Annotated in this window: 56 protein-coding genes (2 of these 56 only partly in view); 30 read left to right on the top strand and 26 right to left on the bottom strand. The window is 64.4% G+C overall.

Annotation, left to right across the window (positions count from 1 at the left end; all coding sequences use genetic code 11):
- The 7 genes from P5705_RS09465 to P5705_RS09435 form a co-directional block, all read left to right on the top strand.
- Nucleotides 1–85: the 3' portion of an NAD(P)(+) transhydrogenase (Re/Si-specific) subunit beta gene (locus tag P5705_RS09465; RefSeq protein ID WP_277460564.1), read on the top strand. Its footprint begins 1,352 nt before the window's first position; only the last 85 of its 1,437 coding nucleotides appear in the window; its start codon lies beyond the left edge, outside the window; it ends in the stop codon at nt 83–85.
- 186 nt (nt 86–271) lie between these two features.
- Entirely contained in the window at nt 272–1,765 is a 1,494-nt protein-coding gene (locus P5705_RS09460; RefSeq protein WP_277460563.1) for an acetyl-CoA hydrolase/transferase family protein, read from the top strand.
- A 427-nt stretch (nt 1,766–2,192) separates the two neighbouring features.
- Nucleotides 2,193–2,405: a DUF1127 domain-containing protein gene (locus tag P5705_RS09455; protein WP_011531561.1), complete on the top strand. Its 213-nt coding sequence runs from the start codon at nt 2,193–2,195 to the stop codon at nt 2,403–2,405.
- Between the two features lie 298 nt (nt 2,406–2,703).
- Nucleotides 2,704–3,021, top strand: a complete 318-nt coding sequence (locus P5705_RS09450; RefSeq protein ID WP_277460561.1) for a DUF2388 domain-containing protein — start codon at nt 2,704–2,706, stop codon at nt 3,019–3,021.
- Nucleotides 3,022–3,109: 88 nt separating this feature from the next.
- A complete protein-coding gene (locus P5705_RS09445; protein ID WP_277460560.1) occupies nt 3,110–3,403 on the top strand; it encodes a DUF2388 domain-containing protein in 294 nt (97 codons plus the stop codon).
- Nucleotides 3,404–3,436: 33 nt separating this feature from the next.
- Entirely contained in the window at nt 3,437–3,757 is a 321-nt protein-coding gene (locus tag P5705_RS09440) for a DUF2388 domain-containing protein (protein ID WP_277460559.1), read from the top strand.
- Nucleotides 3,754–5,712 carry a DUF4105 domain-containing protein gene (locus P5705_RS09435; RefSeq protein ID WP_277460557.1) on the top strand — a complete coding sequence of 653 codons (1,959 nt, stop codon included), beginning with the start codon at nt 3,754–3,756 and terminating at the stop codon, nt 5,710–5,712. The genes P5705_RS09440 and P5705_RS09435 overlap by 4 nt, the downstream gene beginning before the upstream one ends.
- A 77-nt stretch (nt 5,713–5,789) precedes the next feature.
- Here P5705_RS09435 and P5705_RS09430 read toward each other — a convergent pair whose 3' ends face one another.
- Entirely contained in the window at nt 5,790–6,191 is a 402-nt protein-coding gene (locus P5705_RS09430; RefSeq protein WP_277460556.1) for a GFA family protein, read from the bottom strand.
- Nucleotides 6,192–6,459: 268 nt separating this feature from the next.
- Here P5705_RS09430 and P5705_RS09425 point away from each other — a divergent pair, with 268 nt between their 5' ends.
- The 9 genes from P5705_RS09425 to P5705_RS09385 all read left to right on the top strand — a co-directional run bounded on the left by P5705_RS09425 (nt 6,460) and on the right by P5705_RS09385 (nt 16,801).
- Nucleotides 6,460–7,767 carry a CitMHS family transporter gene (locus tag P5705_RS09425; RefSeq protein ID WP_203649083.1) on the top strand — a complete coding sequence of 436 codons (1,308 nt, stop codon included), beginning with the start codon at nt 6,460–6,462 and terminating at the stop codon, nt 7,765–7,767.
- Nucleotides 7,768–7,839: 72 nt separating this feature from the next.
- Entirely contained in the window at nt 7,840–8,610 is a 771-nt protein-coding gene (locus P5705_RS09420) for a TerC family protein (RefSeq protein WP_213659062.1), read from the top strand.
- A gap of 286 nt (nt 8,611–8,896) precedes the next feature.
- Entirely contained in the window at nt 8,897–10,555 is a 1,659-nt protein-coding gene (locus tag P5705_RS09415) for a Na/Pi cotransporter family protein (protein WP_277460554.1), read from the top strand.
- 31 nt (nt 10,556–10,586) lie between these two features.
- Entirely contained in the window at nt 10,587–11,990 is a 1,404-nt protein-coding gene (locus tag P5705_RS09410) for a M16 family metallopeptidase (protein ID WP_277460552.1), read from the top strand.
- A gap of 136 nt (nt 11,991–12,126) precedes the next feature.
- On the top strand, nt 12,127–13,149 hold the full coding sequence (locus P5705_RS09405) for a DUF5924 family protein (RefSeq protein WP_277460551.1): 1,023 nt from the start codon (nt 12,127–12,129) through the stop codon (nt 13,147–13,149).
- A 177-nt stretch (nt 13,150–13,326) separates the two neighbouring features.
- Nucleotides 13,327–14,460, top strand: a complete 1,134-nt coding sequence (locus tag P5705_RS09400; RefSeq protein WP_277460550.1) for an ABC transporter permease — start codon at nt 13,327–13,329, stop codon at nt 14,458–14,460.
- The gene (locus P5705_RS09395; RefSeq protein WP_277460549.1) at nt 14,457–15,248 is read left to right on the top strand and encodes an ABC transporter ATP-binding protein; all 792 of its coding nucleotides are present in this window, start codon (nt 14,457–14,459) and stop codon (nt 15,246–15,248) included. Before P5705_RS09400 ends, P5705_RS09395 begins: the two co-directional genes overlap by 4 nt.
- A 3-nt stretch (nt 15,249–15,251) precedes the next feature.
- Nucleotides 15,252–16,190 carry an MlaD family protein gene (locus tag P5705_RS09390; protein WP_277460547.1) on the top strand — a complete coding sequence of 313 codons (939 nt, stop codon included), beginning with the start codon at nt 15,252–15,254 and terminating at the stop codon, nt 16,188–16,190.
- Nucleotides 16,187–16,801, top strand: a complete 615-nt coding sequence (locus P5705_RS09385; RefSeq protein ID WP_277460546.1) for an ABC-type transport auxiliary lipoprotein family protein — start codon at nt 16,187–16,189, stop codon at nt 16,799–16,801. Before P5705_RS09390 ends, P5705_RS09385 begins: the two co-directional genes overlap by 4 nt.
- Here P5705_RS09385 and P5705_RS09380 read toward each other — a convergent pair.
- From P5705_RS09380 to P5705_RS09360, 5 genes are all read right to left on the bottom strand, one after another.
- Complete coding sequence (locus P5705_RS09380) at nt 16,783–18,012, bottom strand: nucleoside recognition domain-containing protein (RefSeq protein ID WP_213659054.1); 1,230 nt, start codon at nt 18,010–18,012, stop codon at nt 16,783–16,785. The genes P5705_RS09385 and P5705_RS09380 overlap by 19 nt on opposite strands.
- A 194-nt stretch (nt 18,013–18,206) precedes the next feature.
- Entirely contained in the window at nt 18,207–19,541 is a 1,335-nt protein-coding gene (gene gltP, locus P5705_RS09375) for a glutamate/aspartate:proton symporter GltP (RefSeq protein WP_277460545.1), read from the bottom strand.
- Between the two features lie 730 nt (nt 19,542–20,271).
- Nucleotides 20,272–20,742 carry an inhibitor of vertebrate lysozyme family protein gene (locus P5705_RS09370; RefSeq protein ID WP_277460544.1) on the bottom strand — a complete coding sequence of 157 codons (471 nt, stop codon included), beginning with the start codon at nt 20,740–20,742 and terminating at the stop codon, nt 20,272–20,274.
- 3 nt (nt 20,743–20,745) lie between these two features.
- Nucleotides 20,746–20,907, bottom strand: coding sequence for a DUF1328 domain-containing protein (locus P5705_RS09365; RefSeq protein ID WP_003252966.1), 162 nt, complete (start codon nt 20,905–20,907; stop codon nt 20,746–20,748).
- A 47-nt stretch (nt 20,908–20,954) separates the two neighbouring features.
- Nucleotides 20,955–21,239: a hypothetical protein gene (locus P5705_RS09360; RefSeq protein ID WP_277460541.1), complete on the bottom strand. Its 285-nt coding sequence runs from the start codon at nt 21,237–21,239 to the stop codon at nt 20,955–20,957.
- Between the two features lie 496 nt (nt 21,240–21,735).
- Between P5705_RS09360 and algB the strand changes: the two genes are divergently transcribed.
- Both algB and P5705_RS09350 read left to right on the top strand, forming a co-directional pair.
- Nucleotides 21,736–23,082: a sigma-54-dependent response regulator transcription factor AlgB gene (gene algB / locus P5705_RS09355; RefSeq protein WP_277460540.1), complete on the top strand. Its 1,347-nt coding sequence runs from the start codon at nt 21,736–21,738 to the stop codon at nt 23,080–23,082.
- Nucleotides 23,079–24,857: a KinB sensor domain-containing domain gene (locus tag P5705_RS09350; RefSeq protein WP_277460539.1), complete on the top strand. Its 1,779-nt coding sequence runs from the start codon at nt 23,079–23,081 to the stop codon at nt 24,855–24,857. Before algB ends, P5705_RS09350 begins: the two co-directional genes overlap by 4 nt.
- 120 nt (nt 24,858–24,977) lie before the next feature.
- On the opposite strand, the gene P5705_RS09345 is transcribed toward P5705_RS09350, so the two are convergent.
- The 8 genes from P5705_RS09345 to P5705_RS09310 all read right to left on the bottom strand — a co-directional run bounded on the left by P5705_RS09345 (nt 24,978) and on the right by P5705_RS09310 (nt 32,747).
- Nucleotides 24,978–26,597, bottom strand: a complete 1,620-nt coding sequence (locus P5705_RS09345; RefSeq protein WP_277460538.1) for an EAL domain-containing protein — start codon at nt 26,595–26,597, stop codon at nt 24,978–24,980.
- A 98-nt stretch (nt 26,598–26,695) separates the two neighbouring features.
- Entirely contained in the window at nt 26,696–27,472 is a 777-nt protein-coding gene (locus P5705_RS09340) for an N-acetylmuramoyl-L-alanine amidase (protein ID WP_277460537.1), read from the bottom strand.
- Nucleotides 27,473–27,556: 84 nt separating this feature from the next.
- Nucleotides 27,557–27,955 carry a hypothetical protein gene (locus P5705_RS09335; RefSeq protein WP_277460536.1) on the bottom strand — a complete coding sequence of 133 codons (399 nt, stop codon included), beginning with the start codon at nt 27,953–27,955 and terminating at the stop codon, nt 27,557–27,559.
- Between the two features lie 98 nt (nt 27,956–28,053).
- Nucleotides 28,054–30,036 (bottom strand): GGDEF domain-containing protein, encoded by a 1,983-nt coding sequence (locus tag P5705_RS09330; protein WP_277460535.1) that lies wholly within the window; start codon nt 30,034–30,036, stop codon nt 28,054–28,056.
- A gap of 85 nt (nt 30,037–30,121) precedes the next feature.
- Complete coding sequence (locus tag P5705_RS09325) at nt 30,122–30,976, bottom strand: endonuclease/exonuclease/phosphatase family protein (RefSeq protein ID WP_240064114.1); 855 nt, start codon at nt 30,974–30,976, stop codon at nt 30,122–30,124.
- Between the two features lie 12 nt (nt 30,977–30,988).
- Entirely contained in the window at nt 30,989–31,621 is a 633-nt protein-coding gene (dsbA, locus tag P5705_RS09320) for a thiol:disulfide interchange protein DsbA (protein ID WP_277460534.1), read from the bottom strand.
- Nucleotides 31,622–31,795: 174 nt separating this feature from the next.
- Entirely contained in the window at nt 31,796–32,413 is a 618-nt protein-coding gene (locus P5705_RS09315) for a c-type cytochrome (protein ID WP_277460533.1), read from the bottom strand.
- Between the two features lie 31 nt (nt 32,414–32,444).
- Nucleotides 32,445–32,747: a c-type cytochrome gene (locus P5705_RS09310; RefSeq protein WP_011531533.1), complete on the bottom strand. Its 303-nt coding sequence runs from the start codon at nt 32,745–32,747 to the stop codon at nt 32,445–32,447.
- Between the two features lie 208 nt (nt 32,748–32,955).
- Between P5705_RS09310 and yihA the strand changes: the two genes are divergently transcribed.
- A complete protein-coding gene (yihA, locus tag P5705_RS09305; RefSeq protein ID WP_277460532.1) occupies nt 32,956–33,588 on the top strand; it encodes a ribosome biogenesis GTP-binding protein YihA/YsxC in 633 nt (210 codons plus the stop codon).
- A gap of 393 nt (nt 33,589–33,981) precedes the next feature.
- On the opposite strand, the gene polA is transcribed toward yihA, so the two are convergent.
- Nucleotides 33,982–36,738 carry a DNA polymerase I gene (gene polA / locus P5705_RS09300; RefSeq protein ID WP_277460531.1) on the bottom strand — a complete coding sequence of 919 codons (2,757 nt, stop codon included), beginning with the start codon at nt 36,736–36,738 and terminating at the stop codon, nt 33,982–33,984.
- Between the two features lie 74 nt (nt 36,739–36,812).
- Between polA and P5705_RS09295 the strand changes: the two genes are divergently transcribed.
- Complete coding sequence (locus P5705_RS09295) at nt 36,813–37,103, top strand: DUF2782 domain-containing protein (protein ID WP_011531530.1); 291 nt, start codon at nt 36,813–36,815, stop codon at nt 37,101–37,103.
- A 64-nt stretch (nt 37,104–37,167) separates the two neighbouring features.
- The gene (locus P5705_RS09290) at nt 37,168–38,118 is read left to right on the top strand and encodes a homoserine kinase (RefSeq protein ID WP_277460529.1); all 951 of its coding nucleotides are present in this window, start codon (nt 37,168–37,170) and stop codon (nt 38,116–38,118) included.
- A 95-nt stretch (nt 38,119–38,213) separates the two neighbouring features.
- Here the strand turns inward: P5705_RS09290 and P5705_RS09285 are convergent, their stop codons facing one another.
- Complete coding sequence (locus tag P5705_RS09285; protein WP_431196935.1) at nt 38,214–39,167, bottom strand: zinc ABC transporter substrate-binding protein; 954 nt, start codon at nt 39,165–39,167, stop codon at nt 38,214–38,216.
- Between the two features lie 18 nt (nt 39,168–39,185).
- Here P5705_RS09285 and zur point away from each other — a divergent pair, with 18 nt between their 5' ends.
- The 7 genes from zur to P5705_RS09250 all read left to right on the top strand — a co-directional run bounded on the left by zur (nt 39,186) and on the right by P5705_RS09250 (nt 44,775).
- A complete protein-coding gene (gene zur, locus P5705_RS09280; RefSeq protein ID WP_277460527.1) occupies nt 39,186–39,671 on the top strand; it encodes a zinc uptake transcriptional repressor Zur in 486 nt (161 codons plus the stop codon).
- Complete coding sequence (znuC, locus tag P5705_RS09275) at nt 39,668–40,441, top strand: zinc ABC transporter ATP-binding protein ZnuC (protein ID WP_011531526.1); 774 nt, start codon at nt 39,668–39,670, stop codon at nt 40,439–40,441. The genes zur and znuC overlap by 4 nt, the downstream gene beginning before the upstream one ends.
- On the top strand, nt 40,434–41,216 hold the full coding sequence (gene znuB, locus P5705_RS09270; RefSeq protein ID WP_277460526.1) for a zinc ABC transporter permease subunit ZnuB: 783 nt from the start codon (nt 40,434–40,436) through the stop codon (nt 41,214–41,216). Before znuC ends, znuB begins: the two co-directional genes overlap by 8 nt.
- A 117-nt stretch (nt 41,217–41,333) precedes the next feature.
- Nucleotides 41,334–42,041 (top strand): PA5502 family lipoprotein, encoded by a 708-nt coding sequence (locus P5705_RS09265; protein ID WP_277460525.1) that lies wholly within the window; start codon nt 41,334–41,336, stop codon nt 42,039–42,041.
- Nucleotides 42,042–42,261: 220 nt separating this feature from the next.
- Complete coding sequence (locus tag P5705_RS09260; protein WP_248918138.1) at nt 42,262–43,269, top strand: methionine ABC transporter ATP-binding protein; 1,008 nt, start codon at nt 42,262–42,264, stop codon at nt 43,267–43,269.
- Entirely contained in the window at nt 43,269–43,940 is a 672-nt protein-coding gene (locus tag P5705_RS09255; RefSeq protein WP_011531522.1) for a methionine ABC transporter permease, read from the top strand. Before P5705_RS09260 ends, P5705_RS09255 begins: the two co-directional genes overlap by 1 nt.
- Before the next feature lie 64 nt (nt 43,941–44,004).
- On the top strand, nt 44,005–44,775 hold the full coding sequence (locus tag P5705_RS09250) for a MetQ/NlpA family ABC transporter substrate-binding protein (RefSeq protein WP_277460524.1): 771 nt from the start codon (nt 44,005–44,007) through the stop codon (nt 44,773–44,775).
- Nucleotides 44,776–44,897: 122 nt separating this feature from the next.
- On the opposite strand, the gene P5705_RS09245 is transcribed toward P5705_RS09250, so the two are convergent.
- From P5705_RS09245 to P5705_RS09225, 5 genes are read right to left on the bottom strand one after another with little or no spacing between them, the layout of a single operon-like run.
- Nucleotides 44,898–45,530: an SCO family protein gene (locus tag P5705_RS09245; protein ID WP_252091263.1), complete on the bottom strand. Its 633-nt coding sequence runs from the start codon at nt 45,528–45,530 to the stop codon at nt 44,898–44,900.
- Nucleotides 45,527–46,426: a heme o synthase gene (cyoE, locus tag P5705_RS09240; protein ID WP_277460522.1), complete on the bottom strand. Its 900-nt coding sequence runs from the start codon at nt 46,424–46,426 to the stop codon at nt 45,527–45,529. Before cyoE ends, P5705_RS09245 begins: the two co-directional genes overlap by 4 nt.
- Nucleotides 46,411–47,484 carry a COX15/CtaA family protein gene (locus P5705_RS09235; RefSeq protein ID WP_277460521.1) on the bottom strand — a complete coding sequence of 358 codons (1,074 nt, stop codon included), beginning with the start codon at nt 47,482–47,484 and terminating at the stop codon, nt 46,411–46,413. The genes cyoE and P5705_RS09235 overlap by 16 nt, the downstream gene beginning before the upstream one ends.
- A 9-nt stretch (nt 47,485–47,493) precedes the next feature.
- On the bottom strand, nt 47,494–48,072 hold the full coding sequence (locus tag P5705_RS09230; RefSeq protein WP_277460520.1) for a hypothetical protein: 579 nt from the start codon (nt 48,070–48,072) through the stop codon (nt 47,494–47,496).
- Entirely contained in the window at nt 48,038–48,781 is a 744-nt protein-coding gene (locus P5705_RS09225; protein ID WP_277460519.1) for an SURF1 family protein, read from the bottom strand. Before P5705_RS09225 ends, P5705_RS09230 begins: the two co-directional genes overlap by 35 nt.
- A 63-nt stretch (nt 48,782–48,844) precedes the next feature.
- On the opposite strand from P5705_RS09225, the gene P5705_RS09220 reads away from it, so the two are divergent.
- Nucleotides 48,845–49,048: a twin transmembrane helix small protein gene (locus P5705_RS09220; protein ID WP_277460518.1), complete on the top strand. Its 204-nt coding sequence runs from the start codon at nt 48,845–48,847 to the stop codon at nt 49,046–49,048.
- A gap of 85 nt (nt 49,049–49,133) precedes the next feature.
- Here P5705_RS09220 and P5705_RS09215 read toward each other — a convergent pair whose 3' ends face one another.
- Genes P5705_RS09215 through coxB form a run of 4 tightly spaced genes read right to left on the bottom strand, consistent with a single transcriptional unit; the run spans nt 49,134 to nt 53,354 of the window.
- Nucleotides 49,134–50,021: a cytochrome c oxidase subunit 3 gene (locus tag P5705_RS09215; protein ID WP_277460516.1), complete on the bottom strand. Its 888-nt coding sequence runs from the start codon at nt 50,019–50,021 to the stop codon at nt 49,134–49,136.
- Between the two features lie 16 nt (nt 50,022–50,037).
- On the bottom strand, nt 50,038–50,595 hold the full coding sequence (locus P5705_RS09210; protein ID WP_248918130.1) for a cytochrome c oxidase assembly protein: 558 nt from the start codon (nt 50,593–50,595) through the stop codon (nt 50,038–50,040).
- Between the two features lie 10 nt (nt 50,596–50,605).
- Nucleotides 50,606–52,195 (bottom strand): cytochrome c oxidase subunit I, encoded by a 1,590-nt coding sequence (gene ctaD / locus P5705_RS09205; RefSeq protein WP_240064132.1) that lies wholly within the window; start codon nt 52,193–52,195, stop codon nt 50,606–50,608.
- A gap of 31 nt (nt 52,196–52,226) precedes the next feature.
- Nucleotides 52,227–53,354 (bottom strand): cytochrome c oxidase subunit II, encoded by a 1,128-nt coding sequence (gene coxB / locus P5705_RS09200; protein WP_277460515.1) that lies wholly within the window; start codon nt 53,352–53,354, stop codon nt 52,227–52,229.
- 379 nt (nt 53,355–53,733) lie between these two features.
- On the opposite strand from coxB, the gene P5705_RS09195 reads away from it, so the two are divergent.
- Nucleotides 53,734–54,375, top strand: a complete 642-nt coding sequence (locus P5705_RS09195) for a hypothetical protein (RefSeq protein WP_011531510.1) — start codon at nt 53,734–53,736, stop codon at nt 54,373–54,375.
- Nucleotides 54,376–54,496: 121 nt separating this feature from the next.
- Here the strand turns inward: P5705_RS09195 and P5705_RS09190 are convergent, their stop codons facing one another.
- Nucleotides 54,497–55,811: the 3' portion of a SulP family inorganic anion transporter gene (locus P5705_RS09190; protein ID WP_277460514.1), read on the bottom strand. Its footprint extends 221 nt past the window's final position; the window shows 1,315 of its 1,536 coding nt (coding positions 222–1,536); its start codon lies off the right edge, out of view; it ends in the stop codon at nt 54,497–54,499.

The raw sequence follows: 55,811 nt of genomic DNA, 5'->3' as shown, positions 1-55,811 counted from the left end.
CGAACTGTTCTACCTGGACAAGACCATGATGGTGTTCGGTGACGCGAAGAAGGTCATCGAGGACATGGTCAAGGCGGTGGACTGATCAGCCCTTCTATATATAGAAGGGCATAAGGCCCCCGGGAGATATTTCCGGGGGCCTTTTCATTTGCTTGATCCAGATCAACGGCTCTATTTCCGGCCTTCGCCTACGACCATGGTCGCGGGACGGCACCAGGCGAAATCTCTAGACTGCGCTTCCAGTAGCCTCAGTAGCCCGAGATAACAATCCATGTACCGTGATCGTATCCGCTTGTCCTCCCTGCACAGCAAGGTAATGAGTGCGGCTGATGCCGCTGGCCTGATCCAGGACGGCATGACCGTCGGCATGAGCGGTTTCACCCGCGCCGGCGAAGCCAAGGCCGTGCCCCACGCACTGGCCGAACGCGCCAAACAGTCGCCGCTGAAGATCAGCCTGATGACCGGCGCCAGCCTGGGCAACGACCTGGACAAGCAACTGACCGAAGCCGGCGTGCTGGCGCGGCGCATGCCGTTCCAGGTCGACAGCACCCTGCGCAAGGCCATCAACGACGGCAAGGTGATGTTCATCGACCAGCACCTGTCGGAAACCGTCGAACAGTTGCGCAACAAACAGCTCACCCTGCCGGACATCGCGGTCATCGAAGCGGTGGCGATCACCGAACAGGGCCACATCGTGCCGACCACTTCCGTCGGCAACTCGGCCAGCTTCGCGATCTTCGCCAAGCAGGTCATCGTCGAGATCAACCTGTCGCACAATGCCAACCTCGAAGGCCTGCACGACATCTATATTCCGACCTACCGCCCGACCCGCACCCCGATCCCGCTGGTGAAAGTCGACGACCGCATCGGCAGCACCGCCATCCCGATCGACCCGGCCAAGATCGTCGGCATCGTCATCAGCGACCAGCCGGACTCGCCGTCCACCGTGCTGCCGCCTGACCACGAGACCCAGGGTATCGCCGACCATCTGATCACCTTCCTCAAGGGCGAGGTTGAGGCCGGTCGCATGACCAACAACCTCGGTCCACTGCAAGCGGGTATTGGCAGCATCGCCAACGCCGTCATGTGTGGCCTGATCGAGTCGCCGTTCGAAAACCTGACCATGTACTCCGAAGTGCTGCAGGACTCGACCTTCGACCTGATCGACGCCGGCAAGCTGAGCTTCGCCTCGGGCAGCTCGATCACCCTGTCGAGCCGCCGCAACGCCGATGTGTTCGGTAACCTGGAGCGCTACAAGGACAAGTTGGTGCTGCGCCCGCAGGAGATCTCCAACCACCCTGAAGTGGTGCGTCGCCTGGGGATCATCGGCATCAACACGGCGTTGGAGTTCGACATCTACGGCAACGTCAACTCGACCCATGTCTGCGGCACCAAGATGATGAACGGCATCGGTGGCTCGGGCGACTTCGCCCGCAACGCCCACCTGGCGATCTTCGTCACCAAATCGATCGCCAAGGGTGGCGCGATTTCCAGCGTGGTGCCGATGGTCAGCCACGTCGACCACACCGAGCATGACGTGGACATCCTGGTGACTGAAGTGGGCCTGGCCGACCTGCGTGGCCTGGCACCCCGCGAGCGCGCCCGGGTGATCATCGACAACTGTGTGCACCCGGACTACCGCGCCGCGCTGAACGACTACTTCGAGCGCGCCTGCCAGCGTGGCGGCCATACTCCACATATCCTGCGCGAGGCCTTGAGCTGGCACGAGAACCTGGAAGAGACCGGGCGCATGCTCGTCGGCTGACGCCACAACTGTACCGATCACGGGGCAAGCCGCCTTGCCCCGCAATCCCCGCAGGAGCCTGGTACCGCTTCTGTAGGAGCGGCTTCAGCCGCGATCACCCGCGAAGTGGGTGCCAGACACCGCGTTGCCCGCATCGCGGCTAAAGCCGCTCCTACAGACCGGCACCAGCAACAATAAAAACTGTTCTACTGTACCGGTAAAAGTCAAACTTCCCGCCGCGCAATTTCCTCACGCCTTCAAAAAACGCACCATTATCGTGCGGACCAGTACAGTTTCGTCACTTTCGAGTGCAACAGTAGGGTTACACAGTTAACTGAGCCATCGTATTACAGCAGAACTGTATCTACTGTTATGGACAACAGAAGAGGAAGATGGGCACCAGTTAAATCACTCCCTAATGCCGCCACAAGCGGAAGGATGACACATCATGGAACGTACCCTCAGTTCCGACCTGGTTTTCGAAAACGCCCAAGCTTCCAACGCCGCCCTGCCGCTGCGCGTCCTGTCCACCCTGGTACTGTGGCAGCGCCGCATGGCCAGCCGCCGCCAGCTGGCGCGCCTGGACTCCCGCCTGCTGGCCGACGCTGGTATCAGCGAGTCGCAGCGCTACGAAGAGCTGAGCAAGCCGTTCTGGCGCTAAGCTTCGGGCGCCGACCCGGGTCGGCACCGCGCATTCAGAAGAACCCGTCGCAGGTAACTGCGACGGGTTTTCTGTTTGTATGGCCCGTATTAGACACGTCACGACAAGAACCATAACAGTTTTGAATTAATCAACATCGATGAGTACAGTTACGAATTGTGATGTTTCTCCGCCCCGAGCGGCAGAACCACGGCGTGTTACGCTTGTCCTACACGCCTGGTAGAAAACGTACCGTGACGAACCCAGCCAGCGTCCGATAAGCAGATCCACCCAGCCCCTGTGCAGGAGTCCTTCGACCATGTCCCGTAATCATCTGTTTGGCGCCGCCCTGTTGCTGGCCTTCACCGGCGCAGCCAATGCCACCAGCTTCGTCGTCACCACCGATGCCGTGGTGGGCGCCGTCGCCGCCACCACCGATGCCACCTCCGACATTTCCTCGTCGTTCCGTGACGACAAGATCGTCCAGGCCGCCCGCGACGATGCCGCCAGCTTCGTTGGCAGCGAAGGCGCGATTCGCGGCGCCAAGCTGGAAAGCGCATTTGTGCACATCCGCCAGCAACTGCCTGAGCTGCAAGCCAGCGACGCCCAACTGGCACGCGCCATCCTCGCGCTCTGAAACCCGGCTCCAAAAACCGGATTCACTGGCCCTGCCCAGGGAATCCGGAGTAGCCTTCGCCGCCCGAGATAATCGCCCCAGAAAGCCCATGCGTTATTTGTTGCCATTGCTGTTCGCCCTCGCTGGCGTGGGAAGCGCCCATGCCATGGACGCCACCACACAGGCACCATTCCTGACCGGCTTCGTCACCAGCCAGGTGACCAGCGCACCGTTCGACCGCAAGCTGATCCTGGGTGCCCGGGATGATGCGGCCGCCTTTGTTGCCAGTGATGGCCTGATCCGTGGCGCACGCCTGCAGGCAGCGCTCAACACGCTGCGCCAGGGCTGCTCCCGGCACTCCGTCGGCGACCTTGAACTGGCCGAAGCGATTCTCGTCCAATAATCACACCACTCCTCGTATTCCCGGAGATGCTCCATGCGTAAACCGCTGATCGCCGCCACCCTCGGCATGCTGCTACTGGCCGACCTTGCCCAGGCCCACACCTTGGTGGCCACCAGCAATATCATCGTCCGTGCCTTCGGCCGTTCGATCGACTTCACCTCTGATACCACTACCTCGATCCGCGACTCAAAAGTCGTGCGCGAAGCCCATGACGACGCCGCCAGCTTCGTCGCCAGCAACGGCGCTATCCGCGGCGCCCAGCTCGAAGCGGCCTTCGACACCCTGCGTGCCCGTGTGCCTGAAGCGCGCGACGCCAGCGACCAGGTCCTGGCCGAAGCCATCCTCGCCCTGTGAAACGCGCGCGTGCCTGGCTGCTCGGCTGCGCCCTGACGCTGCTCGGCACGCCCGCCCTGGCCGACCTGCAGCTCGTGCTGCAGGCCGATGGTCTCGATCCGCAACAACAACAAGCCAGCCAGGCCCTGCTCGACGAGGCCATGACCAAGCTGCCGCCGCGCTTCAAGCAGCAACTGGACCGGCAAATCCTGGTCAGCTGGAGCGAGCGCATGCCCGAGGACGCCTATGGCCAGGCGTCACCGGTGGCCACGCTGGACCTCAACCGGCGCCTGCTGCCCAGCCTCGCCGACGGCAGCGCCGCCCGCGAGAAGACCAACCGCCCCCATGGCACGGTCCGCGAAGAGCTGCTGGCCACGGTCCTGCATGAACTGACCCACATCTACGACCGCGCCCGCCTGTGGCCGGCCGCCGAACGCCAGGTGATCTCGCGCTGCAAACGCCAGCAGGGCACGCTCGGCAAGATCGGCCTGCCGGAAGACTGCCGTGGCCAGGCTGAGCGCCGCTTCACCTTGAGTGACGACCCGCGCCTGCTCGACCTGGCCGGCTGGCCGCAATACGTCGGCCGCCGTGGCGAGCGCGAGCAGCACAACGGCCAACTCGTGCGCAGCCCGGACAGCTACGAGCTGAGCAGCCCGAAAGAGTTCATCGCGGTCAACATGGAGTACTTCCTCCTCGACCCCAGCTATGGCTGCCGCCGCCCGGCACTGAACCAGTACCTGCGCGACCACTTTGGTTGGGCGCCGCAACAGGACGCCTGCGCCAAAGGGCTGCCGTTCCTCAACGCCGGTAACGACTTCGCTCGCCAGCCACTCGGCGAGATCGATCCCGATCGGGTCTATGAGGTCGACTACCTGCTGGCCGAAGCCAACCAGAACTGGGTCAGCCGCTGGGGCCACAGCATGTTGCGCCTTGTAGTCTGCGCCCCTGGCCGGCCACGTGGGCCGGCATGCCGGCTCGACCTCGACCAGCACCTGGTGCTGTCGTACCGCGCCTTCGTCAACGATGTGCAGCTGTCCAGCTGGGACGGCCTGGTTGGCGCCTACCCCTCGCGCCTGTTCGTGCTGCCACTGGGGCAGGTGATCGACGAATACACCAAGACCGAATTGCGCAGCCTGGCTTCGGTACCCATCAAGCTCAGCCGCGATGAAATCGAGAACCTGGTGCGTCAGGCCGCCGAAATGCACTGGAGCTACGACGGCAACTACTACTTCCTGTCCAACAACTGCGCGGTGGAATCGCTGAAGCTGTTGCGCAGCGGCACCGGTAATCCCGGTTTCAACGACCTGGACAGCATCATGCCCAATGGCCTGCTCGAGGTGATGAAGGGCAGGGGGCTGGCCGATACCCGCGTGCTGGACGACCCAAGGGAAGCATTGCGCCTGGGTTATCGCTTCGACTCCTACCGCGACCGCTACCAGGCCATGTTCGACGTGCTGCGCAAGCATCTGCCGATCAAGCAGACCGCCGTGGAGGACTGGCTGGCCCTGGACGCCGAACAGCGCCGCCAGTGGTTCGACCGCGCCGACCTGCGCACCAGCGCCGCCTTGCTGCTGCTCGAGCAGGCCAGCCTGCGGCGCCAGCTGTTGCTGGCCCAGGACGAGGTCAAGCAACGCTACTTGAACGGCCGCGCGCTCAAGGACGGCAGCTTCGACAAGGCCAATGAGACCCTGCAGGCGATGCTGGCCAACAGCGGCTTCCTCAGCCGCCCGGCTGAATTGCTGGGGGCCGGTGGTTATGGTTTGCCACAACCTGAAGAGCGCAAGCAGCTGGAGCAGGTGAGCAACGAGCGCCAGGCACAGCTGCTGCGCCTGAGCACCGACCTGGACCAGCAGGTGCGGGCGCTGCTGGGGCCGGAGCGGGGCCGGGAGATCAAGGCGGTGGAAGCCAATATCAAGCAGGTGGGCGAGCACCTGCGGGCGCTGCACAAGGCCGCCGGGGGCCTGCAACTGCCTTGAACCCCCTGTAGGAGCCAGCCTTGCTGGCGAACGGCTTCACAACGGTGTTTGCCGCTGTTCGCCAGCAAGGCTGGCTCCTACAAGTGTTCTTCGTCTTCCGAGGGTAGCCCGTCCCCCATATGCAGCCACGGCAACCGGCTCCCCACCCAGATATGCCGGTTCGGCCGCACCCGTTCCGGATGATCCAGCGTCGCCACCGTCACATCGACGGTCTGCGGGCTGAGAGTGGTCACCAATGCCACATGCGCGCCACAAAGCCCACAGAAATACCGGCTGCAGCTGGCGGGTGCCACATAACGCTGCGGCGACCCCGACAACCACTGGAAACCCTCAAGGGGCACGCTGACCCAGGTCACCAGGGTGCCACCACTGACCCGTCGGCAAATCGAGCAATGGCAATGGGCGACATCGCCCATCTCCCCCTCCAAACGGTACCGCAGCGCGCCGCAATGGCAGCCGCCTTCCTCGACATTCGACATCAGATCGACCTCTCGTCGCCTCGTACCGGGCGAAAGCTGGCTGAAAGCTTGCCCACATAGGATAGCGCCACCACCGGCAGCAGACCGGTCAGCCAGGGCAGCCGGAAACTTCCGCGCCCGGCCCAATCAACAACAACAATGGTGATTCTGATGTTTTCCTGTGCCCGCCTTTTCGCAGTACCCCTCCGCCTGCTCCCCGCGCAGCGCCTGACGCGCTGATCCGCCCGAATCGTCCTTCCTTTCGCCGCGCCACGCCTGGAGTACCGCCATGCTGACCTTCCTCGGCTTCGCCATGGTCATCACCTTCATGTACCTGATCATGACCAAGCGCCTGTCGGCCTTGATCGCCCTGATCCTGGTACCGATCCTGTTCGCCCTGTTCGGCGGTTTTTCCGCCAAGATCGGCCCGATGATGCTCGAAGGCATCAGCAAGCTCGCGCCCACCGGCGTGATGCTGATGTTCGCCATTCTCTATTTCGCCCTGATGATCGACTCCGGCCTGTTCGACCCGGCCGTGCGCAAGATCCTCAAGCTGGTCAAGGGTGACCCGCTGAAAGTCTCGGTCGGCACCGCCGTGCTGGCCCTGGTGGTCTCCCTCGACGGTGACGGCGCCACCACCTATATGATCTGCTGCGCCGCCATGCTGCCGCTGTACAGCCGCCTGGGAATGAGCCCGCGGATCATGGCTGGCCTGATCATCCTCGCCGGCGGGGTGATGAACATGACCCCGTGGGGCGGCCCCACCGCCCGCGCCGCCAGCGCCCTGCACGTGGACCCGTCGGACATCTTCGTGCCGATGATCCCGGCCATGGCCTTTGGCGTGGCGGCGATCCTGGCCATCGCCTACTGGTACGGCAAGCGCGAGCGCGCCCGCCTGGGCGAGCTGCACCTGCCGACCGACGACATCGACCACAGCGAAATCAGCGTGTCGCAGTTCCCGGAGGCCCGTCGGCCGAAACTGATCTGGTTCAACGGCGCCCTGACCGCGGCCCTGATGGTCGCGCTGATCGCCGGCCTGCTGCCGCTGCCGGTGCTGTTCATGATCGCCTTCAGTATCGCCATGATCGTCAACTACCCGTGCCTGCAACAGCAGAAGGACCGTATCGCCGCCCACGCCTCCAGCGTGCTGGCCGTGAGCGGGCTGATCTTCGCCGCGGGCATCTTCACCGGCATCCTGTCGGGCACCGGCATGGTCGACGCCATGTCCAAGAGCCTGCTGGCGGTGATTCCGGAGGCGTTCGGCCCGTACATGGCGGTGATCACCGCCATCGTCAGCATGCCGTTCACCTTCTTCATGTCCAACGACGCCTTCTACTACGGCGTGCTGCCAGTGCTGTCGGAATTCGCCAGCCACTATGGCGTCACCCCGGTGGAAATGGCCCGTGCGTCGATCGTCGGGCAGCCGGTACACCTGCTCAGCCCGCTGGTACCCTCCACCTACCTGCTGGTGGCCCTGGCTGGCATCGAGTTCGGCGATCACCAGCGCTTCACCCTCAAGTGGGCAGTGCTGGTGTGCCTGTGCATAATGTTCGGCGCGCTGGCCCTGGGGACTTTCCCGCTGTTCAGCAGTCTGTAATACAAGCGCATCATCCAACCGCAAAGCGCCCGCCATCAGGGCGTTTTGCCTTTACCGCTCGAAGGAATACACATGGAATGGCTGACCAGCCCGGAAATCTGGGTTGCCTTTTTCACCCTCACGGCCCTTGAGATCGTGCTCGGGATCGACAACATCATCATGATCTCGATCCTGGTCAGCCGCATGCCCAAGCACATGCAACCGCGCACGCGGATCTTCGGCCTGGCCCTGGCCATGGTCACGCGGATCATGCTGCTGCTGTCGATCACCTGGGTCATGCGCCTGACCGACGACCTGTTCCATGTACTGGGCCAGGGCATCTCCGGGCGCGACCTGATCCTGTTCTTCGGCGGCCTGTTCCTGCTGTGGAAAAGCTCCCAGGAGATCTATCACGGCCTGGAAGGCGAGGACGAAAGCGCGGACGAGCCAAAAGGCGCGGGCGGCAAGTTCTTCTACACCATCATCCAGATCGCCATCATCGACATCGTGTTCTCCCTGGACTCGGTGATCACCGCCGTGGGCATGGTCTCCCATGTGCCGGTGATGATCGCCGCGATCATCGTCGCGGTGCTGGTGATGATGCTCTGCGCCGGCACCATCAGCGACTTCATCGACAAGCACCCTTCGCTGAAGATGCTTGCGCTTTCGTTCCTGATCGTCGTCGGTACCGTGCTGATCGCCGAATCGTTCGACGTGCATGTACCGAAAGGCTATGTGTACTTCGCCATGGCCTTCTCGCTGGCGGTGGAGGCGATCAACATCCGCATGCGCACGGCGATGGCGCGTAAAAAGGGCAAGGAGCATGACCCGGTGAAACTGCGCAAGGATATTCCGGGTCAGTAAGATCGGGCAGCGCAACAAGACAGAGGGCCCTTCGGGGCCCTCTGTCATTTGCGCCGCCGTCTGTAGGAGCCAGCCTTGCTGGCGAACAGCCCCTCCCGAGATCGTTCGCCAGCAAGGCTGGCTCCTACAGGTTTCAAATATGTTTCAGCCATGCCAAGCTGGCACCTGCCGCGCAAAACAACTAAAGCTTCAGTGAGCACTGAAAAAACCGCCCACCCCCGGGCCAGGCTCGCCGCTTCACCCATTGGCCCCGCGCTGGGGCACAAGACAGAAGGGGGCCCCGAACATGCTGACCCTGCTCAACCTGCTTTCCGCCGTTGCCCTGCTGGTCTGGGGCACGCACATCGTGCGTACCGGCATCCTGCGGGTATTCGGCGCGAACCTGCGCCGGGTGCTGAGCCAGAACATGAACAAGCGCCCGCTGGCATTCGTCGCCGGCATCCTCGTAACCGCCATGGTGCAGAGCAGCAACGCCACCGCCATGCTGGTCACCTCGTTCGTCGGCCAGGGGCTGATGGCCATGACCCCGGCCCTGGCGATCATGCTTGGGGCCGACGTCGGTACCGCGCTGATGGCCCGGGTGCTGACCTTCGACCTGTCCTGGCTGTCGCCGCTGCTGATCTTCCTCGGGGTCATCTTCTTTCTGTCGCGCAAGCAGACCCGCGCCGGCCAGCTGGGCCGGGTGGGCATCGGCCTGGGCCTGATCATCCTGGCGCTGCAGTTGATCGTGCATGCCGCCGCCCCCATCACCCACGCCCAAGGGGTGAAGGTGCTGTTCGCCTCGCTGACCGGCGATATCCTCCTCGACGCCCTGGTCGGCGCGCTGTTCGCGATGATCTCCTACTCCAGCCTGGCCGCCGTGCTGCTCACCGCCACCCTGGCCGGGGCCGAGGTGATCAGCCTGCCGGTGGCCATTGGCCTGGTGATCGGCGCCAACATCGGCAGCGGCCTGCTCGCCTTCCTCACCACCAGCCTGCAGAACAGTGCCGGTCGGCGGGTGGCGCTGGGCAGCCTGCTGTACAAGATGATCGGCCTGGTGCTGATCATTCCGGTGCTGCACCCGCTGGTGGAGTGGATGGACAGCCTGAGCTTCAGCCCGCAGGAGCTGGTGATCGGCTTCCACCTGCTCTACAACACCCTGCGCTGCCTGCTCATGCTGCCCACGACCAAGCTTATGGGTCGCGTGTGCGACAGCCTGCTGCCTGAACGGGAGAGCGGCAACGGCCACTACCAACCTCGTCATCTCGACCCGACCGCCCTGACCACCCCCACGCTGGCCCTGGCCAACGCCGTACGCGAAACCCTGCGCCTGGGCGACATCGTCGACAGCCTGTTGAGCGCCATGCTCGCCGCCCTGCGTGGCACCCAGGCCGCCATGCCGCAGCAGGTAAGGGCCATGAGCGAGGACGCCGAGGCCCTGTACAACGCCATCAAACTGTACCTGGCGCAGATGCCGCGCGAAGACCTCGGCGAACAGGACAATCGGCGCTGGGCCGAGATCATCGAGCTGGCGATCAACCTCAAGCTGGCCAGCGACCTGATCGAGCGCATGCTGCGCAAGGTCCAGCAACAGAAGACCTCGCAGCGCCGCGAGTTCTCGCAGGTCGGTCTGGAAGAGTTGACCGGCCTGCAGGAGCAACTGCTGGCCAACCTGCGCCTGGGCCTGTCGGTGTTCCTCACGGCCGACCCGCAAAGCGCGCACCAGCTGCTGCGGGAAAAACGCCGCTTCCGCGCCCAGGAGCGGCGCCTGGCCCACGCCCATGTCAGCCGCCTGCAACGTAAAGTGGTGCAGAGTATCGAAACCAGTTCGCTACACTTGGAGCTCATCGCCGACATGAAACGGTTGAACTCTTTGTTCTGCAGCAGTGCCTATGTGGTACTGGGCGGCACCGATACCGGCGGGCTGATGCTCGACAGCGTGCCGGACGAAGCCCGCCAACCCTGAATTCACCCACCCCGGAGACCGAAGCTCGCCCATGCGTTGCCTGATGTTCGTTTGCCTGCTGATCTGCAGCCTGCCCAGCCTCGCCCTCGATCGCTCGCGGGTCGAAGGCTACCTGTTGCCCAACGGCCTGCAGGTGATCCTCAAGTCCGGCTACGAACGTGACCATGTCTCGATCCGCCTGGTGGTGGGCGTAGGCCTCGACGACTTCGGCTGCGACCAGCGCGAGCTGCCGCACCTGCTGGAGCACCTGCTGTTCAGCGGCATCGATGAGACCGGGGAGGGCGGCCTGGAGGAACGTATCCAGGCGCTGGGCGGGGAGTGGAACGCCTTCACCAGCAACGCCGACACCACCTTCGTCATCGAGGCCCCGGCGCGCAACCAGCGCAAGGTGCTCGACCTGCTGCTCTCATTGCTGCGTGACACGCGCATCGACGCCAGGGCCCTGGCCACGGCGAAGAAGATCATCGAGCGCGAGGATGGCGGCCACTACGGCCACCTGCAGCGCTGGCTCGATCGCCAGGAGGTCGGCCACCCGGCCAGCGAGCAATTGGCGACGGAACTTGGCCTCAAGTGCAAGGAGCGCTCCGACGTCGACGACATGACCCTCGAGCAAGTCCAGCACCTGCGTGAGCACTGGTATGTCGCCAACAACATGACCCTGATCGTCGTCGGCGGTCTCGACCGCCTGCTGCCGGCCTATCTTGAACGGACTTTCGGCGAGCTGCCGGCGACGGAGCCGGAGGAACGGCGCAATCTCGAGAGCATCAGCCAGCAGGCCGAGCAGCGCCGCGACCTGACCCGCGGCTGGCTGGGCGACAGCGTCAAGCTGCACTGGCTGTTCATAGAACCTGCCCTGGACACCGGCCACGAGCAAACCCTGGAACTGCTCTCGCGCTACCTGGACTGGGCCCTGTACGACCAGCTGCGCCTGCGCCATGGATTGTCCTACGGCCCCTCGGCGCAGCGCGAGAGCTTCGGCGACAGTGGCATGCTAAGCCTCAATGCCGACCTCGAACGCCAGGACATCGACACCGCGGTGAAAGTGCTCACGCAGTTGTTCGACCATCTGCGCAAGCATGGCCTTGACCCAGACACCTTCGCCCGGATCAAGGAAGCGGCGATCGCCCGCGAAAGCTGGAGCACCCAGGGCAACACGGCACTGGCCGACTATTACTGGGGGGCGCTCAACGACTATGAGAACGGGCGCTTCAGCGACCCGATGCGCAAGCTGCGCCAGGTCACCTTGAAAGAGGCCGATGCGGCATTGCGCGAGCTGCTGAAGGAGCCGGGGTACTTGCGGATCGAGAAGCCACTGCTGGGGTATGACGAGCTGTATGGGCTGGTGGCGTTGATCCTGGGTGTACTCCTGGCCATCGGCCTGATCCGCCGGCGTCGCGTAGTGGCGAATCGCCCCAGCGGTGCTACTCGGGAGTAGTGATTCGGCGGTATCCTGTGTCGACCTCTTCGCGGATAAATCCGCGCCCACAGAATTCCTTCACCGCGAATCCTGTAGGCGCGGATTTATCCGCGAAGAGGCCGGCGCTGTTACCCATCCATCCTGTTGTAGACCCATGCCTCCACTACCCAACTTCGTCCTGCGCGTGATCGAACTGCTCAAGCGCTACCCCGGTGTTATCGCCCTCTACGGTTTCATCTCGGGAATTTGCAGCTTCATCCTGGTCGACCGCCAGGCCGGCCTGGCCAGCTGGATTGCCATCGTCATGTTGATCAGCTGGGTCTGGCTGATGCTGGAGAACACCCTCACCGAGCTGTTCGCCCGCACCTTCAAGCGCGAGATCCCGCAGCCGCTGCTGCGCTTCGCGACACAGATGATCCACCAGGAAAGCCTGTTCTTCGTCCTGCCGTTCTTCTTCATCACCACCACCTGGAACAGCGGCCAGCTGGTGTTCACCGGCCTGCTCGGCGCCGCCGGGCTGATCTCGATCGTCGACCCGCTGTACCACAAGTGGCTGGCGCCACGGCGCTGGCTGTTCCTGGCGCTGCACACCCTGACACTGTTCGCCGCCATGCTCACGGCGCTGCCGATCATCCTCAACCTGACCACCGCGCAGAGCTTCAAGCTGGCGCTGATCGCCGCCATGGTGCTGTCGTTCCCGAGCCTGGCCAGCAGCTTCCCGATCAACAACTGGCGCCGTGGCGTGGGGCTGGTGCTGGTCACCCTGGCGGTGGGGGGCGGTGGCTGGCTGCTGCGCTCCTGGGTGCCGCCAGCCACCCTGTGGATGACCGACGTGGCGATCAGCACCGAAGTGCTCAACCGCCAGCCAGGCGCGTCGCTGGACGAAGTCGCCGCCAGCCGCATCCGCGGCGGCGGGCTGTACGCCTATACCGCGATCAATGCGCCGCGCGGGCTGAACGAGCGTATCTATCATGTGTGGCAGCTCAACGGCAAAGAGGTCGACCGCATCGCCCTGGACATCCACGGCGGGCGCAAGGAGGGCTACCGCGCCTGGACCCACAAGCAGAACTTCCCGCCCAACCCGGTGGGCAAATGGCAGGTGAGGGTGCTGACCGAGGATGGTCAGGTGATTGGGGTGTTGCGGTTCAAGGTGGTCGACGACGCAGTGCCCAAATAGGGCCCTGTTCGTCGGTAGGAGCGGCTTTAGCCGCGATGCGGGCGACGCGGTTGTGGCACCCGCATCGCGGGTGATCGCGGCTGAAGCCGCTCCTACAGGGGTCGTGTCGGGTCAAGGGGTTGGATTTTGCGCTATGAGAGTGCGCTATGATCAGCCTCTATGCCCCCAGTCAGATGCATGGAGCCTATGACCGCCCCGAGCGCAATCCTGGACACCCAGCAGCAGCCCACCCGCCTGCGCATCGTCGGCGACTGGACGCTGGCCCACTACGCCAACCTCAAGCGCGAGTGCGAGCGCCTGGGCACACAGTACGGCGATGACACCCAGGTCGACCTCAGCCAACTGGGCCGCCTGGACACCGCCGGTGCCTCGCTGCTGGCCGAACTGCTGGGCTCCGAACGCCTGTCGCATTGCACCGACGACCTCCCCGACGCCAGCCGCGCCTTGCTCAAGAACGTCTACTGCTCGGTGCAGGACTACTGCATCCCGGTCAAGCAGCCCGAACAACCGGTGCTGCTCCTGCTGCTGGCACGCATCGGCCGGGCGGTCGACCAGCTGTGGCAGGACACCCGGCAGGTGCTGGGCTTCATCGGCCTGATCCTCGAAACCTTGCTGCTGCGCCTGTTCCAGCCCCACCGCTGGCGGGTCACCCCAGTGGTGGCGCACCTCGAACAGACGGGCCTCGACGCCGCGCCGATCGTCGCCCTGCTGACCTTCCTGGTCGGCGCCGTGGTGGCCTTCCTCGGCGCCACCGTGCTGGCCGCGTTCGGCGCGACGATCTTCACCGTCGACCTGGTGGCCTTCTCCTTCCTGCGCGAATTCGCCGTGCTGCTGACCGCCATCCTCATGGCCGGCCGCACCGCCAGCGCCTTCACCGCGCAGATCGGCTCGATGAAGGCCAACGAAGAGATCGACGCCATCCGCACCCTGGGCCTGAACCCCATCGAACTGCTGGTGGTGCCACGGGTGCTGGCACTGCTGATCGCACTACCGCTGCTTACCTTCCTTGCGATGATCTGCGGCATGGTCGGCGGCGCGGTGGTCTGCGCCCTGACCCTGGATATCTCGCCAGCCATGTTCCTTTCGCTGCTGCAGAGCGACATCGGCGTGCAGCACTTCCTGGTGGGCCTGGCCAAGGCGCCGTTCTTCGCCTTCCTGATCGCCGCCATCGGCTGCCTTGAGGGTTTCAAGGTCAGTGGCAGCGCCGAGTCGGTCGGTGCCCACACCACCTCCGCCGTGGTGCAGTCGATCTTCGTGGTCATCGTGCTGGACGCGGTGGCCGCGCTGTTCTTCATGGAGATGGGCTGGTGACGGGCCGGGAAGCGGTGATCGAGGCACGGGGCATCTGCAACCGCTTCGGTAACCAGAGCGTGCACGAAAACCTCGACCTGGACCTGTACCGCGGTGAAATACTCGCCGTGGTCGGTGGCTCGGGCAGTGGTAAATCGGTGCTGCTGCGCAGCATCATCGGCTTGCGGCGGCCCAATGAAGGTCAGGTCCGGGTATTCGGCCAGGACCTGGCCACACTGAATGAAACGCAGCGCTCGCTGGTGGAGCGGCGCTTCGGCGTGCTGTTCCAGAAAGGCGCCTTGTTCTCTTCGCTGACCGTCACCGAGAACGTCGCCCTGCCATTGATCGAACACGCCGGGCTGTCGCGCACCGACGCCGAGCACCTGGCCGGGGTGAAGCTGGCCCTGGCCGGCCTACCAATCAGCGCTGCCGACAAATACCCCGCGTCGCTGTCCGGCGGCATGATCAAGCGCGCCGCCCTGGCCCGCGCCCTGGCCCTGGACCCCGACATCCTGTTCCTCGACGAGCCGACCGCCGGCCTCGACCCGATCGGCGCCGCCGCCTTCGACCAACTGATCCTCACCCTGCGCGACGCCCTGGGTCTGTCGGTGTTCCTGATCACCCACGACCTGGACACGCTCTACACCATCACCGACCGGGTGGCGGTGCTGGCGCAGAAGAAGGTGCTGGTGGCCGGGCCACTCAGCGAAGTCGAGCAGGCCGACGACCCGTGGATTCACGAATACTTTCACGGCCCGCGCGGCCGGGCAGCCGAAGACGCCGCCCTGCGCGCCCGCCAGGAGCGCTGAACGATGGAAACCCGAGCTCATCATGTCCTGATTGGCCTGGTCACCGTGCTGGTGGTGGCCGGCACCATGCTGTTCGGCCTGTGGCTGACCAAGTCCAGCGTCGACACGGCCTTCAAGGACTACGAAGTGGTGTTCAACGAGGCGGTGTCGGGCCTGTCCCGTGGCAGCCCGGTGCAATACAACGGTATCAAGGTCGGCGATGTCAGCAGCCTGCGCCTGGACCCGAAGGACCCGCGTCGGGTCCTGGCCCGCGTGCGCCTGAGCGGTGACACGCCGGTCAAGGAAGACACCCAGGCCAAGCTCACGCTGGCCGGCGTCACCGGCAACTCGTTCATCCAGCTCAGCGGCGGCACCCCGCAGAGCCCCGAGCTCAAGGGCAAGGACGGCAAACTGCCGGTGATCGTCGCCTCGCCTTCGCCGATTTCGCGCCTGCTCAACGACAGCAGTGACCTGGTGACCAACATCAATCTGCTGCTGCACAACGCCAACCAGATGTTCTCCGAGGGCAACATCGAACGGCTGAGCAACACCCTGGCCAACCTGGAACAGACCACCGGCGCCTTCGCCAACCAGAAGGGCGGGATTTCCGCGGCCATCGAACAATTGGCCCAGGTCGGCAAGCAGGCCAACGCCACCCTGGCAGAGACCCAGGCATTGATGCGCAACGCCAACGGCCTGCTGGGCAACCAGGGCAAGCAGGCGATCGGCAGCGCCGAGCAGGCCATGCAGGCGCTGGCCGAAAGCGCCGCCACCCTCAACAACCTGCTGCAGGACAACCGCCAGTCCATCGACGACGGCGCCCAGGGCCTGAACCAGTTGTCCCCGGCGATACGTGAACTGCGTGAAACCCTCAACTCGCTCAAGGGCATTTCCCGGCGTCTGGAGGCCGACCCGAGCGGCTACCTGCTGGGCCGCGACAACAACAAGGAGTTCCAGCCATGAAGCCGTCCTTGCGCCTGGCCGCCCTGGCCGCCACCCTGAGCCTGGCGTCGGCCTGCTCGATCCTGCCTCAGGGCGAGCCTGTGGATATCTATCGCCTGCCAGTTGGCCAGCCCGCGCGGGGTGCCGCGCCGCTGGACTGGTCGCTGCGCCTGAACAAGCCCCTGGCCAGCGAAGCCCTGGCCGGGCCGCGCATCGCGGTGATCCCCCAGGGTGACGTGATCAGCAGCTACAAGGGCGCCCGCTGGAGCGACCCGGTGCCGATGCTGGTGCGCAACCGCCTGCTCGATGGCTTCCAGCGCGACGGCCGGGTACAGCGCCTGAGCGCCGACGACAGCAACTTGCAGGCCGACTATGAGCTGGGGGGTGAGTTGCAGGCCTTCCAGGCCGAATACCGGCCTGGAGGAAGCGTGGAAGTGGTGATCCGCTATGACGCGCGGCTGGTGCAGGGGCGCAGCCAGCGCATCCTCGCCAGCAAGCGCTTCGAGGTGCGCCAGCCGCTAGGCGAACAGCAGGTGCCAGCGGTAGTCGCCGGCTTCGGCACGGCCAGCGACCAGCTGGCGCGCCAGGTGATCGACTGGACCGTCGGCCAGGCTCAGCCGAAGAACCAGTAGCAGACGAAGATCGCCGCGATCACTCCGGCCAACTCGGCCAGCAGGGCGCAACCCACCGCGTGGCGCACCCGCTGGATCCCCACCGCGCCGAAATACACCGCCAGCACGTAGAAGGTGGTCTCGGTGCTGCCCTGGATGGTTGCCGCCACCAGTGCCGGGAAGCTGTCCACACCCTGGGTCTGCATGGTCTCGATCAGCATGGCCCGCGCCGCGCTGCCGGAGAACGGTTTGACCAGGGCAGTGGGCAGGCCCTCCACGAAACGGGTGTCCAGGCCCATCCAGTTCACCGCATGGCGGATGCCGTCCAGGGCCAGTTCGAGGGCACCCGAGGCGCGCAGCACACCGACTGCCACCAGCATCGCCACCAGGTACGGCAGCAGGCTCTTGGCCACGTCGAAGCCTTCCTTGGCGCCCTCGACGAATGCTTCGTACACCTGCACCCGTCGCAACGCGCCGATCACCAGGAACAGGATGATCACGCCGAACAGCGTCAGGTTACCGAGGATCGAAGACAGGCTGGCCAGGGCGGCCGCCGACAGCGTGCCGAGGAATGCCATGAAGCCACCCAGCAACAGGGCGCCGGGGATCAGGTAGGCGAGCACCACCGGGTCCCACAGGCGCAGGCGCTGCATCACCGCCACCGACAGCAGCCCGACCAGCGTCGAGCAGCTGGTGGCCAGCAGGATCGGCAGGAACACCATGGTCGGGTCGGCCGCACCTTGCTGGGCGCGGTACATGAAGATGGTCACCGGCAGCAGGGTCAGCGACGAGGCGTTGAGCACCAGGAACAGGATCTGCGCGTTGCTCGCCGTGGTGCTGCTGGGGTTGAGTTCCTGCAGCGAACGCATGGCCTTCAGCCCGATGGGCGTGGCGGCATTGTCCAGGCCCAGGCCGTTGGCGGCGAAGTTCATGGTGATCAGGCCCAGGGCGGGGTGGCCGGGCGGAACTTCCGGCATCAACCGGGCGAACAGCGGGCCAAGCACCTTGGCCAGCCACTCGACGATACCGGCCTTCTCGGCGATCTTGAGGAAGCCCAGCCACAGCGTCAGGGTGCCGAACAGCAGGACCATGACTTCCACCGACAGCTTGGCCATGGCGAAGATGCTCTCGACCATGGCGGCGAAGATGCCGGCGTTGCCACCCACCAGCCACTGGGCCAGGGCGGAGATGGCCGCCACCAGGAAAAAGCCGAGCCACAGGCCGTTGAGCATCCGTGTGTTCCCCCGTGAAAAATGCCCGAATGATAGCGCAAACGCTCCCCCCCGTAGGAGCCGGCTTGCCGGCGAACACCGGCATGGCCGGTGCCAGGCACCGCGCCGTCTCCTTCGCCGGCAAGCCGGCTCCTACAGGTCTGCGGAATGCAAAAAGCCCCGACAAGTCGGGGCTTTTCGTTCAGCGCAAAGGCTTACTGGTTGACGGTCTTGCCTGCCACCACAGCCTCGCTCTTGCCTTTGTTCAGCACCAGCGAGTTGTAGTACGCCTCGCCTTTCTCGGCGTCGTACATACCCTGCCACTTGGCGATGACCACGGCGGCCAGGGCGTTACCCACCACGTTCAGCGCGGTACGGGCCATGTCCATGATGCGGTCGACACCGGCGATGAAGGCCAGGCCTTCCAGCGGAATGCCCACGCTGCCCAGGGTGGCCAGCAGCACCACGAAGGACACGCCTGGCACGCCGGCGATACCCTTGGAGGTGACCATCAGGGTCAGCACCAGCAGCAGCTGCTGGCTCCAGGACAGGTCGATGCCGTACAGCTGGGCGATGAAGATCGCCGCGATGCTCTGGTACAAGGTCGAGCCGTCGAGGTTGAACGAGTAGCCGGTCGGTACCACGAACGAGCAGATCGACTTCGGCGCGCCGTACTTCTCCATCTTCTCGATCACGCGCGGCAGCACGGTCTCGGAGCTGGAGGTGGAGTAGGCGAGGATCAGCTCGTCCTTCATGATGCGCATGATCTTGATGACCGAGAAGCCGAACACGCGCGCCACCAGGCCCAGCACCATGAAGGCGAAGAAGGCGATGGCGAAGTACACCAGCAGCACCAGCTTGGCCAGTGGCAGCAGCGAAGCGAAGCCGAAGTTGGCGACAGTGGCGGCGATCAGGGCGAACACGCCGATCGGGGCGTAGTTCATGATCATGTGGGTGACCTTGAACATGGTCTCCGACACGCCCTGGAACGTCTTCACCAGCGGCTCGCGCAGGTCGGCGTTGAGGCTCGACAAGCCCATGCCGAACATGACCGAGAAGAAGATGATCGGCAGCATCTCGCCACGCATCAGCGCTGCGAAGATGTTCGACGGGATCAAGTTGAGCAGGGTCTCGATGAACGCGTGTTCATGCTGCACCTCGGCCGCGGTGGCCTGGTACTTGGAGATGTCGACGGTGCCCAGGGTGCTCATGTCGATGCCGGCGCCCGGGTGGAACACGTTGGCGAGAACCAGGCCGACGACGATGGCGATGGTGGTCACCACCTCGAAGTAGATGATGGTCTTCAGGCCAATGCTGCCCAGTTTCTTCGCGTCGCCAACCCCGGCGATGCCCACGATCAGCGACGAAATCACGATCGGGACGACGATCATCTTGATCAGGCGAATGAAGATGTCGCCAGCGGGCTGGAGGACGTTGCTGATCCACCATGCCTTTTCCGCACTGAAATGATTCAGTAGCGCGCCGACTGCAACGCCCAGCAACAGACCGATCACGATCTGCCAGGCGAGGCTCAGTTTTGCCTTCTTCATGTCATTACCCTTTGTTGTAGTGGTCACGGGCACCAAGCGGAAAGCCGCGTCCCAGAGCTGTTAACAGCATGTTGGTTGCAGAGCTTGCCGTCCGGTGACCCCATGTAAGGACACCGCGAGCGAATGGTTCAGGTGCTCGGGCCAGGGAAAAAGGCGGCAACTATTGCGATGGGAAGGGGGGCAGTCTAATGCCGGAAACGACTACCCTATGCCGAATCGGCATGAGACTCGACCTGAAAATCGGGCATCGCCAACGCCTTGATTTTCAACGTTCGGATTTCCGAACAAGACCAAAGCGCCATTTTTAGGCCGATTTAGAGGTATGCATGTGGGGGTTCGAATGGCGTGTTCGACAATCCGAATGGCTGAAATGCCCTCTGACCTGACCTATCGGACAGCCTAAAAAATTTCGATATACGGTCGAGACAAAATGTGTCTTGGTAAAAAGTCGTGCATATAAAAGGAAGAATTCCTACAAGAGGCGCTTCGGAAGCCAGACCGGTCAGCGCATCGTGCTCGACACGGCCGATCTGCAGCTTCCGATGCCACCCTCGCCTGACCCGGCCCATCGCGGAGGCACTCCCTGTACCCCTAGGCCACTCCGACCCTGCAACAGTCAGAACGGCCCGGCCCCCTGGTCATGCGCGGCCCGTCCTCGGGGCCGCGCATCATAGAAGCCAGAACAATAAAAAGGTTCAGCTTCCATTGCGTTACAGAGCGTGACCGCTGGTCAGTACCAGTTCGGGTCGCGCTTGAGCTGCTCGCGCAGCAGCGCCTGCATGCCGTCGTCCGGCTTGCCGAGCCAGCGGTACTCGGCATGGCGGGTGGGCGACTTGTCGGCAGGCAGGCCTTCGGGCACTTCCACGAGCATCCCGTAGGCATGCTCCTTGTCCCAGCTAAAAGCCACGATCAACCGTTTATAGGTGCAGTTGCCCTGCGACTCGCAGAGCGGACCGACCAGGTATTTATCACCATCCTCGGTCACTGCGGACATCTGCAAAGGGGCGCTGCCAGTGAGGTTGATCACCCACTCGGGAAGGCGCTCCTCGCCTTTGATCGTGTCCTGCCAGGTTTCCCGGTATTCAGGGTCCGTGCCCAACAACTGGTCGGCACGGACCTGGCCGTCATTGGCCGCCATCGCCGCCGTACCGACGCCCAGAAGCAGGGCGCCGGCCAGGGCAGTGCAAAGCATCCGGCTCATGGTTCAACCCCTGCCGCGTCCGAAGAAGAAGGAAGCCACGAACAGCACCAGGAAGACGATGAACAGGATCTTCGCGATGCCGGTCGCTGCGCCGGCGATACCACCGAAGCCCAGTACCGCGGCGACAATGGCGATGATCAGGAAGGTAATAGCCCAACTCAGCATGATGTCTCTCCTTTCTTGCTTGTGCGAAATCGATCGTTGGCCGGGGCTCAGAACACCCAGCGGTCCTGGGGCACGATGTTGTCGACGGCAGCAGGCGTGGCGTCGGGGGCGGGCAATGGCTCGACCGCCTTCACCAGGGTGCTGGCATGACTGGCCTTCAACTGGGTCAACAGCGCGGTCTGCATCGCCACCTGTTCGGCCAGGCGGGCGGTCTGCAGGCTGTAATAGAACTGCCCGGCCGCCAGGGTGAGCAGCATGGCCATGGCGAGGAACAACAGCTGGCGCAGCGGCAAGGCGACACTCTGCGTGCGGTTGACGGGTTGGCGATTCATGCCGGCTCCTCCTGCTGGACCTGTTGTCTGTCTTAAACAGAGAGGTGCAGCCTGCGTGCCAGCCTTTCGCACAATTAAAAATACTTTTAAATCAATGAGTTATTCATTTATTAGGCAATCACCTGGGACGTATCCTGCACGATGCGCACCTGTACGCCGTGCACTTTGCACGATTCACGTTCCTGTCTTCAGGCGTTGTAGTGCCTGTGAGATCGAGCGCCGCTCATGCGGCGCATCGCGGATGAATCCGCTCCTACCTCTATTGCAACGTGGCCGTGCCTGTAGGAGCGGATTCATCCGCGATGCGCTGCGCAGCAGCGCCGATTCTCAAAAACACCACCGCCCACACAAGCACACAACCCCATGGTTTTCAGGCACTTGGTCATCATCCCGGCAAGCGGCTAGCATGCAGGGAGATGAAACAATCAGAATCAACCATGCAACTTGCCCGATTTTTCCGACACTAACTGAGACCAACCCCAAAGGAGCGCAGGAAATGGAACCAGCCCAGGACAACCAAGGCCGCATCCTGCTGGTGGACGACGAGTCGGCGATCCTGCGCACCTTCCGTTACTGCCTCGAAGACGAAGGCTACAGCGTGGCCACCGCCAACAGCGCCACCCAGGCCGAAACCCTGCTGCAGCGCCAGGTGTTCGACCTGTGCTTCCTCGACCTGCGCCTGGGCGAGGACAATGGCCTCGACGTTCTGGCGCAAATGCGCATCCAGGCGCCCTGGATGCGGGTGGTGATCGTCACCGCGCATTCGGCCATCGACACCGCAGTCGACGCCATCCAGGCCGGCGCCGCCGACTATCTGGTGAAGCCCTGCAGCCCCGACCAGCTACGCCTGGCCACGGCCAAGCAACTGGAGGTGCGGCAGTTGTCGGCACGCCTGGAAGCCCTCGAAGGCGAAGTGCGCAAGCCCAAGGACGGCCTGGACTCCCACAGCCCGGCCATGATGGCCGTGCTGGAAACCGCCCGACAGGTGGCGACCACCGACGCCAACATCCTCATCCTCGGCGAGTCCGGCACCGGCAAGGGGGAGCTGGCCCGCGCCATCCATGGCTGGAGCAAGCGCGCCCGCAAGGCCTGCGTGACCATCAACTGCCCATCGCTCAATGCCGAGCTGATGGAAAGCGAACTGTTCGGCCACACTCGCGGCGCATTCACCGGTGCCAGCGAAAGTACCTTGGGACGGGTCAGCCAGGCCGATGGCGGCACACTATTCCTCGACGAGATCGGCGACTTTCCCCTCACTTTGCAACCAAAGTTGCTGCGTTTCATCCAGGACAAGGAATATGAGCGGGTCGGTGACCCGGTCACCCGCCGCGCCGACGTGCGCATCCTCGCGGCGACCAACCTCAACCTCGAGGAAATGGTCCGCGAAAACCGCTTCCGCGAAGACCTGCTTTACCGCCTGAACGTCATCACGCTTCATCTGCCGCCCTTGCGCGAGCGCAGCGAGGACATCCTGACCCTGGCCGACCGTTTCCTGGCCCGCTTCGTCAAGGAGTACTCACGACCGGCCAAGGGCTTCAGTGACGAGGCCCGCGCGGCGCTGCTCAACTACCGCTGGCCGGGCAACATCCGCGAACTGCGCAACGTGGTCGAGCGCGCCAGCATCATCTGCCCCCAGGAACGGGTGGAGATCAGCCACCTGGGCATGGGTGAACAGCCAGCCGGCAACACGCCCCGGGTCGGCGCAGCATTGAGCCTGGAGGAGCTTGAACGCGCCCACATTGGCGCGGTGCTGGCCACCAGCGACACCCTTGACCAGGCAGCCAAGACCCTGGGTATCGACGCTTCGACGCTGTACCGCAAACGCAAGCAGTACAACCTATGAGATGGCCGATGAAGCTGCGTACCCGGCTGTTCCTGAGCATCTCGGCGCTGATCACCGTGGCCTTGCTCGGGCTGCTGCTGGGACTGGTCAGCGTGATGCAGATGGCCACCCAGCAACAGCGCCTGGTCCAGGACACCACCCACTCGCTGGACCTGGGCCTGAGGCTGCGGCAGAACCTGGGCGAGCAGTTGAACCTGATGCTCGACGAGGACACCAACCCGAACAACCTGGTGACCCTGCAGGACCAGTTCCAGGCATTGCTCAACCAAGGCCTGGAGCAAGGCGGCGAGCGTACCGGCTTCAGCAAGGCCGCCAGCAATTACCAGGCTTTCGTACAGGCCTACCGTGACAGCCCGGCCCCCGCCCGCAGCATGGGGGTCGAGCAGCCTCTGGGGGCGGCGTTCAACCAGGTCCGCACCGATCTGCTCGACTCCCACCGGCAGGCACTGGAACACATCATCCGCAGCGAAGAGAAATCCCGCGACCACGCCCTGCTGGTCAGTGGCTTGCTGGGTTTCATGGGCCTGACCGTGCTGGTGCTGGGCTTCATCACCGCGCACAACATCGCGCGCCGCTTCGGCCAGCCGATCGAGGCACTGGCAAAGGCCGCCGACCAGGTGGGCCAGGGAAACTTCGATGTCACCCTGCCGGTGACCCAGGCCACCGAGCTGAACCAACTGACCCGCCGCTTCGGCCTGATGGCCGACGCCTTGCGCAAGCACCAGGCCACCAACATCGACGAACTGCTCGCCGGCCAGCAGCGCCTGCAGGCGGTACTCGACAGCATCGACGACGGCCTGCTGATCATCGACCGCCAGGGCCGCCTGGAACATCTCAACCCCGTGGCCCAGCGCCAGCTCGGCTGGGACCCTGGTCGCCTGGGCGTGAGCCTGGCCGAAGCCCTGCAACGCCCGGAGCTGGAGCAGCAGCTGCGCCAAGTGCTGCGTGGCGGCAGCCTGGATCGGCCACCCGACGACCTGAACCTGGAGGTCGACGAAGAAAGCCGACTGCTGACCTACAGCCTGACGCCGGTCAGCCACCCCCAGGGGCCTATCCTGGGTGCCGTGATGGTGCTGCACGATGTCACCGAGCAACGCGCCTTCGAGCGCGTGCGCAGCGAGTTCGTCCTGCGTGCGTCCCATGAATTGCGCACGCCGGTCACGGGCATGCACATGGCCTTCGGCCTGCTGCGCGAGCGCGTCAGCTTCCCGGCCGGCGCCCGGGAGAACGACTTGCTCGAGACCATCGCCGAGGAAATGCAGCGTCTCACCCAACTGATCAACGACCTGCTGAACTTCTCTCGATACCAGAGCGGCCTGCAAAAGCTCGAACTGGCCCCCTGCGCCCTTGAAGATCTGTTCGAGCGGGCGCAGGCGCGCTTCGCCGAACAGGCGGCGAACAAACAGATCGAACTGCTCCGCGAGCTGGAGCCGCCCCTGCCACGCATCCAGGCCGACGCGACGCAGCTCGACCGGGTGCTGGACAACCTGCTGCACAATGCCATCCGCCATACCGCCAGCGGCGGGCGCATCCGCCTGCACGCGCGGCGCCATGCCGAGCGGGTGATCATCAGTGTCGAGGACAACGGCGAGGGCATCGCCTATGGGCAGCAGGGACGGATCTTCGAGCCGTTCGTGCAAGTTGGCCGCAAGAAGGGCGGGGCCGGGTTGGGGCTGGCGCTGTGCAAGGAGATCGTGCAGCTGCATGGCGGGCGCATGGGTGTGTTCTCGCGGCCAGGGCAGGGGACGCAGTTCTACATGGCGCTGCCTGTCTGAACAAACCCCTTTGTAGGAGCGGATTTATCCGCGATGCGGGCTTCACCCGGTATGGCACCCGCTTCGCGGGTGATCGCGGCTAAAGCCGCCCCTACGGGCGAGGGCCCCTGACGCCTCTATTCACGGCTCATCATCGATCCGCCGCCCCGCCACCCGGCGCCCACGGGTGATCAGCTCGACGAACTGGCGGGCATTGAGCGGGTGGGCGAACAGCCACCCCTGCCCGTAATTGACCCCTTCGCTGTTGAGCAACTCCGCCTGGTCCTCCGACTCGATCCCCTCGGCGATCACCCGCAGGTGCAGGTCGTGGGCCATGCGGATGATATGCGGCGCCACGCCGCTGCTGGCGGCATCGTGCCCCAGGGCGTCGATGAAGGCCTTGTCGATTTTCAGGCAGTCCACCGGCAAGGTCTGCAGGTAGGCCAGGCTGCAGTAACCGGTGCCGAAATCATCGATCAGCACCTGGTGCCCCACGGCGCGCAAGGTCTGCAGGTTGTCCCGCGCCACCACCACATCGATCAGGCCACGCTCGGTGACCTCGAAGGCGATCTGGCTGGCCGCCACCCGGTGCTGGGCCAGCAGGCGCTGGGCCACGCGACCGATACGCGGCTCCATGACATCGCAGGCCGCCAGGTTCACCGAGATATACAGCCGCGGGTTGGCGCGCAGCAGCTGGCCCAGTTGCTCCAGCACCCGTTGCAACACGAAATCGGTGATTTCGCGGATCTGCCCGGTATTCTCCGCCAAGGGAATGAACAACTCCGGGCTGGTCAGGCTACCGTCCGGGCGCCGCCAGCGCACCAGGGCCTCGGCACCGACGCAGCGGCGGCTGTCCAGTTCGAAGATCGGCTGGTAGAGCACCTGCAGCTCACCCCGACGCAGGGCCTGTTGCAGCTCCGAACTCATCGAGCGGCGCTGCTGGATCAGTTGCAGCACCAGCCAGCCGATGCAACCGGCCAGCACCACGCTGCCCGGGAACAGCAGCCAGAGCAGGCCATTGAGCCTCAGCGGCAGGCTGGCCCGAGGGGCGATCAGCACCAGCTGATAATCCGGCGACTTGGTCGACATGAGATAGACCAGACGGTCGGGCAACTCGAGCAACGACTTGTGCAAGGGCGGTGGCCAGTCGGCGGTCGGCGGCCAGCGTTGTTCCGGGCCCAGCACCGGGATCGCGCGGTTGCCACGGTCGAGCACCACCAGCAGGCTGCCGCCGGGGGGCAGGTCGACCACATCGGAGAGATGGCCCCGGGAAGTGGACACCAGAAACCTGCCGCGCCCCAGCATCAGCGCGGCAAGGTTGTCATTGGGTTCGGTGGTGGTGTTCAGCCAGTAGCTGTAGGTGGGCCCGCGGATATCCGGCCTGCGCAACGAATCGACCTGTCGATCCACCCCCCGGCTGGAACAGCTTTCCCGGCCATCCACATAAGCCGCCTCATAGATGAAGCGCGACTTCAGCGCCACTTGCTGCAGTTGTTCCAGCAGCGCTGGGCCGCAGCCGCGCAGGTTCTGCCCCTCGAGCTGGTCGACCCCCTCACGCAACTGGCCGAACACTTGCTCCAGGCGATCCAGGAAACGCTCACCCCGCGCGTTCATCTGTTCGATTTCGCTTTGCTTCATCTGTTGCAGGGTCAGGCCGACGCTGGCGGCCAGCAACAGGGCGGCGCTGGCCAGTGCCGCGATCACGGCAAGCAGCCACGGATGGTAAAAAAATTGGCGCATCGAAGCGATCAGGGCAGACATGCGCGGCATCCGGTTGATTACCAAAGGTATAGCAACGGAATGGGCGATCGGCCTGGCCGTTTGGCGCAACGCTCGAGGGGCGGCCCCTCGAGCCAAGGTCAGCGCTTGCGGTTGAGCACCTGCAGCATCGCGGCGGTCTGGGCGTCTGGCATGCCGTCGAAGCGCTGCGGGCGGAAGCGCATCTGGAACGCCGCGATCACATGGCGGGTCGCCACATCCAGGGTGCCGGTCTGCTCGATGGCATAGCCGAAGCGCGCCAGTTGCTGCTGGTACCAGCCAATGCTGGGCGGGTTGGCCTCGAAATACACCTGCTGCCGCGCCACCGCAGCCGCCTCCGGCCAGATGCCAAGACCGGCGTCGGCCAGGCGTTTCCAGGGGAACAGCGGGCCTGGGTCGAGCTTGCGCAAGGGGGCGATGTCGCTGTGCCCGATGATATGCCGAGGGTCGATGTTGTTGCGCTTGACGATATCCTTGAGCAAGGCGATCAACGACTGGACCTGCGCCTCGCTGTAGGGATGCCAGACCCGACCGTTCGGCGTGTCGGTGTAGCCCTGGTTGACGATCTCGATGCCGATGGAGCTGGAATTGAGCCAGGTACGCCCCTGCCACTGGCTGTCGCCGGCATGCCAGGCACGGCGGTTTTCATCCACCAGTTGATAGACCGTCGCCGGTCCGTCGCCGATCAGGTAGTGGCTGCTCACCTCACCGTGGGTGAGCAAGGCCAGGGAACGCTCCAGCGACGCATTGGTGTAGTGCAGGACGACGAACTGGATACGGCTGTCCTGGTTGGCCGAAGGGTGGCTGCGATCGATACGCAAACCGCTTGAACAACCGGCCAAGGCCAGCAGGAGCAGGGCGGTGAAGAGTTTTTTCATTGCAGGGAACACGTCATGAAGTAGGCGGCAATAGCGCTACAGTATAACGTGCTCCGCGCACCGGGTTACCACGTTCGTCACGCCTCAGCGCACGCACAGCACCTGGAACTCCAGCGAGTTGTCGCCGCTCGGGCCTTGTACATCCACCAGTTGGGTCTGCACGGTCAGCTTGTCGACCAGCGGTTTGCCGATCACCTTGGCCGCGCCATGCAGCTGGCGGTCGTAACTGCTGGCATCAAGCGGGGAGACCGAGCAGAAGCCCGGGGCCTGGCGGAGCTGGCCCTTGTCCAAACTCAGCTTGTACTGGGTGAAATAGTTGGCCTGGGGCTGCACCTGCACCTGGCCGATCCACTGCGGTGACTGGCTCAGGATACGGCCATCGGCAGCGATATGGGCGGTGAGGGCCACTTCGTGGGCCATGGCGGAGGAACCCTGGAAAACCAGAGCCAGGAGCAGCGGCAGGCGCCAACGGGTCATGTTCATGTTCGACTCCTTGTGTCGATCGATTACGGGCAAGGCGCTGGAGGTCCAGCGCAGGCCTGCAGTGTCGAGGACAATGGCGTCGTCGGTGCGGTAACTATTTATGCCTGTTCGACCCGGTTGCGGCCCTGGTCCTTTGCCCGGTATAGCGCCTCATCCGCACGCTTGAGTACCTGGTCGCCGCGCTCGCCCGAGCGGAAGGCGCTCAGGCCGATCGACGTGGTGATCACTACCCGCTCGCCCTTGAAGTGGAACGGGCAGGCTTCGATCGCCGCGCGCAGCGCCTCGGCAACCTGCACCGCCGCGGGTGGCGAAGTCTGCGGCAGCAGCAGGACGAATTCCTCGCCGCCAAAACGGGCGATGAAATCGCGGCCGCGCAGGCGCTTGCGCAACTGGTCGGCGACGATCTTCAGTACCTTGTCGCCGGCCAGGTGACCATAACCGTCGTTGATGCGCTTGAAGTGATCAAGGTCGAGAATTGCCATGGCCAGGTGACCACCGTTCTCCTGCCAGTCGAGCACTTCATGCTCGACCCGCTCCGACCAGGCGGCACGGTTGGGCAGACCTGTGAGCGGATCGATCATCGCCTTCTGCCGCTGTTCCTCGAGGTGCTCGCGGTAGCCGAGGGCTTCCTGCTCCATGCTCGCCACCCGCTCGGCCAACCCTTGCAGACGGCCAGCCAGCTCCTGCTCGCGACGGTCACGCTCATGCTGATGTTCATCCATGGTCACCAGCAACCCCTCGAGGCGGTTCTCCAGGATGTGCTTGAGGCTGTCCACATCGGCGGCGCCCTGGACGCTGCTCTGCAGGCCATCGACCTGCTCGCGCAACTGGTTGTCCAGTTCACGGGCGGCGGAGCTGTTGTCCGCGTGGCCGGCACTGGCTTCATGCAGGTGGCTCTGGAAGGTTTCCAGGCGCTCGTTGAGTTGCTGCAGATAGGTTTCGAACTCATGCTGGCCGCTGTCGGTGATGGCCAGCATGAGCACGGCCAGGTCGTCCAGCACCGGGATCAGCTCGTACCAATTGAGGCCGCGGGCGACGCGTTCGCGCATCTCCAGGGCCTGGGCCTTGTGCCGTTCGGGCAGGCTGAGGTCGTCGAGCAGGCCGATCAGAGTCTGCTCGATATGGGCAGCTACCTGGCTGTATGGGGGCTCGACCGCATCGGGGAGGGCGTAGGGGCCGTCTTCTCCCTCCATGATGTCCGTGAGCGCAGGGAGTTGTGCCGGCTCGACGTCTTCGGCGGTTTGCTCCTCGGGCTCGACACTGGCAAGTTCGGGTGCTGGTGCTTCCTCGACCACCGGGGCGGGCTCGGGCTCGGGCTCAGGCGCAGCCTCGACAGGAATCACCACGACGGTTTCGACCAACGCGGGGCCCGGCACCTCGATGTCCGGCTCAGGTTCGAGCTTTTCCTCTATCGCAGGCGCAGGCACAGCATTCAGGGCATGCAGTTCGTCCGCATCCTGGGGCAGGGCAGGTTGCATCGCGGGCGCCTCGGCCTGGACCGGAGCGAGCACCGGGGACGCGGCGACGGCCGCCGTGGCCATCTCCCCCAGAGGCTCGTCCCGCCCACCGAACAGGCGCTGGAGAAACCCCGGCCGGGCTTCTTCGTCAGGCTTTTGCACCGCGTTAAGGGCGCGCCCCTGCAGACCGCTGAGCTCGCCCAGCAGCGGGGGCAGTTCACGGGACTGGCTGACACCGCCATCCAGTTTCTTCGCCAGCTTCTTCAGTGGGCGCGCCACTTCCCCGGGCAGGGGCAGGGTCTGCAACTGGGTGACCAACGCGGTCAACGCGTCGCTGACCTGGGTCATGCGGGTTTCACGGCGCTGCTCGGAGTCGAGCACGGCCTTTTCCAGGCGTGGAATCAGCCCGGCCAACCCGGCGTCCATGTTGTCGCTGCGGATGACCTCGCGCATTTCCTTCATGCACTGGTCAACGATCTTGTCGCTACCTTCGGCCGCCAGGGTGCTGCGCACCAGGCCTCGACGCAGCAAGTCGAGACGGGCGGCCCAGCGCCGCTCGAGCTTTTCCTGCTGCTCGATGCTTTTCAGGTATTTTTCTTTCCAGCGCTCGGCTTCTTCGGTCATGCCAGGATCCGCATCCGGTGATCGCATCTAGTCCTGTAATGACTCGATTTCGGCGAACAGACCGAAGACTTGAGTGCTGCAGGCGCTAGCTCAGGACCGGCAGCGTATCCACAGTCAGGGCTTCAGGCAATCGGATCTCGACGGCGACGGGCAGGTGATCGGAAATTGGCTGCGCCAGCACCTCGACGCGCTCCAGCGTCAGGCTCGGGCTAAGCAGGATATGGTCCAGGCAGCGCTGCGGCCGCCAGCTCGGAAAGGTGGCTTCGACCTGGGGTGCGACCAGGCCCAGATCGCGCAGCGGCGAGTGATCGAGCAGGTCGGTGGCATGGGTGTTCATGTCACCCATGAGAATCTGGTGCCGATAACCGCCGATCAACTCGCGGATATAGGCCAGCTGCCGGGCGCGGGTCTTGGCACCCAGCGCCAGGTGCATCATCACCACGATCAACGCATCCTCGCCCTCGCCGAAGCGCACCAGGATCGCCCCGCGGCCGGCCGGGCCGGGCAGGGGGTGGTCTTCCAGTTGCTGGGGCTTGAGGCGGCTGAGCACGCCATTGCTGTGCTGGGCGAAGCGCCCGAGGTTGCGGTTGAGCTGCTGGTACCAGTAGGGGAAGGCCCCCAGTTGCGCCAAGTGCTCGACCTGGTTGACGTAGCCCGAACGCAGGCTGCCGCCATCGGCTTCCTGCAAGGCGACCAGGTCGAAATTGTTGAGCAGGTCACCGATTTTCTGCAGGTTGCCGGCCCGGCCTGGGTGCGGCAGCAGGTGCTGCCAGCTGCGGGTCAGGTAATGGCGGTAACGCTCGGTACTGATACCGACCTGGATATTGAAGCTGAGCAGCCGCAGGCGACCATCCTCCGGCAGGCCAGGGGCCTGAAGGTGACGCTCGTTGACCTGCGGCTGGTGCAGGCCGATACCACGTGTCGAGCGGATCCGGCCCATGGCGGTCGCCGCTTACTTAGCGGCGCGCTCCTTGGCGATCAGCTGGTCGGCGACGTTCAGCACGCCTTCCGGACCACCGGCGGTACCCAGGTCGAAGCGGTACTTGCCGTTGACCACCAGGCTTGGAACACCGGTAATTTCGTACTTCTTCGCCAGCTCTTTGGCCTGCTTGACCTGGCCCTGAATGGCGAAGGAATTGTAGGTGGCCAGGAACTTGTCCTTGTCCACGCCCTGGGTGGCGAGGAAGTCGGCCATTTCCTCAGGCTCCATCAGCTTCATCCGCTTGTTCTGGATGGCGTCGAAGACGGCGGCGTGAACGTTGTGCTCGACACCCATGGCTTCCAGCGTCAGGAACATCTGGCCGTGTTTATCCCACGGGCCGCCGAACATGGCGGGGACGCGCTTGAAGTTGACGTCCTTCGGCAGCTTTTCAGCCCACGGGTTGATGGTCGGTTCGAAGTGGTAGCAGTGCGGGCAGCCGTACCAGAACAGCTCGACGACTTCGATCTTGCCTGGCACCGAGACCGGCACGGGGTTGCTCAGCTCGATATATTCCTTGCCGGCCACAGGCTCCGCGGCCTGTACGGCGGCCATACCGAATACGCTGGCGGCGACCAGCGCAGCGCTGAGAATCAGTTTACGCATGCTTTACTCCTGAGCAGTCTTTGGTCGCCTCGACGCGACCTGTGTAGGACAGGCCGGGAAGGGCTCGAGTTCTGTAGTGTAACGGCTACGGATAGAAAAAAGGGCAGCCTGGGCTGCCCTTTTCATCTTTAGCGCTGAAGCATTAACCGAGTGTTAACGCCCAGACCTACAGGATCAGTGCAAGCCCTGGATGTAGCTGGACAGGGCTTCGATATCCTTGTTGCTCAGCTTGCCGGCAATGGTGCGCATGGTCATGGCGTCACCGTCGTTGGTACGGTTGCCTTCACGGAAGTCGGTCAGCTGCTTGCCGACATACTGCGCGTGCTGACCGCCCAGGTGCGGGAAGCCGGCCAGCGCCAGACCTGCGCCGTTGGGGGAGTGGCAACCGGTACAGGCTGGCATGCCCTTCTCGAGGTCGCCGCCATTGAACAGGGCGCGGCCACGCTCGACCAGTTTCGGGTCGGCGGCACCGACGCTGCCCTTCTGGCTGGCGAAGTAGGTGGCGATGTCGGCCAGGTCCTGGTCACTGAAGTTCGCCAGCATGCCGGTCATCTCCAGCACGGTGCGCTTGCCGGACTTGATGTCGTGCAGCTGCTTTTCCAGATACCGCTCGCCTTGGCCGGCGAGTTTGGGGAAGTTCGGTGCCAAGCTGTTGCCGTCAGGGTTGTGGCAGGCCCCGCAGACAGCGGTTTTGGCCTGACCGGCAGCAGCATCGCCTTTGATGGGTTCCGCAGCACTTGCCGCACCTGCGACCCCCATGGTCAACAGCAGACTCACGAATAGTTTGTTCATCAGCTAATCCAACACGGCTAAGGGTGAAATGTTATGTATCGGGACTGCCGCTCATCCAGAGAATGACCAATCGGTAGTCCTCGGCACTGCAGTCCATGCACAATCCACGCGGCGGCATAGCCTTGAAACCCTGTGTAACATGTACCACCAGTTGCTCCATGCCTTGCGCCAGTCGTGGCTCCCAGGCTGCCCGGTCACCCTGCCTGGGTGCCTGTGGCAACTGTCCGGCGTGACAGGCCGCACAGCTGCGGTTGTACAACGCCTCGGGATCCTGTGTAGCCTGTGCGCTGAAAAACGGTAGAAACAAACCGACAGCAAGCAGCCATTTCGCCATGCGGAACGACCTGACAGGGTTGGGGGCCGCGCTGCGTTCTGTTGCGCGAGCTATTGTTCGACACCCCATGCTCATACGCCTTCGCTGGGAGAATGAGCACACAAAAACTGGGGCATTATATACTTCCGCCATCCAAACGGAAACGACACCGCTTGCCGCGCCTGGGCCAACCGTTCCAGAGCTGGGCAACACCCACATCGGATATCCCATGCAAGTCAAGAACCCCATCCTCGGCCTCTGCCAGAAAGCCACATTCGCCCTCAGCGCCGCCAAGGTCGAACAATGCCCGGAAGACCAGGGTTACGAGGTGGCTTTCGCCGGCCGCTCCAACGCCGGCAAGTCCAGCGCCCTCAACACCCTGACCCACGCCAGCCTGGCGCGCACCTCGAAGACCCCCGGCCGCACCCAGCTGCTGAATTTCTTCAGTCTGGACGATGAACGGCGTTTGGTCGACCTGCCGGGCTACGGTTATGCAAAAGTCCCGATCCCGCTCAAGCAACACTGGCAAAAGCACCTGGAGGCCTACCTCGGCAGCCGCGAATGCCTGCGCGGGGTGATCCTGATGATGGATGTGCGCCACCCCATGACCGACTTCGACAAGATGATGCTCGACTGGGCCCGGGCCAGCGGCATGCCCATGCACATCCTGCTGACCAAGGCCGACAAGCTGACCCACGGCGCGGGCAAGAACACCCTGCTCAAGGTGCAGTCGGAAATTCGCAAGGGCTGGGGCGAAAGCACGACCATCCAGCTGTTCTCGGCGCCCAAGCGCCTGGGGCTGGAAGAAGCCTACCGCGTGCTGGCGGGCTGGATGGAGCTGGAAGACAAGCCGGTGGCCTGATGGCGCGTTCCCTGTAGGAGCCGGCTTTGCCGGCGAACACCGGCATCGCCGGTGCCACACGCCGCGGTGGTCGGTTCGCCAGCAAGGCTGGCTCCTACAGGGCCGAATTCCGGGCAAAAAAAACCCCGGACTTCATATGGGGAGGGGGAAGTTCGGGGTTCAAGTCCGGACCGCTAGGGCGGGGTCCAGATATCTGCCAACACTTAACACAACATAGGAGCATCGAAAGGCTTCACCAGCCATTCAGTACCTCTGAGTAGCGCTTCACCGATTTAGTTCCGAGCCCCTCGAAACTATTTGCGATAGTTTCATGAAACCCCGGATCTAATGGCCTGAGGCCGGTACGGATCCGCGACACTACGCCGCAGATCCTACACAGCTTTCACACGGCGTTTAGTGAGCTTCGTCCCAATTCGAGCCAACACCCACTTCCACCAGCAGCGGCACATCGAGTTCCGCGGCACCGCTCATGTAGCCACGAATTTCATCTTTCACCTGCTCGACCAGGTCCTCACGCACTTCCAGCACCAGTTCGTCGTGCACCTGCAGGATCACCCGGGCATCCAGCTTGCTGTCGACCAGCCAGTTGTCCACCGCGACCATGGCGCGCTTGATGATGTCCGCCGCGGTGCCCTGCATCGGGGCGTTGATCGCGGTGCGCTCGGCGCCTTTGCGCAGGGCCGGGTTCTTGGCGTTGATGTCCGGCAGGTACAGGCGGCGGCCGAACAAGGTCTCGACGAAGCCCTGCTCGGCGGCCTGGGCGCGGGTGCGCTCCATGTAGGCCAACACGCCGGGATAGCGGGCGAAATAGCGGTCGATGTAATCCTGGGACTGCTTGCGGTCGACGCCGATCTGCTTGGCCAGGCCGAACGCGCTCATGCCATAGATAAGGCCGAAGTTGATCGCCTTGGCGCTGCGACGCTGGTCGGTGGTGACATCCTCCAGTGCGACGCCGAACACTTCGGCGGCGGTGGCGCGGTGCACGTCCAGGTCATTGCGGAAGGCATGCAGCAGGCCTTCGTCCTTGGCCAGGTGGGCCATGATGCGCAGCTCGATCTGCGAGTAGTCCGCCGCCAGCAGCTTGTAGCCGGGGCTGGCGACGAAGGCCTGGCGGATACGCCGGCCTTCAGCGGTACGCACCGGGATGTTCTGCAGGTTCGGGTCGCTGGACGACAGCCGCCCGGTGGCGGCGACTGCTTGCTGGTAGGAGGTGTGGATACGCCCGGTGCGTGGGTTGATCTGCCCCGGCAGCTTGTCGGTGTAGGTGCTCTTGAGCTTGCTCAGGCTGCGGTACTGCATCAGCACCTTGGGCAGCGGGTAGCCCTGCTCGGCCAGGTCGTCGAGCACCGCCTCGGCGGTGGAGGGCTGGCCCTTGGCGGTCTTGCTCAACACCGGCATGCCCAGCTTGTCGTAGAGGATTGCGCCCAGCTGCTTCGGCGAACCCAGGTTGAACGCTTCACCGGCCAACTCGTATGCCTCGCGCTCCAGCTCGATCAGCTTCGCGCCCAGCTCACCGCTCTGCACGCCGAGCAGCGCGGCATCGACCAGCGCACCCTGGCGCTCGATCTTCGCCAGCACCGGCACCAGCGGCATCTCGATGTCCATCAGCACCGGCAGCACGCTGGGGGTCTTCGCCAGGCGCGCTTGCAACGCGTGGTGCAGGCGCAGGGTGATGTCGGCGTCCTCGGCGGCGTAGGGGCCGGCCTTCTCCAGCGGGATCTGGTTGAAGGTCAGTTGCTTGGCGCCCTTGCCGGCGATGTCCTCGAACCCGATGGTGGTGTGGTCCAGGTACTTCTGCGCCAGGCTGTCCATGTCGTGGCGGGTGGCGGTGGAGTCGAGCACATAGGACTCGAGCATCGTGTCGTAGGCCACGCCACGCATCAGGATGGCCGGGCTGCCGTTGGCCAGGATATTGATGTCGTACTTGGCGTTCTGGCCGATCTTGCCCTTGGCCGGGTCTTCCAGCAGGGGTTTGAGTGCCAGCAGCACGGCTTCGCGGCCCAGCTGGGCCGGGGCGCCTTCGTAGTCGTGGGCCAGCGGTACATAGGCGGCTTCGTTGGGCTCGACGGCAAACGACAGGCCGACGATGCTGGCCTGTTGGGCATCAAGGCCAGTGGTCTCGGTGTCAAACGCGAACAGCGGCGCCTTGCGCAGCTTTTCCAGCCAGGCGTCGAAACGTGCCTGGTCGAGGATGGTCTCGTACTTGGGTTCGACCCTGACCGTGGGCGCTTCCTCGGTTGCAACGGTGGCGTCGCCATCACCTGTGCGGGGCGCGCTGCGCTGCACGTCGGCGACCCAGCTCTTGAACTCCATCTCGGTGTACAACGCCAGCAGCGCTTCGCGATCAGGCTCACCACAGACCAGGGCGTCGACCTCGACATCCAGCTCCACATCGCACTTGATGGTGGCCAGCTCATAAGAGAGGAAGGCCGCGTCACGGTGTTCCTCAAGCTTGGCCGGCAAGGTCTTGGCGCCACGGATGGCCAGGGCCGGGACCTTGTCGAGATTCTGGTACAGGTCGCTCAGGCCACCACCGATGCCGGTCAGCAGGCCTACGGCGGTCTTCTCGCCAACACCTGGCACGCCGGGGATGTTGTCGACCTTATCGCCCATCAGCGCGAGGAAATCGATGATGTGTTCCGGGCCGACACCGAACTTCTCGTGCACGCCAGCCACATCCAGCACGCTGCCGGTCATGGTATTGACCAGCGTCACGTGGCCATCCACCAACTGGGCCATGTCCTTGTCGCCGGTCGAGATGATCACTGGGCGGCCAGCCGCCGCACTGCTGCGGGCCAGGGTACCGATCACGTCGTCGGCCTCCACGCCCTCGACGCATAGCAGTGGGTAGCCCAAGGCACGGACGCTGGCGTGCAGCGGCTCGACCTGCACCCGCAGGTCGTCGGGCATGCTTGGGCGGTTGGCCTTGTACTCGGCGAACATGGCGTCGCGGAAGGTGCCGCCCTTGGCGTCGAAGACTACCGCGAACAGGCTGTCCGGGTACTGCTTGCGCAGGCTCTTGAGCATGTTCAGCACGCCCTTGACCGCGCCCGTCGGCATACCTTTGGAGGTGGTCAGCGGCGGCAGCGCGTGAAAGGCGCGGTAGAGGTAGGAGGAACCGTCCACCAGGACGAGGGGCGCTTGGCTCATGAGGAGAATCAACCTTTTCGGCGGGTCCGGAGCTAGAATAGCCGGATCAATGACGACAAAAGGACTAGGTTATCATGCGTACACCCAATCGCCTGTTACTGCTCGGTCTGCTGGCCACCCTGCCAGCCGTCACCCTGGCGGCGGACGACGCCCCATCGGCAGATCCCGATGTGACCATTCGCACGGAAGGCGACAAAACCATCCAGGAATACCGGCAGAATGGCTTCCTGTATGCGATCAAGGTCACACCCAAAGGTGGTAAGCCTTATTTCCTGGTACGCGCCGATGGCACTGACGCCAACTTCATTCGCTCAGACCAGCCAGACATGCTGATCCCCTCCTGGAAAATCTTCGAGTGGAAGTAGCGCGTACCGTTCACATCAACCAGGCACTTCCCGGCGGAAGTGCCCGCATGGGCAATTTTTCAACATGTCAGTCTTCACCCCTGTGTCCCGGCCTGAGCTGGAAACCTTTCTGGCGCCGTACGAGCTGGGCCGTCTGCTCGACTTCCAGGGCATTGCCGCCGGTACCGAGAACAGCAATTTCTTCGTCAGCCTGGAGCAAGGGGAATTCGTCCTCACATTGATCGAGCGCGGGCCGGCGGAAGACATGCCGTTCTTCATCGAGCTGCTCGATGTGCTGCATGATGCCGACATGCCGGTGCCCTACGCCGTGCGTGACCGCGACGGCAATGGCCTGCGCGAGCTGTGCGGCAAGCCGGCGTTGTTGCAGCCACGGCTGTCCGGCAAGCACATCAAGGCCCCGAACAACCAGCACTGCGCCCAGGTTGGCGAGCTGCTGGCGCACATCCACCAGGCCACCCGCGAGCGCATCATCGAGCGCCGTACCGACCGCGGCCTGGACTGGATGCTGGCGTCTGGCGCCGAGCTGTTGTCCGGCCTGAGCAGCGCACAAGCCGAACTGTTGAAACCGGCACTGGATGAGATCACCGCGCACAAGGCGCAGATCCTCACCCTGCCCAAGGCCAACCTGCACGCCGACCTGTTCCGTGACAACGTGATGTTCGAAGGCACCCACCTGACCGGCGTGATCGATTTCTACAACGCCTGTTCCGGGCCGATGCTGTATGACGTGGCCATCACCGTGAATGACTGGTGCCTGGACGAACAGGGTGGCATCGACCTGCCGCGGGCCCAGGCGCTGCTGGGCGCCTACGCGGCGTTGCGGCCATTCACTGCGGCCGAGGCCGAGCTGTGGCCGGTGATGCTGCGGGTGGCTTGCGTGCGCTTCTGGCTGTCGCGGCTGATTGCGGCGCAGGCGTTTGCCGGGATGGATGTGATGATCCACGACCCGAGCGAGTTCGAAGTGCGACTGGTGCAGCGCCAGCAGGTGGCGTTGAAGCTGCCGTTCGCGCTCTGACGGGCGATTACAAAACCTGTAGGAGCGGCTTTGGCCGCGATCACCCGCGAAGCGGGTGCCACACACCGTGGCGCCCGCTTCGCGGCTGAAGCCACCTACATTTGCTCCAGGCAACCCGCCAGGTCGCTACCCAGCTTCTCCAGCAACCGCTCATAGCCCTTGGCATCCACCGGATCGGCCCCACCCAGCGCATCCAGTTCCGCCAACCGCACCGGCAACCCCGCCGTCAGCGTCTCGGCCAGGCGCGGCCGCAGCGGCGGCTCGCTGAACACACAGGTCTTGCCCACTTCCTGCAGGCGCTTGCGCATCGCGGCCACATGCTGCGCCCCCGGCTGCACTTCCGATGCCACGCTGAACACCCCGGTGTGCTTCAGGCCATACGCCGACTCGAAGTAGTCAAAGGCTTCGTGGAATACGAAATACGGCTTGCCGGCGATCCCTGCCACACGCTGCTTGATCCGCCCATCCAGGGCGTCCATCCGCTCGATGAACAGTTTCAGGTTGCCTTGGTAACGCGCGGCATTGGCCGGGTCGGCGGCCGTCAGGTCGGCGGCCATCTTCGCCGCGATCACCCGGGCATTGGCCGACGACAACCACAGATGTGCATCAAGGCTGCCCGGGCGGTGATCATGGTCATGATCGTCGTGGTCCTCTTCATGAGAGTGGCTGTCCTCGCCGAAGTGGCGCAGTTGCAGACCTGGAAGCGACTGCACCGCCACGCTGAGCTTGCCACGACCGGCCAGCACGCGGGGCAGGAAGCCCTCCATGTCCGGGCCGATCCAGTACAGCAGGTCGGCATCGCCGACCTTGCGCACGTCGGACGGGCGCAGCGCGTAGTTGTGCGGGGACGCGCCCGGCGGCAACAGCACGTCAGGGCTGCCGGCTCCGTCCTGGACGGCAGCGGCGATCTGTTGCAGGGGCTTGATGCTGGTCAGCACGCGCACGTCGGCCTGGGCCGAACAGGCGATGAAAGCGACAAAGAGGACAAGGAATCGGGACACGGTGGATACTCGGGTCGTCAGAAACAGGTAACATAATAACGTCTCCATCCTGAACCGTCGCTGCCCATGTCCATCACGCCGCTGGCCCACCGCCCCCACGATCATTCCCATTGCGTCCACAGCGCGCTGGCCGAGGCCGACGCGCTGTGCAACCGTCAGGGCCTGCGCCTGACCGCCCTGCGCCGCCGCGTGCTGGAGCTGGTGTGGCAGAGCCACAAGCCGCTGGGCGCCTACGACATCCTCGCCGTGCTCAGCGAGCAGGACGGCCGCCGCGCCGCGCCACCCACCGTTTATCGCGCCCTGGACTTCCTGCTGGAAAACGGCCTGGTGCATCGCATCGCATCGCTCAACGCCTTTATCGGCTGCAGCCACCCCGAGCACGCGCACCAGGGCCAATTCCTGATCTGCCGCGAGTGCCACGTGGCCATCGAGCTGGAGCAGGAGAGCATCAGCGGCGCCATTGTCGACAGCGCCAAGGCCGTCGGCTTCGCCGTCGAAACGCAGACCGTGGAAGTGGTCGGCCTGTGCGGCAACTGCCGGGGCAAGGCATGAGCGACGCACTGATCCGCCTCGAGCAGGTCGGGGTCAGCTTTGCCGGCGAAGCGGTGCTCGACAGCATCGACCTGGCGGTCGCGCCCGGCCAGATCGTCACCCTGATCGGCCCCAACGGCGCCGGCAAGACCACCCTGGTGCGTGCCGTGCTCGGCCTGCTCAAGCCGCATCGGGGCAAGGTATGGCGCAAGCCGAAGCTACGCATCGGCTACATGCCGCAGAAGATCCAGGTGGACGCCACGTTGCCGTTGTCGGTGCTGCGCTTCCTGCGCCTGGTGCCCGGGGTAGACCGCGCGGCAGCCTTGTCGGCACTGCAGGAGGTCGGCGCCGAGCAAGTGATCGACAGCCCTATCCAGACCATTTCCGGCGGCGAGATGCAGCGGGTGCTGCTGGCCCGCGCGCTGTTGCGCGAGCCTGAACTGTTGGTGCTCGACGAGCCGGTGCAGGGCGTCGACGTGGTCGGCCAGACCGAGCTGTACAACCTCATCACCCGCCTGCGCGACCGCCATGGTTGCGGCGTGCTGATGGTCTCCCACGACCTGCACCTGGTGATGAGCGCCACCGACCAGGTGGTCTGCCTCAACCGCCACGTCTGCTGTTCGGGCCACCCGGAGCAGGTCAGCAACGACCCGGCCTTCGTCGAGCTGTTCGGCCAGAATGCCAAGAGCCTGGCCGTCTACCACCACCATCACGATCACAGCCACGACCTGCACGGCTCGGTGATCGCCCCCGGCGCCCATGTCCACGGAGAGCACTGCAAGCATGGCTGATTTTCTTCTCTACGCCCTGCTTGCCGGCCTGTCGCTGGCACTTGTCGCCGGCCCGCTGGGCTCGTTCGTGGTCTGGCGGCGCATGGCCTATTTCGGCGACACCCTGTCGCATGCCGCGCTGCTCGGCGTAGCCCTGGGCTTCGCCCTGGACGTCAGCCCGGCGCTGGCGGTGACCATCGGCTGCCTGTTGCTGGCGATCCTGCTGGTGACTTTGCAGCAACGCCAGCCGCTGGCCTCCGACACCTTGCTCGGCATCCTCGCCCCCAGCACGTTGTCGCTGGGCCTGGTGGTGCTGAGCTTCATGCACGATGTGCGCATCGACCTGATGGCCTACCTGTTCGGCGACCTGCTGGCGATCAGCACCACCGACCTTGCCTGGATCCTCGGTGGCAGCGCGTTGGTGCTGGTACTGCTGGCCGCACTCTGGCGCCCCTTGCTGGCGGTCACCGTGCACGAGGAACTGGCAATGGTCGAAGGCCTGCCGGTGGCCGGGCTGCGCCTGGCGCTGATGCTGCTGATCGCCGTGGTGATCGCGGTGGCGATGAAGATCGTCGGCGTGCTGCTGATCACCTCGCTGCTGATCATTCCGGCCGCCGCGGCACAACGTCACGCCCGCTCCCCCGAGCAGATGGCCCTGGGCGCCAGCCTGCTGGGGGTGACCGCCGTGTGCGGTGGCCTGGCCATGTCGTGGTTCAAGGACACACCGGCCGGGCCGTCGATCGTGGTCTGTGCGGCGGTGCTATTCTTGCTGAGCCTGGCACTGCCCAAACGCTGAAAATTAAGGGGCCGCGCGCAACCTTTCCATGGGTGAAAGGTCTGTATGGCCTGTTTTCGAGCGTGCGCACCTGGGTGTAGACTTGCTCGCTTTTTGCGCAAATAGAGAGTCGCAGGAATGAAGCCGTTCGCCTCACGTTATCTGCTTGTTGCCGCGTTTTCCCTGTTCCTGGCCGGCTGTTCCAGCAAGCCGGCCGAACAGCCGATTGCGCCTGTCCAGCCGGATGCCTGGCAGCAGCTGGAACACAGTATCGCCGCCAGCGAGCTGGCCACCGCCGAGGACCAGCTCGCCGCGCTGCAGGCGCAGTCACCTGACGACGCACGCCTTGTGCCCCACCAGCGGCAGTTGGCCGAAGCCTATCTGCGCCGCAGCCAGATCGTCCTGCAGAAGGGCGACGTCAATGCCGCCGCCACCGCCCTGGCCCGCGCCCGTGCGCTGATGCCAAAAGCCCCGGCGCTGACCGGTGGCGACGCCATGGCCAATGCCCGCAAAGCTGAACTGGAAAAGGCTGAAGCGGCACTCAAGGCTGCGGAAAAGCAACCGCAGGCACGGCTGATCGACCCGACTGCGCCGAACACTGTGGTAGCGCTCAAGACCACCGATAGCCGCACCCTGCGGCGCCAACTCGATGACATCGCCTCGGACGTGGTCAATTACCAGTGCGAGGTGGTGTTCCAGGTGCCCCGCACGCAAGACGCCCCGTGGCTCAAGACCCTGCTGGAGAAGCGCGTGCGCAAGCTCGACAGCGGTTTCGCGCTGAAGCAGACGCATGAGATCCAGCGCTCGTTGCCCGCACAAGTGGTGCTGGTTCCCCATCAGCAGTGATCGATCGCGGGGCAAACCCGCTCCACGGGAATCACATCGATCCTGTGGCAGCGGGCTTGCCCCGCGATCACGTTCGACCAGGCGCACCAATCGTCGCGTTATGCCCAATTGATTGGACGAATCAGAAATAAATGATAAGTACAGCTATTGGAAAAGGCTAAAATGCGCGACCCCGGCTAACCGCTGGCCCACATTCCATGCGCCCCACAAGGTTCGCTCAGTGATCGAGTTTCAAAACGTCCACAAGACCTACCGTGTCGACGGTAGGGATATCCCGGCCCTGAACCCGACCAGCCTGACCATCGAAGATGGCCAGGTGTTCGGCCTGATCGGCCACTCCGGTGCCGGCAAGAGCACCATGCTGCGCCTGATCAACCGCCTCGAGGCCCCGAGCGGTGGCAAGATCATCGTCGATGGCGAAGACGTCACCGCCTTCGATGCGAACCAGCTGCGCCGCTTCCGCCAGCAGGTCGGGATGATCTTCCAGCACTTCAACCTGCTGGCCTCGAAGACCGTCGCCGACAACGTCGCCCTGCCGCTGGTGCTGGCCGGCGAGCTGTCCCGTGGCGAAATCGACAAGCGCGTCACCCAACTGCTGGCCCGCGTCGGCCTGCAGGACCACGCCAGGAAGTACCCGGCACAGCTGTCGGGCGGGCAGAAGCAGCGGGTCGGCATTGCCCGCGCGCTGTCCACCAACCCCAAGATCCTGCTGTGCGACGAAGCCACCAGCGCCCTCGACCCGCAGACCACCGCCTCGGTGCTGCAACTGCTGGCCGAGATCAACCGCGAGCTGAAGCTGACCATCGTGCTGATCACCCATGAGATGGACGTGATCCGTCGGGTCTGCGACCGCGTGGCGGTGATGGACGCCGGGCATATCGTCGAACAGGGGCCGGTCGCCGAGGTGTTCCTGCACCCTGAGCACCCGACAACAAAGCGCTTCGTCCAGGAAGACGAGCAGGTCGACGAAGGCGAGCAACGTGACGACTTCGCCCACGTACCGGGCCGCATCGTGCGCCTGACCTTCCAGGGCGACGCCACCTACGCGCCGCTGCTGGGCACCGTGGCCCGCGAGACCGGCGTGGACTACAGCATCCTCGCCGGGCGCATCGACCGCATCAAGGATGTCCCCTATGGCCAGCTCACCCTCGCCCTGATCGGCGGAGACATGGAAGCGGCGTTTGCCCGCTTCAAGGCAGCTGACGTACATATGGAGGTACTGCGTTGATGGACGCCCTGAATTTCTTCGCCAACGTCGACTGGGCCGAAATCTGGCTGGCCACCGTCGACACCATGATCATGCTGTTCGGCTCGCTGTTCTTCACCGTGCTGCTGGGCCTGCCGCTGGGCGTGCTGCTGTTCCTCTGCGGGCCGCGGCAGATGTTCGAGCAGAAAGGCGTGTACGCGCTGCTTTCGCTGGTGGTGAACATCCTGCGCTCGCTGCCGTTCATCATCCTGCTGATCGTGATGATCCCGATCACCGTGCTGATCACCGGCACCTCGCTGGGTGTCGCTGGCGCCATCCCGCCGCTGGTGGTGGGTGCCACGCCGTTCTTCGCCCGCCTGGTGGAGACCGCCCTGCGTGAAGTGGACCGCGGCATCATCGAAGCCACCCAGTCGATGGGCGCCACCACCCGCCAGATCATCACCAACGCCTTGCTGCCGGAGGCCCGGCCGGGCATCTTTGCAGCGATCACCGTCACCGCCATTACCCTGGTTTCCTACACCGCCATGGCCGGCGTGGTGGGCGCGGGCGGCCTGGGCGACCTGGCCATCCGCTTCGGCTACCAGCGGTTCCAGACCGACGTGATGGTGGTCACCGTGGTATTGCTGCTGGTGCTGGTGCAGGTGCTGCAGAGCGTCGGCGACAAGCTGGTCGTGCACTTTTCCCGTAAGTAACCCCAATGGGGTCGGCCTGGCCGACCCGTTCGGGGGCCGTCGCGGCCCTCACAAGGAGTGATCAATGAAGAAGCTGCTTGCTGTTGTCGCCGCTGTCGCGGCCTTCTCGGCCCACGCCGAGACCCTGACCGTCGCCGCCACCCCGGTGCCGCACGCCGAGATCCTCAAGTTCGTCCAGCCACAGCTGGCCAAAGAGGGCGTGGAGCTGAAGGTCAAGGAGTTCACCGACTACATCCAGCCGAACGTGCAGGTCGCGGAAAAGCGCCTGGACGCCAACTTCTTCCAGCACCAGCCGTACCTGGACGAGTTCAACAAGGCCAAGGGCACCCAGCTGGTCAGCGTCACCGGCGTGCACCTGGAGCCCCTGGGCGCCTACTCCACCAAACTGAAGAAGCTCGACGAGCTGGCTGAAGGCGCCACCGTGGTCATCCCCAACGATGCCACCAACGGCGGCCGCGCCCTGCTGCTGCTGGACAAGGCCGGCGTGATCAAGCTCAAGGACAACAAGAACATCCTGTCGACCGTGAAGGACATCACCGGCAACGACAAGAAGCTGAAGTTCCGCGAGCTGGAAGCGGCGACCATTCCGCGCGTGCTGACCCAGGTCGACCTGGCGCTGATCAACACCAACTATGCGCTGGAAGCCAAGCTGAACCCTGAGAAGGATGCGCTGGTCATCGAAGGCAGCGACTCGCCTTACGTGAACATCCTGGTGGCCCGTCCGGACAACAAGGACGCGGATGCCATGAAGAAGCTGGCCGCGGCCCTGCACTCGCCTGAGGTGAAGCAATTCATCACCGAGAAGTACAAGGGCGCAGTGATTCCGGCGTTCTGATCTGAAATACTCGGGGCCGCTTTGCGGCCCTTTCGCGGCACAAGGCCGCTCCTACAGAGGCAGGCGATCTTCTGTAGGAGCGGCCTTGTGCCGCGATGGCCTGCACGGCAGGCCCAACGTGCTCAATCCCGCTTCACCAGCCCCGGCAACTGCGCCACCAGCTTCTGGTTGTTGAACGGCGCACGAATGAAGCCGCGCTGGCGCCCATCCGGTCCGACCACCGCCAGGTTGCCACTGTGGTCCACGGTGTACCCCGGCTTGCTGGTATCAGCCGGAATGAACGGGATGCTCAAGGCATTGGCCAGTTTCTGGGTATCCTCGATCGACCCCGCCACACCAACGAAATCCTTGTCGAAATAGCCCAGGTACTGCTTGAGCTGGTTCGGCGTGTCACGGTTCGGGTCCACGCTCACCAACACCACCTGCAGGCGCTCGATGGCCTCCTTGGGCAGCTCGCTCTTCACCTGGCGCAGTTGGGCAAGTGTGGTCGGGCAGATGTCCGGGCAGTAGGTGTAACCAAAGAACAACAGCGACCATTTGCCCTTGAGCTGGTCCAGCGCGATGGGCTGGCCGTTCTGGTCGGTCATCTTCACATCCGGCACCGTGCGGCTTTGAGGCAACAGGATGATGCCGGCGTCGATCAGTTCGGTAGGGTTCAGCTGACCGCGGTCACTGAGCACCTTGTTGACGGTCAGGCCCATGATCAGCGCGACCAGGGCAACGAGGATGAAGACGGTTTTCTGGGTTCGGGTCATAGGTTCAGCAACAGGTAGTGGTCAACGAGCAGCGCGATGAACAAGGCGAACAGATAGCCGATAGAGTACTTGAACGTCTTGATCGCCGCGTGCGGCCGGGTGCCACGGTACAACACCCAGGCCCAATGCAGGAAGCGCAGGCCCAGGGCCAGGGCACAGGCCAGGTAGAGCGGGCCGCTCATGTGGATGGCATAGGGCAACAGGCTGACGGCCAGCAGAATCAGGGTGTAGAGCAGGATATGCAGTGCGGTGTAATGCTCGCCGTGGGTCACCGGCAGCATGGGAATATCGGCTTTTTCGTACTCGGCCTTGCGGTGGATGGCCAGGGCCCAGAAGTGTGGCGGGGTCCAGGCGAAGATGATCAGCACCAGCAACAGCGGCTCGGCCCCCACATGCCCGCTCACCGCCACCCAGCCCAGCAACGGCGGGGCCGCGCCGGCCAGGCCGCCGATCACGATGTTCTGCGGCGTGGCGCGCTTGAGAAAGCCGGTGTAGAGCACCGCATAACCCAAAAGCGACGCCAGGGTCAGCCAGGCGGTAAGGGTATTGGTGAACGCCAGCAGCAAAGCCAAGCCCATCACCGCCAACAGCAAGGCGAAGGCCAGGGCCGGCAGCGGCGCGACCCGGCCCTGGGCCAGCGGGCGTTTGTGGGTGCGGGCCATCAGCGCGTCAATGCGCCGGTCCACCACGTGGTTGACCACCGCCGCGCCCCCCGCGCACAGGCCGATCCCCAGGTTGCCGAACAGCAGCACGCTCCAGGCGACGCCGGCGCGGGTGGCGAGAAACATGCCCACCAGCGAGGTGATCAGCATCAGCACCACCACCTTGGGCTTGGTCAACTCCATGTAGTCGCGCCAGCCGGCGCGTTGGCGTTCCGTGCTCAGAAGCGTCGCCACGAATCGTTCCTCATGTGATGGGGGAGCCCGACGTTGCTTACCGGGGTGAGGCGCCAGCCTAGGCCGACACGTACCTTGTCGGCCACGCGGATGCGGTAGTTCACCAGCACCATGCTCAGCAACAGCAGGATGCCGCCAGCGTTGTGGGCCACCGCCACGGCCAGCGGCAGGTGCAGCAGCACGTTGCTCACGCCCAGCCCGACTTGCAGCGCCAGCGCCAGCAGCACCAGGCGCGCCAGGCTGGTCAGGCCGTTGCGGTGCAGCTTCCAGCTGAGCATCAGCAGCACCAGCGTGACCAGCAAGGCACCGAGGCGATGGCTGATATGGATCGCCGTGCGCGCATCGCTGTCCAGCTGCCCGCCCAGGTAGTTGGGGCCGACGTGCTGGGTGAGGTGGAAGCCGTTGCTGAAGTCCGCCGCCGGCCACCATTGGCCATGGCAGGTGGGCAGGTCGATGCAGGCCACCGCCGCATAGTTGGAACTGACCCAGCCACCCAGGGCGATCTGGCCGATCACCACCAGCAGTGCCAGCGCGGCGATACGGCGCAGGCTCAGGGGCAGTTTCGGCAGTGGCGCAAAGGCCCGGGATAGACGCAGGGATAGCAGGAAAAGCAGGCTGACCGTGGTGAAGCCCCCGAGCAAGTGCGCCGTGACTACCTGGGGCCAGAGCTTCAAGGTCACCGTCCACATGCCGAACGCCGCCTGGGCCAGCACGACCCCCAGCAAGAGCAGCGGCAAGCGATAGGGCTGGCCATCGCGGGCATGCCGACGCACGGCCTGGAAGGCGAGCAGGGCGATCACCAGCGCCAGCGTCCCGGCGAAATAGCGATGGACCATTTCCGCCCAGCCCTTGGCTGCCTCGACCGGGTGCTCGGGGAAGTGAAGCTCGGCATGGGCCAGTTGCGCATCGGTCTTGGGCACGCTGATGAAGCCGTAGCAGCCCGGCCAGTCCGGGCAGCCGAGACCCGCGTGGGTCAGCCGGGTGTAGGCCCCTAGCAGCACGACCAGCAACGCCAGCAGGGTGGCGAACACAGCGAGGCGGAATCCGGGTCTGGCCATGGCAGCCTCCTAGCCGATGTTGGACAGCTTGAGCAGGTGGCGCAGGTCGTCCAGCACCTGCTTGCCGTTGGCCTTGGCGTCATAGCGCAGCACCAGGTTGCCATGGGGGTCGACGATCCACAGCTGCGGGCCAGGCTCGCCAACCTTTTGCCGGTAACGCTGGGCGTCCAGCGGATAGCGCTGCAACTGCGGGTACTCACGCTCGAGCACGCCCTGGTAATCGCCATCCAACGCCTGGGCCGAAGCCAAGGCATGGCTGGCGCGGCTGGCGTCGCGGCCCAAGCCGATCTGGATCTGCCGGGCCAGGTACACCAACTGCCGGCAGTCTTCGGCGCAGGCCTCGGGGGCGCTGACCAGCAGTTGCCACCGTTCATCCTGGGCATCGATGCCGATGTCGGCGCGGCCCAGGCCATTGCCGATCATCACGCCGTGATAGCTGCGCCCATCCGGCACCCAGAACTGCAGCTTGTACATGCTGGTGGCGAGGATCATCGGCCCGAGCACGACGGACAGGATCAGCAGCAACTGCAAGCGCCCGCGGGCCTTGCGGCCCTCAGGTGCGTGCAATGGACTCGTGGCGGCGGCCATGGCGGTTCTCCTTGTCGTTGTGATGCCAGCCGAAATAGAGGTAGAGCAGCAGCAATGCCGTGGCCAGGGCGAACCACTGCACGGCATAGCCCAGGTGCTTTTCAGGCCCCATGGCGACTACCGGCCAGCCCAGCCGATAGCTGGCCGGACCCGGTTGCAGGCGCAGTTCATGGGCGAAGCCATCGCGCCCCAGTTGCTGCCAGAGCACGGCCGGGTCGATGGCGGTGAGCAGATGCGGCCACCCGCCTTCGGTCGAATCGGGGTGGAGCTGGAACGTCTTGCCGGGCGCGACATACACCGAGGCCTCGAGCGCCAGCGGCTGGCCGGGGGTATCGAAACGCACCGGCACGCGACGATCCGGCCAGGGCAGCCAGCCGCGATTGACCAGCAGCCACTGCCCGCTGGCCTGGTCGTGGAAGGGCTGCAGCAGCTCGACGCCAGGTTTGCCATCGCGCAGCTGGTTATCCAGCAGCAGGCTGTGCTCGGCGTCGAAGCGACCATAAAGGTGTACGGGGTAGAAGGCGGGATCCGGCAACTGGCGCAATTGCGCGGCGGCCACCGGCGCCTCGATCTGGCGCTCGGTGTAGGTATCGACCAGGGCACGCTTTTCGTCGGCGCGGCGTAGCTGCCAACAGCCGAGCGAGAGCAGCCCCGGCAGCAGCGCGAGCACCACCAGAGTCGGGACCCAGCCCGGACGAAACGGCCTCATCGGGGCCTCGTCGGGGCAACCGCTATACTTGATCTCATCACCGCATCCCCCCGGAGTAGCGCCATGCTCAAGGCCGCGATAGTCCTGATGCTGCTGGCCACGGTCGCCAGCCTGTTCAGTGGCCTGGTATTCCTGGTCAAGGACGACGACCATTCGACCCGCCTGCTCAAGGCCCTGACCGTGCGTGTCACCCTGGCGGCCCTGACCATCGGGCTGGTGGCCTGGGGCTTGATCAGCGGCCAGCTGGTCTCGCACGCCCCCTTCTGAAATCACCACCACCCCCTGTAGGAGCGGCTTCAGCCGCGATCACCCGCAAAGCGGGTGCCACCCGGCTTCGCGTCTGAAGCCGCGCCTACAGCACATACACAAAGATGAACAACCCCACCCACACCACATCGACGAAGTGCCAGTACCAACTCGCCGCCTCGAACCCGAAGTGCTTCTCCGGGTTGAAGTGCCCCCGCAGCACCCGGCAGAACATCACGAACAGGATCACTGTCCCCAGCGTCACATGCGCGCCGTGGAAGCCCGTGAGCATGAAGAACGTCGCGCCATAGACCCCCGACCCCAGCGTCAGCCCCAGCTTGGTGTAGGCCTCGTGGTACTCGTAGGCCTGCAACGCCAGGAACGACAGCCCCAGCAGGATCGTCAGCCCCAACCACAGTTTCAGCGGGCCGCGATGCCCCTTGCGCAAGGCGTGGTGGGCGATGGTCACGGTCACGCTGGAGCTCACCAGCAGGATGGTGTTGATCAACGGCAGGTGCCACGGGTCGATCACTTCCTTCGGCGGCGGGAACAGTTTCGGATCGGGCGTATGCAGCAGTGGCCAGACAAACTCGAAGTTGGGCCAGAGCATGTGCGCCACGCCCTTGTGCCCCTCGCCCCCCAGCCACGGCCCGGCCAGCACCCGCACATAGAACAGCGCCCCGAAGAACGCCAGGAAGAACATCACCTCGGAGAAGATGAACCAGCTCATGCCCCAGCGGAACGAGCGGTCCATCTGCGAGCTGTACAGCCCCGCGTGGCTCTCCTTGACCACCGCGCCGAACCAGCCGAACAACATGTACGCCAGGAACAACCCGCCAACGAAGAAGATCAGCGGCCCGTGGGATTCCGGGTGGCCGGCCTTGAGGTCGTTGAACCAGGTGCCCAGGCCGAACACGGTGATGAACATGCCGATCGTGGCGATGATCGGCCACTTGCTCTGCGCCGGGACGTAGTAATGCTCGTGGCTTGCCATGGTTGATCTCCTTCCCTCAACGGGCGGCCTCGGTCGCGACATGGGCGACCGGGGGGTGGCGAGCGGTGATGTCGAACAGGGTGTAGGCCAGGGTCAGGTGTTTCACCGACTCCGGCAGGTCGCGGTCGACGATGAAGCGCACCGGCATCTCGATGCGCTCGCCCGGCTGCAGCACCTGCTGGGTGAAACAGAAGCACTCGGTCTTGTGGAAATACGCCGCGGCCTCGGCCGGGGTGATGCTGGGGATGGCCTGGGCGCTCATGGGCTTGTCGGTGGGGTTGCGGGCAATGAAGATCATCTGGTTCACCGCCCCCGGGTTGACTTCGAGCTGGTCGGCGGTGGAGTGGAACTCCCAGCTCATGTCGCCGGCATTGGTCGACATGAACTGCACCCGCACCGAGCGTGACGGGTCGCTGACCTGGCTGCCCTCGTATTGCCCGCCGGTCTTGCCGTTGATGCCGAAGGCCTTGCACATCACGTCGTAGATCGGCACCAGGGCGAAGCCGAAGGCGAACATCACCACCGTCAGCATCAGCAGGCGAGTGACCAGGCGTTTGAGCGAAAGGCCGTCCATTGCAAGGCTCCTACTTCACTTCCGGAGGGGTCTGGAAGGTGTGGTACGGCGCCGGCGACGGAATCGACCACTCCAGCCCCTCGGCGCCGTCCCAGGGCTTGGCCGCTGCCGGCGCGCCGCCGCGAATGCATTTGATGACGATGAACAGGAAGAAGATCTGCGTGGCGCCGAAGATGAACGCACCGATCGACGACACCATGTTGAAGTCGGCGAACTGCAGGTTGTAGTCGGGGATCCGCCGCGGCATGCCGGCCAGGCCGACGAAGTGCATGGGGAAGAAGGCCATGTTCATGCCGATGAACGACAACCAGAAGTGCAGCTTGCCAAGGGTTTCGTCATACATGTGCCCGGTCCATTTCGGCAGCCAGTAGTAAGCCGAGGCGAAGATGCCGAAGATCGCCCCGGGCACCAGCACATAGTGGAAGTGGGCGACCACAAAGTAGGTGTCGTGGTACTGGAAGTCCGCCGGGGCGATGGCCAGCATCAGCCCGGAGAAACCACCGATGGTGAACAGGATGACGAAGGCGATGGCGAACAGCATGGGGGTTTCGAAGGTCAGCGAGCCCTCCCACATGGTGCTGACCCAGTTGAACACCTTCACCCCGGTGGGCACGGCGATCAGCATGGTGGCGTACATGAAGAACAGCTCGCCCACCACCGGGATGCCCACCACGAACATGTGGTGGGCCCAGACGATGAACGACAGGAAGGCAATCGCGCCGGTGGCATAGACCATCGAGGTGTAGCCGAACAGCGGCTTGCGCGAGAACGCAGGGATGATCGAGCTGACCGCGCCGAAGGCGGGCAGGATCATGATGTACACCTCGGGGTGGCCGAAGAACCAGAACACGTGCTGGAACAGCACCGGGTCGCCGCCGCCGGCAGCACTGAAGAAGCTGGTGCCGAAATGGATGTCCATCAGCATCATGGTCACCACGCCGGCCAGCACCGGCATCACCGCGATCAGCAGGAACGCGGTGATCAGCCAGGTCCAGACGAACAGCGGCATTTTCATCAGGGTCATGCCCGGTGCGCGCAGGTTGAGGATGGTGGCGATCACGTTGATCGCGCCCATGATCGAGCTGATGCCCATCAGGTGGATGGCGAAGATGAAGAAGGTCACGCTGGCCGGGGCGTAGGTGGTCGACAGCGGCGCGTAGAAGGTCCAGCCGAAGTTGGGCCCGCCGCCGGGGCTGAACAGGGTCGAGACCAGCAGCAGGAACGCCGCAGGCAGCAGCCAGAAGCTGAAGTTGTTCATCCGCGGCAGGGCCATGTCCGGGGCGCCGATCATCAGCGGGATCATCCAGTTGGCCAGCCCGACGAACGCCGGCATCACCGCGCCGAACACCATGATCAGCCCGTGCATGGTGGTCATCTGGTTGAAGAACGCCGGCTCGACGATCTGCAGCCCGGGCTGGAACAGCTCGGCGCGGATCACCATGGCGAACGAACCGCCGAGCAGGAACATGGTGAAGGCGAACCACAGGTACATCGTGCCGATGTCCTTGTGGTTGGTGGTCAGCACCCAGCGCATCAGGCCCTTGGCCGGGCCGTGGGCGTGTTCATGACCGTGGGCGTGGTCGTCGATCACTGCACTCATGTCCTGTCTCCTGCAACCCTAAGGCACCGGTTCATTTGCTTTCCGCCTGCTTGAGCGCCAGCACGTCCTTCGGCGTGACCATGTCGCCCTTGTTGTTGCCCCAGGCGTTGCGCTCGTAGGTGACCACGGCGGCGATGTCGACTTCCGAGAGCTGCTTGCCGAACGCTGCCATGGCGGTGCCGGGCTTGCCGTGGAAGACAATGCTCAGGTGGCCTTCCTTCGGCCCGGTGGCGACCTTCGAACCCTTGAGTGCCGGGAACATCGGCGGCAAGCCCTGGCCCTCGGCCTGGTGACAGGCCACGCAGGTGGTGTGGTAGACCTTGTCGCCACGCTCGACCAGCTCCTGCAGGGTCCAGTCCTTGCTGGTCAGCTCCTTGAGCTTGGCTGCCTCGGCCTTGCGCTCGCCCAGCCAGGTCTCGTAGTCGGCCTTGGACTTCACCTCCACCACCACCGGCATGAAACCGTGGTCCTTGCCGCACAGCTCGGTGCACTGGCCACGGTAGATGCCGGGCTTCTCGATGCGGGTCCAGGCTTCGTTGACGAAGCCGGGGATGGCGTCGCGCTTGACCGCGAAGGCCGGCACCCACCAGGAATGGATGACATCGGCGGCGGTGACCAGGAAGCGCACCTTGGCCCCCACCGGCAGCACCAGCGGCTGGTCGACTTCGAGCAGGTAGTGCTCGTCCTTGGGCGCCTTGTTGTGGATCTGGTCGGCGGGGGTGGCCAGGTTGCTGAAGAACTCGACGTCCTGGCCCAGGTACTTGTAGTGCCACTTCCACTGGTAGCCGGTGACCTGGATGTCGATGTCCGACTCACTGGCGTCGTAGATGTCGATCAGGGTCTTGGTGGCCGGGATGGCCATTGCCACGAGGATCAGGAAGGGGACGACGGTCCAGAGGATTTCCACCCAGGTGTGCTCGTGGAAATGCGCGGGCTGCTGGCCGGTGGAGCGGCGGTGGATGACCATCGACCAGAACATCGCGCCGAACACCACGATGCCGATGATCACGCAGATCCAGAAGATGGTCATGTGCAGGTCGAACACGGCGTGGGAGACGTCCGTCGCCCCGGGAGCCATGTTCACGGTCCATGCCGCCTGTGCCTGACCAAACATTGACCACAGCAACAGGCCCATCCAGACATGTGGATGTCGCATCATTGCGGGTTCCCCTTATCGTTCTTGTAGTCCCGGAGGCGCGGACGACCTTACGACATGGGGGGGAACGGCGGCCAAGACTGCCTGGCTTCGACGACCGAGCCCCCTGCAAACGGCAGTCGGGCCTCATCAACGAATCACGTTTCAAGCGGAGTATAGACACCGACCAATGGTGCGCAATGAAGGGTTTTAAATGATCTTCACCCATCCAAACGTTTGCGCTGAAAGCCGCATGAATACTGGGGCGGGGCACAATGATGGCACATTGATATAGCCAATTTCCTACACGTGTCTCAGAGATATAACAAATGCGTCTTAGGCATTCTCGTAAGCAAGCTAACTTAGTGTCTTCCGTTTGTAACGCCTTGTCCCTGGAGTTGTCATGAACATCGCTGCTGTACGCGAGCAGATCGAAACCGCCCATCAACATGAGAGCCGCACAGGCCAACTGAAAGCCCGCCTCGAACTGCAACTGCCACACCTGCATCCCTCGATCCAACTACCCCAGCAGGATGCCCAGGGTACGCTGGCGCGTTTTGTCGGCGCCTACATCAACGAGGTTCCGGAACTGCTCGAGGCCGCGCATAACGTGGCGCTTGAGGCCGGCATCGAGTCGCAGATCAAACCGGTGCTGAAAATCGCCGAAGCCTACTTCCTGCAGCCGCCCAGCGTGATGGCCGGGCATGTCGGTCTCGACTGCCTGCTGGACGAGGCCTACCTGGCACACCGCCTGGTCGAGGAGGTCAACGACCTGTACATCCGCCATTTCCAGCAGCCGCTGATTCCGGTGGATACCACGGTCGCCAACCTGATCGCCCACCAGTTGATCGGCGAAACCTTCGCCAACCAGCTGGACGAGGTGGTGCACCATTCGGTGGATGAGATGCTCGATGACGAGAGCTTTGCCGCCGAATCGGTGGAGGCTTACCGCGACAAGCTGTCGAGCCCGGAAACCGGCGCGGCGTGGAAGCGCTGGCCGTGCCTGTCGCGCCAGCTCGGGGTCGAGCTGGGGCAGTCGGCTTGAGATTGCAGGGGCCGCTGCGCGGCCCTTTCGCGGCACAAGGCCGCTCCTACAGATGACCGCGATCCCTGTAGGAGCGGCCTTGTGCCGCGAAAGGGCTGCAAGGCAGCCCCAGGATTGCCTGCTAGACCCCAACGCCAGCGGTTGTCCTTAACCTACCCTCGACCCGCCGCTTCAACCGCCGCTCTTCCAGCACCAGCCGCGCCCCCTTGGCCGCGCCACTGCGTCCCCAGTCCTCCAGCAACTCCAGGCAGGAGTGGTCGATATAGCTCAGGTTGCCCAACGGCACATGCAGCGTCGTCCCTTCCGGCACGGTCTCCAGCACCTGGGTCAGCGCCGGCACCTTGAGGAACGTCGCCGCCCCGCTCAGGCGCAGCTCCATGTGCCCCGGCGCATCCAGCGCCACCAGGTTGATCTTCAACCGCGCCGCCTTGAACGCCAGCTTCAGCAAGGTGAGGGCAAAGCCCAGCAGCACACCGGTCAACAGGTCGGTGAAGACAATCGCCAATGCCGTGGCGGCATAGGTGAACATCGGCATCCGCCCATAACGGCCCAGGCCACGGAACGCCTTGAAGTCCACCAGCTTCACACCGGTGTACACCAGCACACCCGCCAGGCTCGCCACCGGGATCTGCTGCAGCACGCTGCTCAACGCGACCACGAAGGCCAGCAACCACAAGCCATGCAGAATCGCCGAAGCCCGGGTCTGCGCGCCGGCCTGCACGTTGGCCGAGCTGCGCACGATCACCCCGGTCATCGGCAATGCGCCGAGCACGCCGCAGAGCATGTTGCCGACACCCTGCGCCGACAGCTCACGGTCGAAATCCGACCGCTGGCCGCTGTGCATGCGGTCCACTGCGGCAGCCGACAGCAACGTTTCGGCACTGGCGATGAACGCCAGGGCAAAGGCCGCTACCAACAACGTCGGGTCGGCCAGCTTGAACAAATCGTCCGGGCGCAGCCAGTCGATGGCTTGGGACAGGTCGGCAGGCACTTGCACGCGGTTGACCGGCAGCGCCAGCCACAGGCTGACGACCGTCATCGCCGCGACCCCGAGCAGCGCACCGGGGATGAAGCGCAGGCGTTGCGGGCGAAAGCGCTCCCAGCCCCACATGATGGCGATGGTGCCCATGCCCAGTGCGCCGGCCTGCCAGCCATTGCCCGCGCTTTCCAGCGGCAGGGCCGAAGCCAGCGTCGCCGGGAAGCCCAGCAGGTTATCCACACCCGACGGCTGCGGCGCCGTGTCGAACATCACATGCACCTGGGACAGCACGATCAGCACGCCGATGCCGGCGAGCATGCCGTACACCACCGCCGGCGCCGTCACCCGGAACCAGCAGCCCAGCCGCAGGCGCCCGGCCAGCAACTGCAGCAACCCCGCCAGCAACAGGATCGGCCCGAGCATGGCCACGCCATGCTGGCGCACCAGTTCGAACACC

This window comes from Pseudomonas entomophila, assembly GCF_029478665.1.
Lineage (GTDB): Bacteria > Pseudomonadota > Gammaproteobacteria > Pseudomonadales > Pseudomonadaceae > Aquipseudomonas > Aquipseudomonas entomophila_F.
Note: the sequence above shows the minus strand (reverse complement) of the source record. Positions and strands in the feature narration are given on the sequence as shown.

Bases quoted from the DNA above. Each gene is read 5' to 3' on its own strand.
- P5705_RS09460 (WP_277460563.1), top strand. From the start codon at position 272: ATGTACCGTGATCGTATCCGCTTGTCCTCCCTGCACAGCAAGGTAATG.
- P5705_RS09455 (WP_011531561.1), top strand. From the start codon at position 2,193: ATGGAACGTACCCTCAGTTCCGACCTGGTTTTCGAAAACGCCCAAGCT.
- P5705_RS09450 (WP_277460561.1), top strand. From the start codon at position 2,704: ATGTCCCGTAATCATCTGTTTGGCGCCGCCCTGTTGCTGGCCTTCACC.
- P5705_RS09445 (WP_277460560.1), top strand. From the start codon at position 3,110: ATGCGTTATTTGTTGCCATTGCTGTTCGCCCTCGCTGGCGTGGGAAGC.
- P5705_RS09440 (WP_277460559.1), top strand. From the start codon at position 3,437: ATGCGTAAACCGCTGATCGCCGCCACCCTCGGCATGCTGCTACTGGCC.
- P5705_RS09430 (WP_277460556.1), bottom strand. From the start codon at position 6,191: ATGTCGAATGTCGAGGAAGGCGGCTGCCATTGCGGCGCGCTGCGGTAC.
- P5705_RS09425 (WP_203649083.1), top strand. From the start codon at position 6,460: ATGCTGACCTTCCTCGGCTTCGCCATGGTCATCACCTTCATGTACCTG.
- P5705_RS09420 (WP_213659062.1), top strand. From the start codon at position 7,840: ATGGAATGGCTGACCAGCCCGGAAATCTGGGTTGCCTTTTTCACCCTC.
- P5705_RS09415 (WP_277460554.1), top strand. From the start codon at position 8,897: ATGCTGACCCTGCTCAACCTGCTTTCCGCCGTTGCCCTGCTGGTCTGG.
- P5705_RS09410 (WP_277460552.1), top strand. From the start codon at position 10,587: ATGCGTTGCCTGATGTTCGTTTGCCTGCTGATCTGCAGCCTGCCCAGC.
- P5705_RS09405 (WP_277460551.1), top strand. From the start codon at position 12,127: ATGCCTCCACTACCCAACTTCGTCCTGCGCGTGATCGAACTGCTCAAG.
- P5705_RS09400 (WP_277460550.1), top strand. From the start codon at position 13,327: ATGGAGCCTATGACCGCCCCGAGCGCAATCCTGGACACCCAGCAGCAG.
- P5705_RS09390 (WP_277460547.1), top strand. From the start codon at position 15,252: ATGGAAACCCGAGCTCATCATGTCCTGATTGGCCTGGTCACCGTGCTG.
- P5705_RS09385 (WP_277460546.1), top strand. From the start codon at position 16,187: ATGAAGCCGTCCTTGCGCCTGGCCGCCCTGGCCGCCACCCTGAGCCTG.
- P5705_RS09380 (WP_213659054.1), bottom strand. From the start codon at position 18,012: ATGCTCAACGGCCTGTGGCTCGGCTTTTTCCTGGTGGCGGCCATCTCC.
- gltP (WP_277460545.1), bottom strand. From the start codon at position 19,541: ATGAAGAAGGCAAAACTGAGCCTCGCCTGGCAGATCGTGATCGGTCTG.
- P5705_RS09370 (WP_277460544.1), bottom strand. From the start codon at position 20,742: ATGAGCCGGATGCTTTGCACTGCCCTGGCCGGCGCCCTGCTTCTGGGC.
- P5705_RS09365 (WP_003252966.1), bottom strand. From the start codon at position 20,907: ATGCTGAGTTGGGCTATTACCTTCCTGATCATCGCCATTGTCGCCGCG.
- P5705_RS09360 (WP_277460541.1), bottom strand. From the start codon at position 21,239: ATGAATCGCCAACCCGTCAACCGCACGCAGAGTGTCGCCTTGCCGCTG.
- algB (WP_277460540.1), top strand. From the start codon at position 21,736: ATGGAACCAGCCCAGGACAACCAAGGCCGCATCCTGCTGGTGGACGAC.
- P5705_RS09350 (WP_277460539.1), top strand. From the start codon at position 23,079: ATGAGATGGCCGATGAAGCTGCGTACCCGGCTGTTCCTGAGCATCTCG.
- P5705_RS09345 (WP_277460538.1), bottom strand. From the start codon at position 26,597: ATGTCTGCCCTGATCGCTTCGATGCGCCAATTTTTTTACCATCCGTGG.
- P5705_RS09340 (WP_277460537.1), bottom strand. From the start codon at position 27,472: ATGAAAAAACTCTTCACCGCCCTGCTCCTGCTGGCCTTGGCCGGTTGT.
- P5705_RS09335 (WP_277460536.1), bottom strand. From the start codon at position 27,955: ATGAACATGACCCGTTGGCGCCTGCCGCTGCTCCTGGCTCTGGTTTTC.
- P5705_RS09330 (WP_277460535.1), bottom strand. From the start codon at position 30,036: ATGACCGAAGAAGCCGAGCGCTGGAAAGAAAAATACCTGAAAAGCATC.
- P5705_RS09325 (WP_240064114.1), bottom strand. From the start codon at position 30,976: ATGGGCCGGATCCGCTCGACACGTGGTATCGGCCTGCACCAGCCGCAG.
- dsbA (WP_277460534.1), bottom strand. From the start codon at position 31,621: ATGCGTAAACTGATTCTCAGCGCTGCGCTGGTCGCCGCCAGCGTATTC.
- P5705_RS09315 (WP_277460533.1), bottom strand. From the start codon at position 32,413: ATGAACAAACTATTCGTGAGTCTGCTGTTGACCATGGGGGTCGCAGGT.
- P5705_RS09310 (WP_011531533.1), bottom strand. From the start codon at position 32,747: ATGGCGAAATGGCTGCTTGCTGTCGGTTTGTTTCTACCGTTTTTCAGC.
- yihA (WP_277460532.1), top strand. From the start codon at position 32,956: ATGCAAGTCAAGAACCCCATCCTCGGCCTCTGCCAGAAAGCCACATTC.
- polA (WP_277460531.1), bottom strand. From the start codon at position 36,738: ATGAGCCAAGCGCCCCTCGTCCTGGTGGACGGTTCCTCCTACCTCTAC.
- P5705_RS09295 (WP_011531530.1), top strand. From the start codon at position 36,813: ATGCGTACACCCAATCGCCTGTTACTGCTCGGTCTGCTGGCCACCCTG.
- P5705_RS09290 (WP_277460529.1), top strand. From the start codon at position 37,168: ATGTCAGTCTTCACCCCTGTGTCCCGGCCTGAGCTGGAAACCTTTCTG.
- P5705_RS09285 (WP_431196935.1), bottom strand. From the start codon at position 39,167: ATGGAGACGTTATTATGTTACCTGTTTCTGACGACCCGAGTATCCACC.
- zur (WP_277460527.1), top strand. From the start codon at position 39,186: ATGTCCATCACGCCGCTGGCCCACCGCCCCCACGATCATTCCCATTGC.
- znuC (WP_011531526.1), top strand. From the start codon at position 39,668: ATGAGCGACGCACTGATCCGCCTCGAGCAGGTCGGGGTCAGCTTTGCC.
- znuB (WP_277460526.1), top strand. From the start codon at position 40,434: ATGGCTGATTTTCTTCTCTACGCCCTGCTTGCCGGCCTGTCGCTGGCA.
- P5705_RS09265 (WP_277460525.1), top strand. From the start codon at position 41,334: ATGAAGCCGTTCGCCTCACGTTATCTGCTTGTTGCCGCGTTTTCCCTG.
- P5705_RS09255 (WP_011531522.1), top strand. From the start codon at position 43,269: ATGGACGCCCTGAATTTCTTCGCCAACGTCGACTGGGCCGAAATCTGG.
- P5705_RS09250 (WP_277460524.1), top strand. From the start codon at position 44,005: ATGAAGAAGCTGCTTGCTGTTGTCGCCGCTGTCGCGGCCTTCTCGGCC.
- P5705_RS09245 (WP_252091263.1), bottom strand. From the start codon at position 45,530: ATGACCCGAACCCAGAAAACCGTCTTCATCCTCGTTGCCCTGGTCGCG.
- P5705_RS09235 (WP_277460521.1), bottom strand. From the start codon at position 47,484: ATGGCCAGACCCGGATTCCGCCTCGCTGTGTTCGCCACCCTGCTGGCG.
- P5705_RS09230 (WP_277460520.1), bottom strand. From the start codon at position 48,072: ATGGCCGCCGCCACGAGTCCATTGCACGCACCTGAGGGCCGCAAGGCC.
- P5705_RS09225 (WP_277460519.1), bottom strand. From the start codon at position 48,781: ATGAGGCCGTTTCGTCCGGGCTGGGTCCCGACTCTGGTGGTGCTCGCG.
- P5705_RS09220 (WP_277460518.1), top strand. From the start codon at position 48,845: ATGCTCAAGGCCGCGATAGTCCTGATGCTGCTGGCCACGGTCGCCAGC.
- P5705_RS09215 (WP_277460516.1), bottom strand. From the start codon at position 50,021: ATGGCAAGCCACGAGCATTACTACGTCCCGGCGCAGAGCAAGTGGCCG.
- P5705_RS09210 (WP_248918130.1), bottom strand. From the start codon at position 50,595: ATGGACGGCCTTTCGCTCAAACGCCTGGTCACTCGCCTGCTGATGCTG.
- ctaD (WP_240064132.1), bottom strand. From the start codon at position 52,195: ATGAGTGCAGTGATCGACGACCACGCCCACGGTCATGAACACGCCCAC.
- coxB (WP_277460515.1), bottom strand. From the start codon at position 53,354: ATGATGCGACATCCACATGTCTGGATGGGCCTGTTGCTGTGGTCAATG.
- P5705_RS09195 (WP_011531510.1), top strand. From the start codon at position 53,734: ATGAACATCGCTGCTGTACGCGAGCAGATCGAAACCGCCCATCAACAT.